Here is a 54221-nt window from a genome sequence, read left to right on the forward strand (position 1 = left end):
AGATCAGGAACTTCGAGGGGCTCCTGGATGCGCGCGAAAGAGACGCGACGGGGACCAGCGGGTACGGCGGAGGCGTTGCGCGAGGCTGCCAACAGTTGTCCTTCCGGAGGGCACGGACGGAATCGAACTGCGCGCACGCCAAACGCCCGGACCGGAATCCGGGGCGTCGAAAGGCGGCGCGAGGCAGCAGCATAACTCAACTGAGAAACGAATGTCCACACTTACTATAAGTGTCAACCTCGGTGCCGCCTTCAGCTTTTCACAGCAGGGCGCGCTCGTCAACTCCAGACGCCGCGAGACGTCCGATTCACGCCAGCGGCCGGACGCGGGCGGTTTCGGCAGGGCGGACTACGCGCCCGCCGCCGCCCTGCCGGCCCCGGAGGTCGTGCCGCACCAGGCTCCGGGACTGCCGTTCGCCGGGACCGGTCGTCGTGCGCAACCGCGTGCGCTCCCGTGCCCGCGCCACCGGACGGGAGGTCGAGACCCTCATCGTGCAGCTGATCACCTGATGGAAGCGACCCGGGTCCGCGCGGGTGGCGCGGGCCCGGATCTGCGCGGTCAGCGTTCGCTGGAGGCCGCGCGGTAGTGCAGGTCCTGCACGTACGGCGTCGCGGTGATCGGGTACGGCGAGACCACCTTGGCCGCCGTCGCCGACCCCCTGGTGACGGTCGCCGACGCCGCCCCCGCCTTCAGCGGGAACGTCCTGGCCGACACGCCGGCGGGCGCGTCGTAGCTCTGCGTCGTGCCGCCGACGGTCACCGACACCTTGGCCGCGGCCGTCAGCATGGTGAGCACCTCGACCGTGTCACGCGCGGCCGTGCTGCCGCCGCGCAGCTTCATGAGCTTGGTCTGCGCGAAGGACGGCTGGGCCGCGACCGGCTGGACCCGGTGGGTCAGGTACGCCGCGTCGTTCGTGATCTTCGGGCAGCCGAGCTTGTGGCAGGTCAGGTAGTAGGCGTTGATGTCCAGGTACGTCCAGCCGGCGTTCCTGGACGGCGCGAACTGGGTGTTCTCGGAGTAGTCGTTCCAGGTGGTGAGCTGGACCCAGTCGGCCTTGCCGTCGATCGCGCCCTTCCACGTCGCCCGCAGGTTCTCGGTGTTGCCCGCCTCGTCGAAGACGCCCTGGTTGGGGCGTTCGTCCTGGACGGACACCGGCTGCATCCAGATCTTGCCCATGCCGTGCGCGCGGTCGATGTTGCCGCCCAGGGCGGCGTTGGCGGCGGGGTTGCGGTTGCCCCAGTTGGAGAAGCCGTAACTGATCGAGGCGAAGGCGTCCCGGTACTTGTTGAAGTCGAGGAAGCAGGGCACCAGCGCCACCTTGACGCCGTGCTCGGTCTCCATCGTCCTCATCCAGGCCGCCCACCAGGCGGCGGTGCGCCCCTCGGCCTTGAACGGCGCCACCACCAGGCGGTCGTCGGCCAGCCGGTAGACCGACGTCGAGGCGGCCAGCTTCGCCATCGCGGCGGCGAACGCGGCGCTGTCCACCGAGGCCAGGCCGTTCGTGTCCGGCATCAGCACGATCTTGAACCCGGGGTCCACGGCCTCGGCGGCCTTGATCAGGTTCTGCACCCGCGTCCAGTGGGCGCTGGTGATCGACAGGATGTCGACGGTGAAACCGTCCAGGCCGGCCGCGATGGCCTGCCTGACCTCGGTCTTGAAGTCGGCCAGCGCGTAGTCGCCGCTGATGGGGTCACGTCCGAGCGGCCGGTCGCGCAGCAGGCCGCCGTAGGCGGCGTGCTTGCCGCTCTCGCCGTCCGGCTTGAGGTAGTTCCTGGCGTAGTAGTCGCCGGCCGGGGCCTGGTTGTCCAGCGACACCGGGTACGGCGTGAAGTAGTGCGCGAACACCTTCTTGGCCGACCCGCGCAGGGCCGCCTTCCCCGGCAGCACGAACGGCAGCGGCCCGTCGGTCTGGCCGCCGCCCTCGGTGTAGGTGACCGTGAGCTTCGGGCCGCGGTTCCCGGTCTCGCGCGAGGACATCAGCACGGTGGCGGTGGCGTCGTCGCCGGTGAGGGCGAAGGCGTACGTGCCGTCGCCGTCGACGGCGGCGGACACGTCCAGCCTGACCGTCGTCCCGGCGGTGAAACCGGTGTGCGAGGCGACGGGCGCGGCGCCGAACTCGGGGCGGGTGTTCCAGGTCGTGGCCGCCTCGGTCCAGGAGCCCGTCACGGGACGGGCCGACAGGGTGGTGTCCGTCGTCCTGGCCGGGACGACGTCCAGGGTGACCTTGACGTCCTCGGCGTCCGCCGGGATCCCGGTGACCTTGAAGCGGGTCAGGCCGACCCGCCGGCCCGCGGCGGCGCTGCCGCACGCGGCGCCGCAGACGCTCATCCAGGTCGCGGTCGCGAAGCTCTTCGCCGGCTCGGCCTGGCTGATGAACACGTCCTCCGTGGCGGCGAACGTCACGGTGAGGGGTGCGACGGCGGACGCCTGCGCGGGCGCCGCCGCGCCGGCGGGCGCGGCCACACCCGCCAGCGCGGTGAGCATCGCCACCGCGGCCGGCAGGGCCCGATATCGGTTGAGCATGGAACTCCCTTGGCTTTCGGTACGCCTCCGCAACAGCGGAGCCGCGTTGCATCGCCAACGATGGAGCAAGATCGAGTCACCGGCCAGGACTTCCGGATAAATCCCCCATTTGGAACGATGCTATTTTCGGCCCCTCGCTACGTCATTGCGGTCCGGCGGCCCGCCTCCGGAAGGTTCCCTGGTCGGGCATGGCGCGGAAGCCGCGACTCGGGCAAGATGGACCAGCCCTTTTCTGTCTCCGCTTGGCCTGCGCGCACGACCGAGTCAATGTCATCATGGGCACACGGTGTGTGATTTCGGGTAGGAGGGACCGATGTCCGAGCCTTCCCCCGGCGCTGCCGCAAGCTGGCCGATCAGCCGGGACCTCGCGGGGCTGCGGGAGCTCGTCCGCCGGCACGCGCTCCAGGCCGGGCTCGCCTCCCAGCGCGGTGACGACCTCGCGCTCGCCGCCAACGAGGCCGTCACCAACGTCCTCGACCACGCGGGCGGGGCCGGCTGGGTGCACATCTGGGCCGACGACGACTTCCTCACCGTCGACGTCGGCGACCACGCGGGCCGCCTACGGCCCGACGCCTGTCCCGACGCGCGTCCCCAGATCGGGCCGGGCGGTTACGGCCTGTGGGTGATGCGCCGCCTCTGCGACGAGTTCGTCATCACCCAGACCGGCGCCTCCTCCCAGGTCCGCCTCCGCATGGCCCGCATCCGCCCCACCGGCCCCTGACCCGAGAGCGGGCCGAGCGGGCGACCTGCCGCCCCGGTCAGGCGGTCTCGCCCACGCTGCGCCGGTGCCATTCGGCCAGCTCGACCAGCAGCCCGTCGGCCGCGCCGCCGAACATCGCGGCCAGCTCCTCGGCGTCGTCGACCACCACCACGTGGTCCAGCAGGTCCGCGCGCAGCCGGGCCGCCCTCGGGTCGCCGGCGCCGTCCGGGTCGAAGGCGGTGGCGGCCAGGAACAGGCCGCCGACACCGGCCAGCGCCGCGGTCTGCCGGGCCTGCGTGCCGAGCACCGTCGCCGCGTCGGCCGGTACGGCGGGCAGCGCCGGCCGCCCGTCGCGCAGCAGCAACGTCAGCGGACGGGCGGGCACCTGCTCCCCCGCCTCGCCCGCCGGCACGTGGGCGCTGCCGTCGGCGTGCCGCGCCGCGTGCCGGGGACGTGCCCAGGGCACGCCGTCGGCCTCGTCCTGCGCACTCGCGCGCGTGAACAGGCCGCCGTCGGCGTCGACGACGAGGTCCCCAGGCTGCCACTGCTCGCCATCAAGCGGAATGTGCGCATTCGTCATGCCTGAACGCTACGCCCTGGTTGCGACAAATCTTCGTGGCGTGCGGAGGCGCGAGCTGGGCATCTGTCAGGACATGGCGCAGGCGCAGGATTGGGGCAGGCCGCGGGTGGCGGTGTCGAGCTGTCTGCTCGGCGAGCCGGTACGGCACAACGGCGGGCACAGCCGGTCCCGTTTCCTGACGCAGGAGCTGGCGCCGTTCGTGGACTGGGTGCCGATCTGCCCCGAGATGGAGATCGGCCTCGGCGCGCCCCGCGAGACGCTGCGCCTGGAGCGTTCGCCCGCCGGCCCCCGCCTGATGACCCGGCAGAGCCGCCGCGACCTCACCTCCGCCATGGACGAGCTGGCCGCCGAACGTTCCCGGGCCCTGGCGGCCGACGGTTACGTGTTCAAGGCCAAGAGCCCGAGCTGCGGCATCCACGGCATCCCGCTCTACGTCGGTGACCACGCGGTGACCCGCGACAACCGGGGCCTGTTCGCCGACGCGGTGATCGAGGGCCACCCGCTGCTGCCCGTCGAGGACGAGGGGCGGCTCAACGACGCCGTCCTGCGGGAGGCGTTCGTCGAGCGCATCTTCGCCCACGCGCGGCTGCGCGAGCTGCTGGAGGGCGACTGGCGGCCGCGCGACCTGGTCGCCTTCCAGGCCCGGCACAAGATGCAGCTGCTGGCCCACTCCACCGAGGGCTACCGCGAGACCGGCCGCCTGGTCGCCGCCGCGGGCATCCGGCCGCGCGAGGAGCTGGCCGAGGAGTACGGCACGGCGTTCCGGCGGGCGATGGCGGTCAAGGCGTCGATCGGGCGCAACGTCAACGTGCTGCAGCACTGCCTCGGCATGCTCGGCGACGAGCTCGACCCGGTGCGCCGCGCCGACCTGGTCGAGGTCATCGGCTCGTACGCGGCGCACCGGGTGGCGCTGAGCGTGCCGCTGACGTTGCTGCGCCACCACGCCCGCGGCGAGGCGGCCACCTACGTCCAGGACCAGACGTACTTCTCCCCCTACCCGGAGGAACTGGGCCTGCGCAACCACGTGGTGTGACCCCGCCGCGCCGGGCGGGCCGGCGCGGCGGGACGCGCCTACGTGGGGCTGGGCTCGGTCGGCAGCGGGCCGTCCGCCTCGGGGGCGGCGGACGCGCGCGGCGGCACATGGTGCACCCGCGCCGAGCCGATCTCGAAGTACAGCCCCACCAGCGTCAGCTGCCCGGCCCTGACCTGCTCGTCGACCTTGCGGTAGGTCCGCAGGTTCTCCAGCTGCTGCTGGATGTTGAGCCGGCACAGCGCGTCGAGGGCGGCGTCCTCGGCGGAGGCGTCGTGGCCGCCCTCGCCGAGCCGGTCGAGGCTGGGATGGCCGTGCCGCAGCCAGCGGCTCAGCTGCGGCAGGCCCTCGGTGGTCGCCGGGCCCTTCAGCAGCGCCGCCATCGCGCCGCAGCCGGAGTGGCCGCAGACGGTGATGGTGTGCACGCTCAGCACGCCGGTGGCGTACTCGATGGCGGCAGCCACCGAGTCGTCGTGCGGCTCTGCACCGGCGCACGGCACGAGGTTGCCGATGTTGCGGACCGTGAACAGGTCGCCGGGCCCGCTGGAGGTGATCAGACTGGGCACGACCCGCGAGTCGGCGCAGGTGATGAACAGGTGCGAGGGACGCTGCTGGGTGGCGAGCTGGGTGAAGATGGGCCGCAGCAGCGGGGCCGTGCGCTTGTGGAACTCGTCCGCGCCCTGGGCCAGGCGGCACTCGATCGCCGCCGTGGCCGACAGCGGACGGCCGCGGTGGGTCCACGGCAGCCACCAGCGGCCGGGCGCCTTGGGCGGGCTCTTGGCCGGGAACATGCGTCCGCCGCTGGCCGCCATCGTGTACCACTCGTCGTGCAGCTCGTCGATCGTGACGGTGCCGCCCAGGCGCTCGTGGTCCAGCCGCCAGGAGTGGATCGCGTCGAAGGCGGCGTTGTCCATGAAGTCGATGTTCAGGTCGAGGTCGACGGCGACGCCTGGCGGGATGGCGCGCAGCTCCTGGGTCAGCCGGGGCACGCCCAGGAAGGTGAGCGAGCCGGAGACCGTCGCGTGCATGACCCCGCCGGGTTCCTGCCGTTTGTCCACGGTCACCCGGGTCAGCCGCCGCAGCGCCAGCAGCGCGGCCAGCGCCAGCCCGGCCAGGACGCCCTCGGCCAGCCCGACCAGGATCACGCCGGACATGGTCATGACGTAGACGGGCACCTCGTTGTGGCCGTGGACCTTCCTGAGGTGGCCGAGGCTGATGGTCTTGATGCCGATGAAGACCAGCAGCGCGGCCAGCGCCTCCATCGGGATCAGCTTGATCGTCCAGCCCAGGCAGAGGGCGAACAGCAGCACCCAGACGCCGTGCAGGATCGCCGACCAGCGGGTGCGGGCGCCCGCCTGGATGTTGGTGGTGCTGCGCACGATCACGCCGGCGACCGGGAGCCCGCCGAGCACGCCGCTCACCATGTTGGCCACGCCCTGGCCGGTCAGCTCGCGGTCGAGGTCGGAGCGGGGGCCGGTGTGCATGCTGTCGGTGGCCACGCAGCACAGCAGCGACTCCGCCCCGGCCACCAGCGCCACCAGCAGCACGCCCATGGCGATGTGCTGCCAGTCGCCGGCCGGCAGCACCGGCGGCGCCCATGCGGTGATCGCGCCGGACAGGTCGATGCGGGTGACGTTCCAGCCGAACACCGCGGCGGTGACGGCGGCGGCGAGCAGCGCGGCCAGCGGCGCGGGGATCATCCGGACGTGCTTGGGCATCCGGCTCCAGGCCAGCAGGACCGTGATGGTGAGGATGCCGACCATGACCTTGTGGCCGTGCAGGTCCATGATCTGGCTGGGCAGCTCGGCCAGGTTGGCCCACGGCGACTGCTCGGGGCTGCCGCCGAGGACGACGTGCAGCTGGGCGAGCGCGATGATGATGCCGACGCCGGCCAGCATGCCGTGGACGACCGCGGGCGAGACCGCGAGCGCGGCCCGGGCCGCCTTGAACGCGCCGAGCAGCACCTGCAGGCCGCCGGCCATGATCGTGATCAGGCAGGTGGCGCGCCAGCCGTAGGTCTGCACGAGACCGGCGATCACCACCGTCAGGCTCGCGGTCGGGCCGCTGACCTGCACCACCGAGCCGCCCAGCCGCCCGGCGACGATGCCGCCGACCGCGGCGGCGACGAGCCCGGCGGCCAGCGGCGCGCCCGCGGCCAGGGCGACGCCGAGTGAGAGTGGCACCGCGACGAGGAACACCACCAGCGATGCCGGCACATCGTGTCTGAGAGTACGCATGACGCTACTCTCCGTAGTTATATTCATGCGGCACACCTTAGTGCCAGATCAACCCCACGTCGGACGACGGTAAAACGCGCCGGACATGTCCCTGCTGTCCGGCGCGCCGCCCTGCCGCTTCGCCGCCTACGCGGCGTCCTGGCAACTCACCGTGACCAGGGCGAAGAACACGTGGGTGCGGGCGTCCTGGGAGACCACCGACTCGAACACCTCGCAGTCCGCGAACCCGTGGCTGAGCGCGTTGCGGCGGGCGTCGGACTCGGCGCCGGCGAGCGCGACGTTCTCGGCGAGATCACGGCCGAAGCCGTCGAACAGGGTGCCCGTGGCCGCGGTGGCGGGCGTGCCGGCGCCGGCCAGGACGGCGGCCCCGGAACCGGCCAGGACCGCCGCGCACAGCACCGCCGGCAGCTTTCTTCTCAGGTACGTCATGATCTCCCCCTGGGTCGGGATGGGTGGGCCTGCACCCGTTGGGGCGTTCCAAGCCGTTCCATCCCGCGCCGTGGCTAGGAGGAGGCGCTGGGGATCTTCAGGGGGTCACGCGGGGCCTCGGCCTTGGCCTTGGCCATCTCCTCGCCCAGCTCCTGCAGCCGGTTGCGCCCCATGGACTCGCGCACCTGCGGGAACCACTCCTTCTCCTCCTCCTCGACGTGGTGGCGGACGTTCTCCATGAGCACCGTCATCTTGGCGTCGTAGCGCTCGTCGGCCGGGTCGAGGTCCTTCAGCTCGGACAACATCCAGACGACGACGTGGTGCTCCTCGACGCTCTCCAGGATGTGGTCGGTGGTGTCGGGGGTGCCCGAGCGGGCGGCCGGGTAGAAGATCTTCTCCTCGATGTAGGTGTGCGCGGTCAGCTCCTCGATGACCTGCGCGACGATCTTCTGCTTGGTCTTGTGGGCGTCCTGGCCCGCCTTCTCGAACTCCTTGAACAGCTTCTCCACGGTCTTGTGGTCCTCTTTGAGCAGCACGATCGCGTCCATGGACGGCCTCCCTGGGGTCGGGACGCCCGGCGGGACGAGGGATGCCGGGCGTCGGGTCCGCCCCAGGTACCCCGAGGTCAGGCGCTCACACCCGGCGCACTCAGTGACGTTCCTGACGGGGCAGCACCACGTGGTTGACGATCACCTGGATGGCGGCGGCGACCGGGATGGCCAGCAGGGCGCCCACCACGCCGAGCAGGGCGCCGCCGATGAGCGCGGCCACGATCGTGGCGGCGGCCGGCACGTCCACCGACGACTTCATCACCTTGGGCGCGATCAGGTAGTTCTCGATCTGCTGGTAGACGACGAAGAAGATCAGGGTGGCGATGGCCACCGGGAGCGAGGCGAACAGCGCGACCAGCGTGGCGATGCCCGCGCCGATGAACGCGCCGATGAGCGGGATGAGGTCGGTGAGGGCCACGATGATCGCCAGGGCCAGCGCGTACGGCACGCCCGCGATCGACAGGAAGACGAACGTGGTCACGCCCGCGATCAGGGAGATGATCAGGTTCCCGGCCACGTAGCCGCCGACCCGGTTGAGAATCTCGTCGCCGAGCAGCCTGGCCCGGTCCCGGCGGCTCCTCGGGATCAGCCGGTAGCCGGTGCGCGTGATGGAGCGCAGCGCGCCCAGGAAGTACAGGGTGAGGATGAGCACGGTCAGCGTGGAGAACACGGCGCTGACCACGATCGAGGCGATGCCGAGCAGCCCGCCGAACACCTGCCGGCCGAGGTCGCCGCTGGTCAGGTACGTCTGCAGCCGTTCCAGGAGCTGGTAGCGCTGGTCCAGGTCGCGGATCTGCGGGTTGTTCTGCAGCTGCTGGATGTAGGTGGGCAGCTGCTCGGCGAACTGTCCCGCCTGCTCCGACAGCGCCGGGATGATCGCCATGGCGAACCCGGCGAACAGCACGATCACCGCCGTGAACACCGCGGTGATCGCGGCCCAGCGCGGCAGGCCGTGCTCCTCCAGCCATCGCACGGCGGGATCCAGGCCGACGGCCAGGAACAACGACACGATGATCAGCAGGAGCATCGAGGCGCTGGCGGTGAGCGCCTGGACCAGCAGCCAGGCGGTCAGCACGCCGAGCGCGGCGGTGAACCCGAAGACGAAGGGCGTGCTGCCGAACGGGCGTCCGGGCCTGCCGAAGGGCAGCCCCGTCATCTCCGGCCGGGGCCCGGAGGCGTGGCCGTCGCGGGCGGCCGCGGACGCCGCGCCGGGTTCGCCCGGCGGGGCGGAGGGAGTGAACTGATCACCAGACATGGGGGCTCCTGAACCTGAGAAACCCCCTTCTCTGCCCGGCCGCGGCGAGGTCTATCGTCGCCGCGGCCCCTCGTGTCCCGGACGCGGCCGCCGGGGTGCGCCCGCCCGGCGATCAGGGCGCTGACCTGCGCCGTTTCGCCGTACCTGGCAGGGGGTAGGCCGCACATCCCGGGGGCGGCGGGCTCACCGGCCGGCCGGTGTCCCCGTCGCGGGGGCCGGGCAGGACACGAGCCAAGGAAGAACGGCATGGGGGAACCGCAGCAGGTGCAGGTCGAGATCCTCGACCAGGTCGCCATCGAGGACCTGATCGGGAAGGTGGAGGACGTCGCCAGGCAGCCGGGCGCGGCCGACCGGGTGGCCCGGTGGCGGGCCGAGCACGGCACCGAGCACGCCACGCCGAAGGCGCGCTCGTTCGTCGTCGTGGGCCCGACGTTGATGTTCCTGCACCCGTGCCCCGACGGCGTCGTCCTGCCGTTCGCCGCGTACCCGGACGGGACGGTGAAGGTCTACACCGATCCCGAGCACGCCGGTCTGAGCTTCTACCGCGACTCCGGCGGGTAGGCGGGTCCGGCATGGGGGCCGGTCAAGGGGGTACATCGTGGTTGCGGTCAACCCCCCGCAGGCGGCGCTCGTGCGAGCGGGCCCGCGCTGTGGCCTCGTCACCGGCCTCACACCACACGAAGGCACGAACATGAGGACATCACCACGGGGCCCGCGCGCGCTGCTGCTGCCCTTCCTGTCGGCCCTGTGCGTGCTGGCGCTGCTGCCGGCCTGCAACCCGGGGCAGCGGGAGTCGCCCCTTCCGCAGGGCACGGCCCGTGAGGGGCTGGTCGACGGGCAGGTGGGGGCAATGCGGCTGTTGCACGTCCACATCCTGGCCCCGTCCGTGGAACAGCAGAAGGCGGGCGACGACCTCGGCCTCTACCTGACGTTGGTCAACGAGAGCGACCAGCCCCAGAAGCTCGACGGCGTCAGCACCGTGCACGCCAGGAAGGTCGTCTACCGGGCGGGGCCGGGGGCGGCGCAGGAGGAGGTCAACGTGACCGTCCCGGCCCGCTCGACCGTCTCGCTGCAGGAGGGGCAGAGCCGTCCGCACCTGGAGATCCTCGACATCGACCGCCCGCTCGGGGCCACGCCGATCGACGTCACCTTCCGCCTGACCACCGGCACTACCACCCTGCGCATCCCGGTGCTGCCGCTGGAGCGGGGCGCCGGCACCCCCGTCCCGGGCCACAGCTGAGGGCATCGGAAACGCCGACGGACGGCGGTCAGGAATCGAGAAGCGTCGTCCGGACCGGCGGAACTAGCGTGACCGGCATGGACATCACCATCCACGCCAGCTACCTGCCCCACGACGACCCGGACGCCTCCCTCGCCTTCTACCGCGACGCCCTCGGCTTCGAGGTGCGCGGCGACGTCGGCTACGACGGGAAGCGCTGGATCACGGTCGGCCCCGCCGGCCAGCCCGGCACGTCGATCGTGCTCCAGCCACCGGTCCCCGACGGCTGCGGCATCACCGAGGACGAGCGCCGCACCATCGTCGAGATGATGGCCAAGGGCACCTTCGCCGGCATCAACCTGTCGACCGACGACCTCGACGCCGTCTTCGACCGGCTGGCGGCGAACGGCGCGGAGATCGTCCAGGAGCCGGCCGAGCAGCCGTACGGGGTGCGCGACTGCGCCGTGCGGGACCCGGCGGGCAACCTGATCCGCATCAACCAGCGACTCTGAGCCGGCGGGCTCAGGGGCGGGCCGGGGCGAGGAACCGGCGGGCGCCGCGCAGCCTGGTGCGCAGCAGCCGCTGGGTGGCGGCGCAGTCGAGGCGCACGTCGAGCGGGCCGGGCACGCCCGAGTCCGCGCGCCGGCCCGCCGGGAGCCTGGCCGGGTCGAGCCCGTCGCGGCGGGCGACGAGCAGGCCCAGCTCGTACCGGCTCACCGCGTCGGCCCCGGCGACGTGGCGGACGCCGGGCGGGCCTGCGGCGGCCAGCTCCAGCAGGGCCGCGGCGAGGTCGGCGACGTGCACCGGGCATCGCACGTCGTCGGTGAACAGCACGCCCTGCGTCGTGCCGGTGGCCAGGGCGTGCACCAGCGCCTCGTGCGACGAGCCGCCGTCGCCGATGATCAGCGAGGTCCTGGCGATCACCGCGTCCGGGGCGACCGCGGCCACGACGGTCTCGGCGGCCGCCTTGGCCGCGCCGTACGGGGTGATCGGGTCGGGGAGGCACGTCTCGTCGTAGCGGACCGCGGCCCCGGAGAAGACCGTGTCGCTGGAGACGTGCACCAGGCGGCTGCCCGACGCGGCGGCGGCCAGGGCGACGTTCGCGGCCCCGGTGGCCGTGGTCGCCCAGTCGCGCTGCCGGAAGGCGGCGTTGACGACCGCCGCCGGCCGGACCGCGGCGACCAGCTCCTCGACGTCGGCGCGCCGGCGCACGTCGAGCGGCGCCCAGGCGACGCCGGCCGCCTCCCCCGGACGGGTGTGGCAGGTCGCGGTCACCTCGTGCCCGGCCGCCGCGCCCTGCCGGACGAGTTCGGCGCCCAGGAAGCCGCTGCCGCCGACGACGAGCAGCCTCATGCGGACGTGCCGCCGACGTAGGCCGCCAGGTGCCGGCCGGTCAGGGTGGAGCGGGCGGCGACGAGGTCGGCGGGGGTGCCCTCGAAGACGACCCGGCCGCCGTCGTGACCGGCTCCGGGGCCGAGGTCGACGATCCAGTCGGCGTGCGCCATGACCGCCTGGTGGTGCTCGATGACGATCACCGACTTGCCGCCGTCGACCAGCCGGTCGAGCAGGCCGAGCAGCTGCTCGACGTCGGCGAGGTGCAGGCCGGTGGTGGGCTCGTCGAGCACGTAGACGTCGCCGCTCTTCTCGGCCATCTGGGTGGCCAGCTTGAGCCGCTGCCGCTCGCCGCCGGACAGCGTGGTGAGCGGCTGGCCGAGGCTGAGGTAGCCGAGCCCGACGTCGGCGAGCCGGCCGAGGATGGCGTGCGCGGCCGGGGTGCGCGCCTCGCCCGCGCCGAAGAACTCCTCGGCCTCGGTCACCGGCATCGCCAGCACCTCGCTGATGTTCCGGCCGCCCAGGCGGTACTCCAGCACCTCGGCCTGGAAGCGCCTGCCCTCGCACTCGTCGCAGACGGTGGCGACGCCGGCCATCACGCCCAGGTCGGTGTAGAGGACGCCGGCGCCGTTGCAGTTGGGGCAGGCGCCCTCGGAGTTGGCGCTGAACAGGGCCGGCTTGACGCCGTTGGCCTTGGCGAACGCCTTGCGGATGGGGTCGAGCAGGCCGGTGTAGGTCGCCGGGTTGCTCCGCCGCGAGCCGCGGATCGGGCTCTGGTCGATCGACACCACGCCCGCGCCGGCCGGGACGGACCCGTGCACGAGCGAGCTCTTGCCGGAGCCGGCCACGCCGGTGACGACGACCAGCACCCCGAGCGGGATGTCGACGTCCACGTCACGAAGGTTGTGCTTGTTCGCGCCGCGGATCTCCAGGGCGCCGGTGGGCTTGCGCACGTCGTCCTTCAGGCGGGCCCGGTCGTCGAGGTGGCGGCCGGTGACGGTGCCGCTGGCCCGCAGCCCCTCGACGGTGCCCTCGAAGCAGACGGTGCCGCCATCCGTGCCGGCGCCGGGGCCGAGGTCGACGACGTGGTCGGCGATGGCGATGGCCTCCGGCTTGTGCTCGACGACGAGCACGGTGTTGCCCTTGTCGCGCAGCCTGACCAGCAGGCCGTTCATCCGCTGGATGTCGTGGGGGTGCAGGCCGATGGTGGGCTCGTCGAAGACGTAGGTGGTGTCGGTGAGGGAGGAGCCGAGGTGGCGGATCATCTTGACGCGCTGCGCCTCGCCGCCCGACAGCGTGCCGGCCGGCCGGTCGAGCGACAGGTAGCCCAGCCCGATCTCGACGAAGGAGTCGAGCGTACGGCCCAGCGTGGTCAGCAGCGGCGCCACGGACGGCTGGTCGAGGCCGCGGATCCACTCGGCCAGGTCGGTGATCTGCATCCGGCACGCGTCGGCGATGCTGACGCCGTCGATCTTCGAGGACCGGGCCTCCGGGCTGAGCCGGGTGCCGTCGCACTCGGGGCAGGTGGTGAAGGTGACCGCCCGCTCGACGAAGGCGCGGATGTGCGGCTGCATGCCCTCCTTGTCCTTCGACAGGAAGGTCTTCTGGATCTTCGGGATCAGGCCCTCGTAGGTGAGGTTGACGCCCTCGACCTTGACCTTGGTCGGCTCCCGGTGGAGGAAGTCCCGCATCTCCTGCTCGGTGAAGTCGCGGATCGGCTTGTGGGGGTCGAGCAGCCCCGACTCGGCGTAGACGCGCACGGTCCAGAAGCTGTCGGACTTCCAGCCGGGGATGGTGAAGGCGCCGCCGGCCAGCGACTTGGAGTCGTCGTAGAGCTGGGTGAGGTCGATGTCGGAGACCGTGCCGCGGCCCTCGCAGTTGGGGCACATGCCGCCCAGGCGGGTGAAGCTCTGCCGGACCGTCTTGCTGGAGCCGCGCTCGACGGTGATCGCGCCGCTGGCGCGGACCGAGGGCACGTTGAAGGAGTAGGCGTTGGGCGAGCCGATGTGCGGCCGGCCGAGCCGGCTGAACAGGATGCGCAGCATGGCGTTGGCGTCGGTGGCGGTGCCGACGGTGGAGCGGGGGTCGGCGCCCATCCGCTGCTGGTCGACGATGATCGCGGTGGTCAGCCCCTCCAGGACGTCGACCTCGGGCCGCGCCAGCGTCGGCATGAACCCCTGGACGAACGTGCTGTAGGTCTCGTTGATCAGCCGCTGCGACTCGGCGGCGATGGTGGCGAACACCAGCGAGCTCTTGCCCGAGCCGGACACGCCGGTGAACACCGTCAGCCGGCGCTTGGGGAGCTCGACGCTGATGTCCTTGAGGTTGTTCTCGCGCGCGCCGTGGACGCGGATCAGATCGTGGCTGTCGGCGATCTGCCGCTCGGGCGGCGTGTGCGTGCTCATCGTCTCTCCATCTCTCGCGCGGGCCCCCGTAGGCGTCGCCGGGCCGAATCCGGCCGGCCACGAGGGTACGGCCTCACGTTAATGCCGGTCGCGGGGTGGGTGCTTCTCCGATCCTGACCGGGTGGGCGCCAGCCCCCGCGCCAGCACGTCGAACGCCACGTCGAGCGCCGCGACATGGTCGGGAAGCACGTCGGCGGCCCGTTCCCCGGCCAGTTGGCGGGCCGCGGTGGCCAGGAAGGCCGAGCGGAAGGCGCCGACGAGCAGCGCCGCGGTCAACCGGCCGGGCAGCCCCTCGCCGGACTCGTCGATCACGGCCGCGAGCACGGCCTCCAGCTCGTCGGCGATCTCCCTGGCGCGCGCCCGCAGCGCCGCGGAGCCGGCCACCACCCGGAAGAAGTGCACGAACCGGTCGTCGACCCCGCCGAGCGGGTGGCCCTCGCGCGCGTGCCGGACGAGCATGTCCCGCAGCGCGGACAGCACCGGCTCGCCCGCCCGGCGCCCCCGGACGGTGCCGGTGACCAGGTCGACCAGCTCGGGGACGCGGTCGAAGAAGATGTCCTCCTTGCGGGGGAAGTAGTTGAACACCGTCACCTTGGAGACGTCCGCCGCCTCGGCGATCTCGCCGATGGTCACCTCGTCGAAGCCGCGTTCGTAGAACAACATCGAGCCGTGGTCGGAGATGCGCCTGCGGGTCTCGGCCTTCTTGCGTTCGCGGAGCGATGGAGTCTCTTTCACGAAAAAAGTGTATCGCACTTAAAATTTAGTCGGGTATAGTTTTCGCCATGGACTACGACGTGATCATCTCTGGTGGCGGCCCCGTCGGCCTGATGCTCGCCTGCGAGCTGCGGCTGCACGACGTGCGCGTGGCGGTGCTGGAGCGGCTGACCGACATCGACCAGACGGTCAAGGCCGGCTCGATCAACACGCCCACCGCCGAGGCCCTCTACCGGCGCGGGCTGCTCCCGGTGCTGGAGGAGGCCCAGGCCGAGACCATGAAGGCATTCCAGGCGTTCATGGCCCAGCGGGGCGGCGCGGCGGCGGCCGGGCAGCCCAAGATGTCCGCCTTCGCCGGGCATTTCGCCGGGCTGTGGCTGCTGACCGACCGGGTGGACGAGAGCGACCCCGACTTCGCCGACCGCGGGCCGGCCGCCCGCCTGAGCGGCATCCGGCAGCAGGACATCGAGCGGGTGCTCGGCGAACGGGCCGCCGAGCTCGGCGCGGACGTGCTGCGCGGCGTGGAGCTGACCGGCTTCGAGACATCCGCCGACGGGGTCGTCGTGCGGGCGGGCGAGCGGGAGTTCCGTTGCGGCTGGCTGGTGGGCTGCGACGGCGGCCGCAGCACCGTGCGCCGCCTGGCCGGCTTCGACTTCCCCGGCACTCCCCCGCAGATCACCGGCCACCAGGCCGTCGTGACGATGGAGGGCGCCGAAGGGCTCGGCACCGGCTGGACGCACACCGACACCGGCACCTACGCCAACGGGCCGACCCCCGGCCGCATCCTGACCGTGGAGTTCGACGGGCCGCCGGAGGACCGCACCGCGCCGGTCACCGCCGAGGAGCTGCAGGCCAGCCTGCGGGCCGTCTCCGGCGTGGACGTCACCATCACCGGCGTCAGGACGGCCACCCGCTTCACCGACAACGCCCGCCAGGCCACCACCTACCGGCTCGGCCGGGTCCTGCTGGCCGGCGACGCGGCGCACGTCCACTCGCCCTTCGGCGGTCAGGGGCTCAACCTGGGCATCGGCGACGCCGTCAACCTCGGCTGGAAGCTGGCCGCCGTCGTCCGGGGCCGCTCGCCCGAGGCGCTGCTGGACACCTACACCGCCGAGCGCCACCCCATCGGCGCGTGGGTGCTCGACTGGACCCGCGCCCAGGTGGAGCTCATGCGGCCGGAGGCCCGTTCCCGGGCGCTGCGGGCCGTCGTGTCCGACCTGATCGGCACCACCGCGGGCACCACGTACTTCGTCAAGCGGCTCTCCGGCGTCTGGCACCGCTACGAGCTGCCCGGCGGCCACCCGCTGGTCGGCCGGAGCGTCCCCGACCTGGAGCTGGCCGACGGCACCCGGGTCGGCGACCACCTGCACGAGGGGCGCGGGCTGCTGCTGGACCTCGGGGCCGGCCTGGCGGCCGACCCGCGGGTGCCGGCGCTGGCGGCCAAGCCGGTGGACGTCCGCGACTTCGGCGGCCTGCTGGTCCGGCCGGACGGCGTCGTCGCCTGGGCCGGCGACGCGCCGGACGCCGCGCTGGAGGAGGCGCTGGCCGCCTGGTTCTGACGGCGCCCTACTCGCCGGCCGCCCAGTCCTGGTACGTGGTCCGGCCCAGCGCGGCGTCGTCGCCGGGCACCAGCGAACGCTCGGTCAGCTCGCTGCCGAAGTAGCGGGCGTGCTCGTCGGTGACCACCTCGCGCGGGTCGCCGAGGCCGGCCAGCGCGTCGCGGAAGAACTCGTCCATCCGGTACTGCTCGGGGCCGGCGACCTCGGTCCGGCCGTTCAGGGGCGTCCCGAGCGCGACCCGGGCGAGCGCCGCCGCGACGTCGTCGCCCGCGACGGGCCGGAACAGCACGGGCGCGATGCGCACCGCGCCGTCGGCGGCCGACTCGTCGGCGATGCCCCGCACGAACTCGAAGAACTGCGTCGCGTGCACCAGCGAGTACGGCAGGCCCGACTTCTCGATCAGCCGCTCCTGGGCGATCTTCGCGGCGAAGTAGCCGTTGTCGGGCATGCGCTCGGTGCCCACGACCGACAGCGCGACGTGGTGGCCGACGCCCGCCGCCGCCTCGGCGGCCAGCAGGTTGCGGGTGGAGGTCTCGAAGAACTCCAGCACCGCGCTCCGCTCGAACGACGGCGAGTTGGAGACGTCCACCACGACCCGCGCCCTTTCCAGGGCCTCGGCCAGCCCCTCCCCCGTGAGCGTGTCGACGCCGGTCCTCGGGGACGCGGCCACCGCCTCGTGCCCCTCGCCGGCCAGCCTGCGCACGAGCTTGGACCCGATCAGGCCGGTCCCGCCGATCACGACAACCTTCATGACGACCTCCCTCATCGCCCGGGGCACCTCGTGTGCCGTCCGGTCGCCGGCTGATGTCATGTCCAGCCGGCGGCCCGGCGGCACCCGTCGTGACGCCTCCATTACCCGGCGATGTCCTGTCATGTCCGTACGGCCGGGGCGGCCAGGTGCGCGGCCCGCGCCCGAGGTCAGTCGTGCGCGGGCGGCAGCACCCCGGCGACCAGGGCGCGCAGGGCGGCCAGGGCCGCGCCGGCGTCGACGCGCTCGGGGGCGACCAGCCACTGCTGGTGGATGCCGATGCCGGCGCCGATGAGCGCGACGGCCAGCGGCTCCACCGGCAGGCCGGGCGGCAGCGGCAGGCGTTCGAGCCAGCGCCTGCAGTGGTCGCGCAGCGTGTCGTGGATCTCGACGTAGCGGTCGCGGATGGGCGAGCCGGGCTCCAGCGCCTCGACCAGCAGGGTGACGAACAGCTTGGTGGTCGGCAGGGCGAGCATCGCGCCGACGCCCTGGTCGAACGGCCCGAAGTCCGGCTCGCCCTCGGGGGCGTCGGTGAGGCCGTCGCGCACCCTGGCCACCGAGCGTTCGAGCACGGCCAGCAGCAGGCCCTCCTTGCCGCCGAAGTGCCACGGGATGGACCCGCGGCTGATGCCCGACCGGGCGGCCACGTCGTGGAACGTGGTCTGCCGGTAGCCCTTCTCGGCGAACAGCTCGGCCGCCGCGTTGAGGATGAGCTCGCGGCTCTCGTTGCTGGTCTGTTCCCGTCGCGTTGTCACGCCACCTCCTCTGTGCTATCAATCGTATTCTATGTTGACCAACACAGAGGAGAGTCCCGTGCACGTCGCCATGATCGCCACGCACTACCCGCACGCCGCGCACCGGGAGGAGTTCGTGGAGCGGGTGCGCAAGGTGGCCGAGGCGTTCCGGAGCACGCCCGGTTGCCTGTCGGCGGAGTGCTGGCTGTCGGCGGAGGCGGTGGTGTCCATCGTGCGCTGGGAGTCGGACGAGGCGTTCACCGCGTCGCTGACCGCGCTCGGCGCCGCCGACGTCGACGTGGCCTTCGACGAGCGCGAGGCCCGGCCGCGCGAGATCGTCCGGCTGGCCGCCGCCTGAGGTCAGTAGCCCGAGGGGCGGACCAGCCCCGTCTCGTACGCGAAGACCGCCGCCTGGGTGCGGTCGCGCAGCCCGAGCTTGACCAGGATCCGGCTCACGTGGGTCTTGACCGTCTGCTCGGCGATCACCAGGCGCTCGGCGATCTCGGCGTTCGACAGGCCCTGCGCGATCAGCGCCAGCACCTCGGTCTCGCGCTCGGTCAGGTCGCCCACGCGGTCCTTCAGCGGCGCCCGCGGCGCGCGGCTCACCCGGGCGAACTCGGCGATCAGGCGCTTGGTGACGTTCGGGGCCAGCAGCGCGTCGCCGGTCGCCACCACCCGCACCGCGTGGGCCAGCTCGGCCGCCGAGGCGTCCTTGAGCAGGAAGCCGGACGCCCCGGCGCGCAGCGCCTCGTAGACGTAGTCGTCGAGGTCGAACGTGGTCAGGACGAGCACCTTCGCCGACGCGTCCGGACGGGCGGCGATCCGCCGGGTGGCCTCGATGCCGCCGAGCTCGGGCATGCGCACGTCCATGAGGACGACGTCGGGGTCCAGCTCGGCGACCTTGGCGACGGCGTCGAGCCCGTTGACCGCCTGGCCCACGACCTCGATGCCGGGCTCGGCGTTGAGCAGCACGGTGAAACCCTGGCGGACCATGACCTGGTCGTCGGCGATGAGCACGCGGATGCTCGTCATGAGGTGGCCTGAACGCCTTTCTGCGAGTCGACCGGCAGGAACACGCTGACCTCGTAGCCGCCGTCCGGCGTGGGCCCGGCGACGAGGTCGCCGCCCAGCATGGCGGCGCGCTCGCGCATGCCGAGCAGCCCGTGCCCGGCGCCCGGCGAGGGCCGGGCCGGCCTGGCGGGCGGCTCGTTGACGACCCGGATCGCCAGGGCGCCGGGCCGGTACGTCAGCCGGACCGCCACCGCCGCGCCGGGGGCGTGCCGCATGGCGTTGCTGAGCGCCTCCTGCACGATCCGGTACGCCGACAGCTCCACCCCCGGCGACAGCGGGCGCGCCTGCCCGGCGACCTCGGCGGTCAGCGTGACGCCCGCGCCGCGCACGTTGGCCAGCAGCTCCTCCAGCCGGTCGAGCGTGGGCTGCGGCGCGTCGGCCGGCTGGTCCTGCGCGCGCAGCACGCCGAGGACCCGGCGCAGCTCGGTCAGGGCCTCGACGGCGTTCTCCCTGATGCCGGCCAGGTTGTCCCTCAGCTCCTGCGGCGGGTCGTCCACCAGGTGCGGCGCGACCTGGGCCTGGATGGAGATCACCGACATGTGGTGGGCGACGACGTCGTGCAGCTCGCGGGCGATCCTGCTGCGCTCCTCCAGCAGCGTGCGGCGGGCCCGTTCCTCGGCCGTCAACTCCTCCTGGGCCTCCAGCCGGGTACGGGTCGTCCTCAGCTGGCGCACCCCGGCCCCGACGGCGACCGCGACCGCGTCGGCCAGCAGGGCGGTGGCGCCCAGCCCGCCCCCGTTGGCCTCCGGCATGAGCACCACGATCGCCACCACGGTCAGCGTGGTGATCGCCAGCGCCTTGACGGCGACACCCGGGCGTACCCGCAGCGCCAGCAGGAACAGCACGCCGGCCTGCAGGGCGACGCCCGAGCCCGTCCACGGGAAGGCGGTCGGGTCGGCGTGCTGGAAGGGCCGCCGCGCGAACGTCTCGGGATGCACCGTCCAGGGGAGGCTCAGGTGCTCCGACACGTACACCATGCCCGACCGCGCCCCGGCGACCATGAGGACGATCGTCGCCCACCAGGCGGCCAGCGGGCGCCACATCGCCAGCACCATGGCCGCCGCCATGGCCATGGCCAGCAGCGGGACGGTCGGGTCGATGCCCTCCCCGCCCGGGTACAGGCCCATGGCCAGCGCGTACAGGGCGACGGCGACGTGCGGGAGCCGGGACAGGGCGCGCGGACCGCCCATGCGCGGCAGGGGGTCGGGCGCCATGCTCCCCAGGTCCGCGCCCAGCCTGGCGAGGGCCTTGCGCAGCCTGCTCATCCGCCCTCGCCCACGTTCGTTCTGTCCTGGCTTGCACCCTTGGTCCAGCTTACGGGTGAGCCGGTCACGATCCGCGCGAGGTTCGCCAGCGCCGTCGATCCGGTCGCCAGGTAGTCGCTGTGGCCGCCGCCGCCCGCGTCGAACACCCGCGCCCCGAACCCGGGCGCGACCGGGTCCGCGCCCAGCCCCAGGGTGCCGGACGGCAGCTCGACGGACGCGTGCGGCAGCCGGCCGACCCAGTCCACGGCTGTGCGCGCGGCCCACACCGGCGTCCGGGTGCGCAGCGCCGCGGCGTCGGCCACGCCCGCCCCGGGGCTGCCGAACAGGACGAGGGCGGCCACGTCCAGCCCCGGCGCGGCCCGGCCGCACACCGCCGAGCCGTAGGAGTGGCACAGCAGCGAGACGCGCGCGCCGGGCCGGAGGGCGCGCAGCTCGTCCAGGAAGGCGCGCAGGGCGGGGGCGGCCCGGTCGGCGCGGTCGAGGGTCAGCGCCTGGAGGCTCACGCTGCTCGGGGTGGCGTACCCGAGCCAGGCGATCACGGCCGACCGGCCGCCCAGCGCGGCGCTCAGGCGCATCGAGCCGCCGCGCAGCAGGCCGTACTTGTCGAGGGTGATGCCCGCGCCAGGGACCAGCACGGCGATCCGGACGGCGGTGGCCAGGTCGCCGAACACCTCGACGGCCCGGCCGGCGTCGCGGCCGTCGAAGGACAGGAACCGGCGGGCGGGGTCGGCCATCTCGCGCAGCGCGGCGGCCCGGCGCCGGTGGCCGTGCCGGACGGCGTCGCGCCCGGCCGCCAGGATCGCCGCGCGCCCGGCGGCGTACCGCCCGGCGAGCCCGGACGGCGGCGCGACGCCGGGGACGGGCGCCGGCACCTCCCCCGACACGCACGCCGCCGGGCCCGCCACCGAGGCGGCGACGAGCGTGGCGAGCAGGAGGCGGCGGCCGCGGTTGCCCATGGGAACCCTTCCGACGGGGGGACGGTTCCCCCGACGCTACGGATCGCCCCCGGCCGCACGCCTCCCGCTGCGGAGCTCACTTCCCCCGTAGCTCCCAGGTACTACGGGACGTACGTCAGCCCTCCCCGGTCCTCCGGGACGTGCGTCACGCCCTCCCGGGCAGGTGCAGGCGGCGGCCCCGCCAGCGGGCGCGCAGCCAGCGGTCGTGGCTGGCCACCACGACCGCGCCGGGGCCGTCCGCGGCCAGGGCGGCCTCCAGCTCGTCGGCCAGGCCCGGCGACAGGTGGTTGGTGGGCTCGTCGAGCAGCAGCACGTCGGGAGGGTCGGCGATCAGCAGCGCCAGCGCGAGGCGGCGGCGCTGGCCGACGGACAGCTCCCCCACGCGCAGGTTCGCGTCGCGGGCGCGGATCAGGCCGAGCGAGCGCAGCGGCACGGCCTCGGCGCGCTCCGGCCCGAGGGCCTGCTCGTAGGTCTCCCGCACCGTGCGGCCGGGGTGCTCGAACGTCGTGTCCTGGGGCAGCAGGCCGACGGTCAGCCCCGGCCGTCGCCGCACCTGCCCGGCCGGCTCCAGGTCGCCGGACAGGACCGCGAGGAGGGTGGACTTGCCCGCGCCGTTCGGGCCGGTGACCAGCAGCCGGTCCCCCTCCCGCAGGTCGAGCCGGTCGAGCGCGAGCCTCCCCGCCACCCGGACGTCCCGCGCCGACACCAACGCCCCACCACCCCGGCCCGCCGCGCCGCCACGGCCCCCCTCCGGACCTCCGAGGGGAGGAAGGGCGGCGTCGCCACAGTCCCCCTCTGGGCCTTTGGGGGGAGGAAGGGCGGCGGTGTCACGGTGTTCCTGCGGGCCTTCGGGGGGAGGGAGGGGGGCGGTGAGGCGGGGGCGCAGGCGCAGTGGGGGCGGCGGGGCGGGGACCTGCTCGCGTTCCAGCTCGGCGAGCCGGCGCGCGGCCTCGCGCACCCGCCGGGAGATCTGCTGCTGCACCCGCCCGGCGCGGTGTCCGTAGCCCATCTTCTCGTTGTCGCGGCGCAACCCGTCCTGCGCCACCCGCCGCGCGGTCACCGCGACCGCGCGGCGCAGCTCGTCCAGTTCCTCCTGCTCGGCCGCGTGTCGCCGCTCCCAGCGTTCGCGCTCGGCGCGTTTCCCGGTCAGGTACGCGCTGTAGCCGCCGCCGTACCGGACGGGGCCGTCCACGGCGGGGTCGAGGTCGAGCAGGTCCGTGCAGACCGCGTCGAGGAAGGCCCGGTCGTGGCTGGCCACGACGACCACGCCGGTCATGCCACGCAATTCCTCCTCCACGAAGACGGCGGCGTCGTCGTCGAGGTGGTTGGTGGGCTCGTCGAGCAGGAGCGCGGCGGGCCGCCTGATCAGCAGCGCGGCCAGGGCGAGCCGGCCGCGCTGCCCGCCGGACAACGACCCGAGCGCCCGCGTCCCCGGCACGCCGCCCAGGCCCAGCCGGTCGAGGACGATCTCCGCCCGCCGGTCGGCGTCCCAGGACTCGTGCCGCTGCGCCTGGTCGAGCCGGGCCCCGTACGCTTCGAGCAGCGCGGCGTCCTCCGGCGACGCGGCCAGCCCGCGGGTGAGCCGGTCGAGCTCGGCCAGGTCCGTGCGCGCCTCGCGCAGGGCGTCGTCGAGCACGTCGGCGAGCGTGTCCTCGGCCGCGAACGGCAGCTCCTGGTGCAGGAAGCCCAGGTCGGCGGGGCGGACGACGGTGCCGGAGTCGGGCTCGTCCACGCCGGCCAGCAGGCGCAGCAGAGTGGACTTGCCCGCGCCGTTCTCGCCGATGAGCCCGATCCGGCGGCCGGGGGCGGCGGTGAGCGAGAGGCCGTCGAGCACGCGCCGCGTGCCCAGCGTCCGGACGAGATCGTGGGCCAGCAGGACGTCGCCGGCCGGCGGGCAGGGGTGGGAGAGCATGTGAACCTCGGAGGAGGACGCGGGCGCGCCGAAGCCGCCCGGTGAAGGGGACAGGGTTTCGGGGAACGACGAAAAGGCCCACGTCGACGGCGCTCACGCGCGCACGCCGGGGCCGATCACCCTCCGGTGTCACCCGGAGATGTCGTCGTCACCTGCCATGTCCGGTCTCCTGGCCGTAGATCACCAACGTTCCCACCGTAGCCTACGTGCCGCACCCCGCGGACGGGCCCAGGGCGGCCCGGACGCCCGGGGTCACCGCCGCGCGGAAGGCGGCGTCGAGCTCGGCGGGCGAGGCGGCGGTCGCGCCGTCCAGCCAGGCCCGCATCAGCCCCATGAACGCCCCCACCACGCACACCACCAGCAGGTCGAGCCCGGCCTGCTCCCGCGCGCCCACCGCCAGCAGGTCGGCCCTGACCAGATCGGCGACCACCTGCTCGCCCCGGGCGTACACCGGCCCGCCGCCGCGCCGTCCGAGCAGCGCGCGCACCAGCCGCTCCTGCTCGCGGACGTGCTCGAACATCGGCAGGCTGAACGCGAACAACTGCCCCGGCGCGCCGCCGCCCGGCGGACGCCGCAGGAACGCCAGCTCGGCCAGGTTGCTGAGCAGCACCTCCTGCTTGCCGGAGAAGTGGGCGTAGAACGTGGAGCGGCCGACGTCGGCCCGCTCGATGATGTCGGTGACGGTCACCGCCTCGTAACCCTTCTCCAGGATCAGCGACACCAGCGCCTCCCGGACCTGTCGCCGCGTGCGCCGCACCCGCCGGTCTCCGGACACCTTTCCCTCCCTGTGCGCTACCGGACGCCACGGCCGATCTGCTCGTTGACCCGCGTCCCGCATGAACACATCATTCATTACCGAACAGGTTGTTCGGCAACTGACCGGAGGAACCGCCATGCTGGGAAGGCTTCTGCACCACCACGAAGAGCACGCCGAGTCCGGCGGCACCATCGACTACCCGCGCCGGTACGAGCTGCTCAGCGCGGTCGCGTTCCTCGGCGGGCGCCGGGCCGCGTTCACCCGCCTGGCCGCCGCCGCCGGGCCGCGCGCGGGCGACCGCGTGCTCGACGTCGGCTGCGGTACCGGCTACCTCACCCGGATCATCGCCCCCGTGGTCACCCCGAGCGGCCGGGTGACCGGCCTCGACCCGTCCCCCGAGATGATCGGATACGCCGCCCGGCGCGCCCCCGCCAACTGCGACTACGTGGTCGGCGAGGGCCAGGACCTGCCGTTCCCGGACGGCTCGTTCGACCTGGTCGTCTCCAGCTTCGCGGTGCACCACATGCCCGTGGCGGCCAGGCCGGAGGCGCTGCGCCAGATGTTCCGCGTGCTGCGTCCGGGCGGGCGGCTGCTGGTGGCCGAGTTCCGGCCGCCGACCGGCCGGCTGGCCCGCCGCGTCGTCGGCGCGCTGGCCGGTCCCGCGATGCGCCACGACCTGCGCGCCCTGCTCGGCACGCTGATCCCGGGCGCGGGGTTCCGGGTGGAGGCCGAAGGCGACCTGCCGCACGCGCTGTTCCACATCCGCGCCACCCGTCCGTAGCGCACGCGCTGTTCCGCACCAGAGCGATTCCACGTCGGGCGCGGCCCGTCCATAGGCCGCCGTCACGGCCTGAGGACGATCTTGCCGTGGGTGTGCCGACGTTCCAGCTCGCCGAAGGCGTCCCGGACCCGCTCCAGGGGGTACACGCGGGCGATCGGCACCTCCAGCTGCCCCCGCGCGGCGAGCCGGGCCAGCTCCCCGACCACGACCGCGCAGGCGGCCGCCCCTTCCCCGTACGTCCGCGCGCCGACCCTGGCCGCGCCCGCCCAGTCGCAGATCGTGTCGATCCGGTCGGGCCGCACGCCCAGCTCGACCGCCAGATCGACGTAGCCGTCCCCGTAGGTGTCGATGAACGCGTGCACCTTCCCGCCCGTGGCCGACCGGATCCGCTCGGCCACGCCCTCCCCGTACGCGACCGGCACGACGCCGTGCCCCCGCAACCAGGCGTGGTTGGCCTGGCTCGCCAGCCCGACCACCGTCGCGCCCCGCCGCCGCGCGAGCTGCACGGCGATGGACCCGACCCCGCCCGCCGCCCCGGACACCACCACCGTCTCCCCCGGCCCGGGATCGACCGCGAACACCGTGGCGTACGCCGTCGTGCCGGCCACGTACAACGACCCGGCCACCTCCCAGGGCAGCCCCGCGGGCCGCAGGGTCAGCGCCACGTCGTCGGCCACGACGAACTCCGCGTGGCTCGCCCTGCGATGGGTGAAGCCGAGCACCTCGTCGCCCACCGCGAACCCGCGCACCTCCGGACCGGCCGCCACCACCACGCCGGCCAGATCGCTGCCCTGCCCGGACGGGAACGTCGCCGGCCAGCGCCCGTGCCGGGCCCCCCGGCGGATCATCGTCTCGCCGGGCTGGATCCCGGCCGCCCGCACCTGGACCAGCACCTGACCGGGCCCCGGCGCCGGACGCTCGACCTCCTCCACCCGCAGCACGTCGATCCCGCCGTACTCGTGGAACCGCACAGCCTTCATCGCGTGATCACCCTCCTCGTCCGGACCGGCCCTTCGCGCGGCCGCAGCCCACCCTGCCGCGCCCGCGCCGGCGGCGGAACGGACCGCTCTTCCCAGGACCGCCGATCCCAGGAAGCGGCTTGACTTCAAGCACACTTGAAGCCGCAGGATCCCGCACATGACCAAGAACCAGACGACAGGCCGTACCGGCGAGGAGACCGACGCGCTCATCGCCCTGCTCGACCTCGCGGACCACCTGCCCGGAGCAACCGAGCTGCGGGCGCGTTCCTACGAGTTGCTCGGCCTCGCGCCGCGGGCGGCGGTGGCCGACGTCGGCTGCGGATCCGGCCGCGCGGCGGCGGAGCTGGCCGGGCTGGGCGCGCGGGCGATCGGCGTCGACCCCGACGAGCGGATGATCGGCGTGGCGGCCGGGCGGTGGCCCGCCGCCGAGTTCCGGGTGGCGGACGCGTACGCGCTGCCGTTCGGCGACGGCGAGCTGCGCGGCTATCGGGCCGAGAAGGTGTACCACGTCCTGGACGACCCGGCCCGCGCCGTGGCCGAGGCGCGGCGGGTGCTCGCGCCCGGCGGGCGGATCGTGCTGCTCGGGCAGGACTGGGACACCTTCGTCATCGACTCCGGCGACGCCGCGCTCACCCGCCGGATCGTGCACGCCCGCGCCGACCTCGTCAGGTCGCCCCGCGTCGTCCGCCGCGCCCGCAACCTGCTGCTGGACGCCGGCTTCACCGACGTCACCGTCGAGGTGCACACCAGCGTCGTCACCGACGCGACGATGGTGCCCGTGCTGGCCGACCTGGCGGGGAAGGCGCGTTCGGCCGGGGCGGTCGGCGCGGCGGAGGCCGAGGGCTGGCTCGCCGAGCAGCGGGAACGGGCGCGGTCCGGGCGGCTGTTCCTCGCCCTGCCGCTGTTCGTGACCGCGGCCACGCGTTAGGCCCCCAGCGGCAGGGCCGGGTCGGGGCCGGGTGGGGACCGGGTCAGCGGTGGGGTGGGGCGAAGGCGGCGAGCTCGCCGCTCTCGTGCCGTTCGAGCAGGGCCTCGGCGCCGTGCTCAAGGGCGCGGGCCGCGTCCGCCGCGCGCGGGAGCATCGTGCTCTCGTACGCGGCCACGGCCTCGGCCACCGTGGCGGCCCCGGCCAGCGCGAGGGCGAGCTCGCAGGCGTCGAGCATGGCCAGGTTGGCGCCCACGCCGAGCGGCGGCATGAGGTGGGCGGCGTCGCCGAGCAGGGTCACACTGGACGACCGTGCCCACACGTGCGGCACGGGCAGCGCGAACAGCGGGCGATCGACGTACGGCCCGTCGTTGCCGGTGATCATCCCGAGCAGGTCCGGCGACCAGCCGGAGAACGCGTCGAGCAGCCGGGCACGGATCCCGGCGGTGTCGCCGGCGCTCAGGCCACTCGCGGCGATCCACCCGGCGGGCAGGCGCTGGATGACGTAGACGCGGATGTGGTCGCCGCCGTTGCGCTGGGCGAACAGGGCGCGGTCGCCGTCGGCCGCGGTGGCGCCGCCCTGTCCGACGAGCGCGGCGAGGGCGGGGTGGGCGTTCTCAACGTCGTGGAACCACGCCTCCAGGAAGGTGACCCCGGTGTAGCGCGGCGTCGCGGCCGAGACCGCCGGGCGCACCCGGGAGAACGCGCCGTCGGCCCCGATGACCAGGTCCGCCGCGACGGACGTGCCGTCGCGGAAGTGCACCCGGCGCGGGCCGCCGGGCGGGCCGGTGACCTGCTCGACGGCGGCGCCCCACCGCACGGTCCCGGGCTCCAGCGAGCCGAGCAGCAGGTCGCGCAGCACACCACGGTCGATCTCGGGTTTGCAGAGCTCGCCCGCGGCCGGGACGTGGTGGTCGAGCAGCCGTCCGGACGGGTCGAGCAGCCGCATCTCCTGCCCTTCCGGGCGGGCCAGCCGGAGGAAGTCGTCGAGCAGGCCGGCCTCGCGCAGGGCGGCCTGCCCGTCGTCGGCGTGCAGGTCGAGGGTGCCGCCCTGGTCGCGGGCCCGCGGGTGGGCGTCGCGGTCGTGGACGGTCACGGGGATGCCGTGCCGTTGCAGGACGCGGGCGCAGGTGAGCCCGCCGGGGCCGGCTCCGACGACGTGGATGCGCGCGGCGGCGGGTGCGGGTGAGCGCATGACTGGACCTCTCGTTCGTGATCAGGGGTGGGTCCGGCGAGCGCCGCCGTTCCAGAGAAGCAGAACGAGTACAAAAGTGCAACAGGTCAACTAATTCACTCATGCCACCTTTTGGTAGGGTGGGCGGCATGGACACGCCACCCGTCACCGGCCGCCGCGAACGCAAGAAGGCCGCCACCCGCCGAGCCATCGCCGACGCCGCCCTACGCCTCTTCCTGGAGCACGGCTACGACCGGGTGAGCGTCAGGGACGTCGCCGAGGCGGCCGACGTGTCCACCACCACGCTGTTCAAGCACTTCCCCGGCAAGGAGGCGCTGGTCTTCGACGAGGAGGCCGACCGGGAGGCGGAGCTGGTCGCGGCGGTGCGCGGGCGTCCGGAGAGGCAGAGCGTCGTCGAGGCGCTGCGCGGGCACGTGCTGGCGTCCTGGCCGCAGGTCGCGGCCCATCCGCTGCGGGCCGGGTTCACCGAGCTGGTGGAGTCCACGCCGGCGCTGCTGGAGTACCACGAACGGATGTGGACCAGGCACGCCGCCGCCCTCGGCACGGCCATCGCCGAGGACGCGGGCGTGGCCCCCGACGACGTCGCCTGCCACGCGCTCGCCCGGTTCGTCCTGGACATCCCGGCGCTCACGCGGGGGCGGCCGGATCTTCGCGGGGCCGTCGAGCAGGTCTTCGACCTCCTCGCGCACGGCTGGCGCCCGCCGCGCTAGCGACCGGCGCCGGCCCGCGTCCTCAGACGGTCCGGGACGACCGCCCGCCGTCGATCCCCCACGACACGATCCTGACGGGCGTGATCACGATGACCTCCCGCGAGAAGTACGGCACCGGCGGCTCGTGGTCGGTCACGGCCACCGCCGTGCCCCGGATCTCGATGCCGCGCACCACCCACGGGTCGACCGAGGCCAGGTCGTCCACGACGAGGGCGACGGCGCTGCCCCGCTGGACGTTCCGGAACTTCCTGGAGGCGCCCATCGCGTGCCCGCCGATGGTGATCGTGCCCGTGGCGGCGTCCACGAAGAAGCCGACGGGGTTGTTCTGCACGTCTCCGGAGGGGGAGACGGTGGCCAGCCGGCCGATGTGCTGTCCGGCCAGGTAGTCGAGCTCTGCCTGCGTGAAGATCATGCCGGGAAGTATGCAACCTTGACACCGGCGTCACCCCAAACCCACCCATTCCATCAGTTCGAGTCCAGGACGATGTCCCAGCATTCGGCCATGGGCGACGACGACCTGATCGAGTTACGGCGCGAGATCCACCGCCACCCCGAACCGGCCGGCCAGGAGCGGCACACCGCGGCCCTGATGGCGGCGGCGCAGCTGGCGGCGGACCTGCAGACCCCGGACGGCCCCCTGACGACCTTCGTGTACGCCCAGGTCCACCGCGAGCACGACGCCGTGCAGGGTTGGGTCCGGGCCTGGCCGGACAGCCGGTACGACGACATCCGCGCGTTGCTGCGCGCCGAGGCCGGGTCCCGCGTGCGGTTCGTCGACCATCACCCGCCGTCGGTCAACTCGCCGGAGCACGCCCGGGCCGGCGCGCGTCACCTGGACGCCCTGCTGCTGCACGCGTCCTATCCGTTCAACGGGGAGGATTTCGGGCTGTTCCTGGAGCGGGCGCCGGGGGCGATGTTCTTCTTCGGCGTGGGTGAGCAAGGCGTGCCGCACGACCCGGACTTCGTGGCGGACGAGCGGGCGATCGCCCTCGGCGTCGAGGCGATGGCCGGGTTCCTGCGCGCCCGCGGCGCGGCGCTCTGACGTTCCCCGGCCCGTCTCAGGCCCGGCGGATCGGGCGTGGGACGGGCCGGGGACGGGCCGGGGACGGGCCGGGGACGGGCCGGGGACGGGCGGGTCAGCGGCGGGACAGCCGCAGCGGGAAGGTGCCGGGGCCGACGCCGCCGAGCGTGGTGGTGTAGGCCGCGAGGTACCGGTCCAGGTACGGCGAGCGGTCGCCCTGGGTGGGCACGTCGTGCCGCGTGGACAGCAGGTCCAGGCTCAGCCGCGCGCCGGAGACCTTGATCGTGTTGCCCGAGGGCACGTCCAGCCAGCCGTTGGACTCGATGGTGCCGATCTGCACGCCCAGCCGGTGGCCCGGCTCGAAGGTCCAGTCGGCCGACTTCAGGTCGAACGCGACCGGACCGCGGCGCTCCAGCAGGGCCACGTTCTCGTCGAACATCGTCGCCCTGCCGTCGGGGGCGACGTCCCACAGGCGGACCATGACGTTGCCGTTCGTGCTCGCGTCGAGCCTGAGCCGCGGCGTGCCGGTGAGCCTGAGCCGCTCGGCGGCGGGCGTGGACCAGGTCCAGAAGCTGCCCGCGGCGGCCGCGCTCTGCCTGGCCGAGCTCTTCTCGGCGGTGGAGAGCGGTTCGAGCGGCGGCGCGTGCTCCATGTCCCAACGGCCGGAGGGGGCGGTGGTCGCCGTCGCCGCGGCGCCGCCGCCGTCGTCCAGGTACGCGCCGGCCGACAGCCGGGCCTCGTACGACGTCGTGACCACCGGCCAGGTCGGCTGGGCGCGCCACCCGCCGAGACTGTCCTCGATCGCGTACGCCGGGTCGATCGCCGAGGGCCGCACGCCGCGCAGGTACTGGTCGTAGAACCGCATCACCTCGTCGAACCAGCCGGCCCGTCCCTGCAGCAGCCGGCCCTGGGCGTCGGTGTCGTTGCCGCGCACGTGCTCCCACTGGCCGAGCCAGCCGCGTTCGCGCCCGCGGTGGTTGTCCAGGTAGACCTCCATGTCCTCGGGCTTGGTGTTGGGCTCGATGAAGCCCTGGGTGACCAGCAGCGGCGTGCTGCTGCCGGCCGCCCGGTCGGCCAAGTTGCGTGCCCGCCAGTACGCCGAGCGCAGGTCGGGATTGTTGTTGTTGGTGATGTTGTCGGACAGGCAGGCGGGATGGGCCGTCTCGTACTGGGCGTTCGCCTTGTACCGGTCGCTGTCGCCGGCCATCGGCGCCATCGTCGCGATCGAGTTGTACGCCTCCGGCGTGCCCGTGACGTTGGGCCGCGGGACCTTGTTGCTGAACAGGTAGTTGTACATGTTCCAGACCGGCTCCTGGGCGACGACCGCCTTCAGGCTCGGCAGCCTGAGGTTGTTGCCGACCAGGCCGGTGACCGCGTCGTACGACTTGCCGTACATGCCGACCCTGCCGGTCGACCAGGGCTGGGCCGCCGACCACTCGACGGCGGCCCGCACGTCGGCCTGCTCGCCCGGACCGACCCAGTCGAGGCACCCGGTGCTGCCGCCGAAGCCGCGCAGGTCGACCATCACGAAGGTGTAGCCGCGGGCCATCAGCCCGGCGCCGTCCACGAAGTCGCGGAACCGCGCCGACGGCCCGACCTGGTCCCATCCCTCCGGGCCGGTCTGCCCGGCGTGGGCGAAGTAGGGACCGACCGAGACGATCACCGGCGTCCGCGCGCCGGCCGGCAGGTGCGCCGGGCGCAGCACGTCGGCGTGCAGCTCGACGCCGCTGCCGTCGGCGGAGGGGAAGTACGCCTCCGACCACGCGGCGCCCGCGGGGACACGGGGGTTCTCCTCGTGCGTCACCCCCGGGGCCGTGGTCCGGTCCGTGGTCCGGGCCGAGGCGGGCGGGCCGCCCGCGGCGAGGGTGGTGATCGTGACCAGGACGCCGGCCGCCACAGTGGCCGTCGCCTTCCCGCGGATGTTCATCGACTCTCCCCGTGCATAGATGTGCCGGCGGCGTCCGAACGAGCGTGCATCACTCATATGCCAGCGGGCACGCCCAGGCAAGCCCCGCCACACCCGTGCGGGACGTCAGCGGGGGAAGCGGCGGGTCAGGCGCATGCGGATGTCGTGCTCGGCCCACAGCACGAAACGTTCGACGGGCGTCACCGGATGGTCCTCGACCGGCTCGAAGGCGAACCTCCTGAGCAGCACGGCGAGCACCAGCTCGGCCTCCACCATGGCCAGGCTCGCGCCCTCGCAGCCGCGCGGCCCGAGGCCGAAGGGGAGGTAGGCGTAGCGGTGGCGGGCGGCCTGCTCCTCGGGGGTGAAGCGGTCGGGCCGGAAGGCGTGCGGGTCCGGCCAGTGGCGGGGGTCGAGGTGCACGGCCCAGAAGGGGTAGAAGATCGTGGTGCCCGCCGGGACGTGGTGGCCGTCCAGGGTGAGGTCCTCGGTGGTCTCGCGGGCGCCGTACGGGCCGGGCGGGTAGAGCCGCATCGACTCCTTGAGCGCCATCTCCAGGTACGGCAGGCGCCGCAGGTCGGCGTAGTCGGGGGCGGCGCGGTCGCCCAGCACGTCGTCCAGCTCGGCGGCCACCCGCGCGGCCGGGCCGGGGTCGCGCGCGAGCAGGTGCAGGGTCCAGGAGACGGCCACGCCGGTGGTGTGGTGGGCGGCGAGCATGATCATGAGCACGGTGTCCCTGATCCGCGCGGGCGACATGTCCGCCTGCGCCAGGGCGGCGACCAGCTCGCTGCCGCCGCGGGCCAGCACCCCGTCCACGACCTCGCGCAGGCACGCCAGCGCCCGGTCGCCGCGCGCGCGGTCGTCGTCGCGCTCGTACCTGCGGCCCAGGTGGACGGTCAGCACGGTCTCGAACGCGCTCACCACCCGCGCCGGGTCGGCGAGGCCGCCGCCCAGGGCGTACTGGGCGATCATGCGCAGGGACAGCTCGCTCAGGTCCTGCTGGAGCGCCACCGGGCCGTCGGCGGCGCGGCGCTCCCAGCGGTCGGCCAGCTCGGTGGCCAGGGTGACGAAGCCGGCGAAGTGCGCCTCGTGCGAGCGGCGGCCGGCGAGCACCGAGAGCAGGACCCGGCGGAAGGGGCCGTGCTCGTCGGCGGGGAGCGTCTGCAGGTTGCCTGCCTCGCACAGGGGCGCCAGGAACGCGAAGAGCCCGTCGGGGCGTGCGTCGATCGCGGCCGTGGCCTCCAGCAGCACGGGGTCGGCCACCGAGATCGCGGCCGGCGCGCCGGGGAGCTGGAAGCGCACCAGCGGGCCGTACCGCTCGTGCAGCCGCAGCTGGTAGGTGTGCAGGCCGCCGGCGGCCGCGACGGCGCTCAGCCCGCCGTCCGCCGCGGGAGGAGGGCCGGGGATGTCGCGCATCCGGCCACCGTCTCGCGGACGCGCCCGCCCGGCAAGTGTCCCGGACCGGCCGCGGTCACCTTTCTCCGGTTCGCCGCGTCAGCAGAATGAGCACGCCACTTTTGAGAGGAAATATCGCTATGACTCCCCATGACCTGCTGGCTGACCGATTCGAGGGGCATCGTCCCCGTCTGAAAGCGGTCGCCTACCGCATGCTCGGCTCGCTGACCGAGGCCGAGGACGCGGTCCAGGACGCGTGGCTGCGGCTGGCGCGTTCGGACTCGGGCCAGATCGCCGACCTGGGCGCCTGGCTGACCACCGTGGTGAGCCGGGTCTGCCTGGACGTCCTGCGCGCCCGCAGGGCCCTGCGGGAGGAGCCGCTGGAGGAGCGGCTGCCGGACCCGGTGGTCGGACGGGCCGAGGCCGCCGACCCGGCCGCGGGCCCCGAGCAGGAGGCGCTGCTGGCCGACTCGGTGGGCCTGGCGCTGCTGGTCGTGCTGGAGTCGTTGTCACCGGCCGAGCGGCTGGCGTTCGTGCTGCACGACCTGTTCGGCCTGCCGTTCGAGCAGATCGCGCCCATCGTGGAGCGCACGCCGGTGGCGGCCAAGAAGCTGGCCAGCCGGGCGCGTCAGCGGGTGCGCGGCGCGGCCCCCACCCCCGACCCCGACCTCGCCGGTCAGCGCCGGGTGGTGGAGGCGTTCCTGGCCGCGGCCCGCGAGGGCGACTTCGACGCGCTGCTGGCCGTCCTCGACCCGGACGTGGTGCTGCGCGCCGACGGCGGCCTGCTCACGGGCGGCATGAAGGTCGTCCGCGGCGCCGCGGACGTGGCCGGGCGGGCCGCCGCCTTCCGCCGTTCGACCGGGGTGGTCGCCCGCCCGGCGCTCGTCAACGGCCTGGCGGGGCTGGTCAACACCGTCGAGGGCAGGCTGTACTCGGTCATGAGCTTCACCGTCAGCGACGGCCGGATCGCCGCGATCGACATCCTGGCCGACCCCGACCGGCTGGCCGCGCTCGACCTCACGCCCCCTGGAGCGCCGATCGCCGGACGGTGATTGACGAAGGTCGCCGCGGTGCTGCACGATCGGTCGCGCGGGGTCGTCCACCGGCCGCCACCTACGAAGGGTTCGCTGATGACGCTCGCCTCCCGGCTCGGCCACGCCCCCGACGACCGGCTGCTCATCGTCAACGCCGACGACTACGGCATGAGCCGGTCGGCCAACCTCGGCATCACCTCCCTCCTGCGGGCGGGGGCGATCAGCTCGGCCACGGTGATGACGCCCTGCCCGTGGGCGCCGCAGGCCGTCGCCGAGGCCGCCGGTTTCGACGTCGGGGTGCACCTGACGCTGACCAGCGAGTGGGAGGGTTACCGCTGGGGCCCGGTCACCCGCGACCGGCCCGTCCCCACGCTGGTGGACGAGACCGGCTACTTCTTCCGCGACTGCGCCTCCTTCGAACGGTCCGCCCACCCCGGCGAGGTCCGCGTCGAGATCGTCAACCAGATCCGCAAGGCCGTCGCGCTCGGCCTGGACCCCTCGCACGCCGACAACCACATGGGCAGCCTGTACGGCCTGGCCACCGGCCGCCACTTCCTGGACGTCGTCCTGCCGGTGTGCGCCGAGTTCGGCCTGCCCTTCCGCCTGCCCCGCTCGCTGGAGGGCACCGGCGCGCCGGAGGAGCTGGAGCCCGTGGCGCGGGCCCTGGCCGCGATGGCCGACGAGTCCGGGGTGGTCATCCTCGACCGCCTGTGGTCGCTGCCCTTCCAGCAGTCCGACGGCGAGGATTACGACTCGCTCAAGAAGGACATGATCGGGCTGCTGCGCTCGCTGCGGCCGGGCGTGACGGAGATCTACATCCATCCCTTCGAGGACACCGACGAGCTGCGCGCCATCATGCCGGGCGCGGCCAAGCGCGGCTGGGAGCTGGCCCTGTTCACCGACCCCGACGTCCGGGAGGTCCTGGACGCCGAGGACGTCAAGCTGATCGGCTGGCTCGACCTGCGGACCGCGCAGCGCGAGCGACGTCCGTGACCGTCAGGAGGAGGCCATCGCCTCGACCGGCCTGACCCGCAGCGCCCCCGCGGCCGTGGGGATCGAGGCCGCCAGCACGAGCAGCAGCGCGCCCCCGGCGACGGCCGCGTACGTCCAGCCGGGCCCGGCGGCCATCGGCGAGCCGGTCCTGACCAGGTTGTACGGCACGGTGGTCGCCGCGGCGGCGACCGTGCCGAGCACGACGGCCAGGAGCGCGGTCACCACGCCCTCGGCCACGACCGTCGCCATGACCTGCCCTCGGGTGGCGGCCGACAGCCGCAGCAGCCCGAACTCGCGGCTCCGGCGGCGGGTGGCGGCGATCAGCGTGTTGACCACGACGATCGCCGTGAACGTGATGATCATGGCGACGACCAGGTAGTTCACCGGGGCGAGCCGCGCGCTGACGTCGGCGGCGCCCCGGTGGAGGCCGTCCTCGGTGCCCTGCATGGACAGCGTGCCGCCGGCGATGCCGACCAGGAGGATCAGCGGCCCGGCCACGCTGCCGGTGTGCTGGGCACGGGCGTGCAGGTTGCGGACGGCCAGCCGCCAGGACACGCCCGGCCCGGCCTCGGCCAGCCGGCCGACGGGCCGTACGGCGACCGGGCTGAGCAGGGCCAGGCCGACGGCGACGGCGACGCCCGCCGGGCCCGCGGTGCTGGACAGCAGGGGGCCGTCGGCCATGAACAGGGTCGTCACCGACAGGCTCAGCCCCAGCGCCAGCAGCAGCGCGCCGGCCACCAGGCGGCCCCGGCCGAGCGCGCGGGCGGGCCCGGCGGCGGCCAGCGCCCGCACCGGCGGGATCGACGCGGCGCGCCTGCTGGAGATCAGCGCGGCGGCCAGCGCGGCGGCCAGGGACGTGCCCGCCCCGATCGCGACGCTCGGCCAGCCCGCCGCCAGCCCGACGCCCGCCTCGACGAGGCCGCCGTCCGCCAGGCGGGCCAGCACGACCGCCCCGAGCCCGGCGCCCGGCGGCAGCCCGGCGGCGATCGCGGGGACGGCCACGAGGAGCGTCTCCAGCATGACGTTCTGCCGGATCTGGCGCGGGGTGGCCGCGATGGAGCGCAGCAGGGCCAGCTCGCGCTCGCGGTGCCCGATGGTCAGCGACACGGTGGACACGACGCCGAAGGCCACGATCGCCAGGGTCCAGCCGCCCAGGATGGCCGGCAGCATGACGAGGAAGCCCTGGTCGCGGCCGGTGGCCAGGCCGGTCTCCAGCAGGCTCGCGAACGCCGTGAGCAGCGCGGTCCCGGCCGCCATGACGGCGGCCGAGGCCAGGTAGGACGCCCGGTGGGCGCCGATCGTGCCGAGGGCCAGCCGCCACCTCATCGCACGCCTCCCGCGTGGGCGGGCGCCGACAGGCGGGCCATGCGGGCCGCGACCGTGGCGGCGTCGGGGCGCGTCAGGTGGTCCACGACGCGGCCGTCGGCGAAGAACACCACGGCGTCGGCGTACGAGGCGGCCACCGGGTCGTGGGTCACCATCACGATCGTCCGCCCCTCCTGGGCGGCGGCCTGGCGCAGGAGGCCCAGCACCTCGCGGGCGGCCTGCGTGTCGAGGGCGCCGGTCGGCTCGTCGGCGAACACGACGGCGGGCTCGCCCAGCATCGCGCGGGCGATGGCCACCCGCTGCTGCTGGCCGCCGGACAGCTCGCCGGGCCGGTGTCCCGTCCGCTCCCCCAGGCCGAGCCGGGTGAGCAGCGCCCGCACCCGCCGCCCGTCGGCGCGGCGGCCGGCGAACTCCAGGGGCAGGGTCACGTTCTGCGCGACCGTCAGGGTGGGCACCAAATTGAAGGACTGGAAGACGAACCCCATCCGCTCGCGCCGCAACCGGGTCAGCGCGGCCTCGTCGAGGCCGTCCAGGCGGCGGCCGTCGAGGACGACCGAGCCGGAGTCGGGCCGGTCCAGGCCCGCCGCGCAGTGCAGCAGGGTGCTCTTGCCCGAGCCCGACGGGCCCATCACGGCGGTGAAGGTGCCGTGCGGGATCGCCAGGGACACGTCGTCGAGCGCGGTCACGGCGGTGGCGCCCTCGCCGTGGCGTTTCGTCACATGGTGAAGCTCAAGAGCCATTTTTGTCACAGAATCGACGTACATTGCACGAGTCATAAATACACCGTACATCAATTGCCGATTAATGCGACTTGAAAGGGATAAGATATAATTTCGTCACAGAATTGAGCAGTGACGAAAAGGGGCATGACGTGGCGGCGTGCGAGGTGTGCGGGCGGGAGCTGCGGACGGCTGAGCGGGGGCGGCCCCGGCGCTACTGCTCGCGCGCCTGCCGCACGAGGGCCTATCGGGCGCGGCTCGCCGAGCCCCCGCCCGCCGAGGAGCCCGCGGCCCCGGCAGGACGGGCCGCCGAGGCGGCGCTCGACCAGGGTCGGGTCGTGCGGGCCGCCGTCGCGCTCGCCGACCGGGAGGGGGTCGCCGCGGTGTCGATGCGCCGGATCGCGACGGACCTGAGGGTCGGCGTGATGTCCCTCTACCGGTACGTCCCGAGCCGGGAGGAGCTCAACGACCTCATGGTGGACGCCGTCTTCGCCGCCCGCCCGCTGCCCGAGCCGGGGCCGGACGGCTGGCGGGCCAGGCTGGAGCTGTCCGCGCGGCTGGAGTGGGAGCTCTACCGGCGGCATCCGTGGATGTCGCACCTGGTCGCGGTCACCACCCGGCCGCCGGTCGCGCCCGCGCTGATGGCCTACACCGACTGGCGCATGCGCGCGCTCGACGGCCACGGGCTCGACTTCGCCACGCTCGTCCAGGTCGCCATCATGATCGGCACGTACGTGCAGAGCGCCGCCGTGCCGCTCGCCCACGAGGCGCAGGCCGCCCGTACCAGCCGGCACTCGCGGCGGGAGTGGGCGCGGGCCCGCAAGGAGGCGTTCGCGCGCAGCATCGGGGCGGCGCGGCTGCCGATGGTGTCGGAGTTCGGGGACGAGGCGTTCGAGGCGTCGGAGCCGGACAACATCTTCGAGTTCGGCATCCACCGCCTGCTCGACGGCATCGAGCTGCTGCTGCGGCGCGGGTGAGCGGCTATTCGGGGCCGGTGGGCACCAGGTAGCGGCGTTTGCGCTCGGTGAGGTCGAGGAGCCGGCCGCCGTTGGCCTCGATGACCCGCCGGGAGGCGGTGTTCGTCCGGTCGCACATGACCAGGGCGGGGTCGACGCCCAGCCGCCGGGCGATCGGCAGCGCCGCGGCCAGCATCGCCGTCGCGTGGCCCAGACGGCGGGCGCCCGGGCGCACGTCGTAGCCGATGTGGCCGCCGAGCCGCTCCAGCGCCGGGGTGAGCCGGTGGCGGACGGCCAGCCTGCCGAGGAACCGGTCGCCGTCGGCCCACCACAGCGTGGTCATCGGCACGAACCCCGCGCGCACGCCCGCCTGGGTGCGCTCGCCCAGCAGCCGCAGGACGTAGGCCGCGAAGGCCGCCGGATCGGCCAGCGCCGCGGGATCGACGTCCTGGACGAACCACGGGACCGGGAAGTCGCGGTCGGCCCGGAACTCGGCCACCGCCTCCAGGAACGACGCCCGCAGCCCGGGCGTGGGATCGACGAGGGCAGGCATGCCGACCATGATGCCCGACGGCCGGTCAGGACGGGCGGGGTGTTCTCGCGGTGGCGCGGTCGAAGAGTTCGGCGAGCTCGTCGGCGCAGTGGCCGGGGTCGAGGCCGCCGGCGACCCGGTCGGCCACCGCGTCGATGCCGGCGCGCAGGGACGCGGCCATCAGGACGCTGTCGAACGTCCGGAACGCGCCGCTGCGCTGGCCGTCGTCGAACAGGGCGACCAGCCTGGCGATGGCGGCGTCCCGCTCGCCGCCCCCCACGGGCGCGCGGTTGAACGCGATCTGCTGGACCGCGCGCACGTGGGCCGGATGGGCGGCGATGAAGGCGATGTTCGCCCTGATGAACGCCTCCAGCTGGGCACGGGCTCCGGACGCGGCCTCGATCGCCGGCCGCATGAAGGCGGCCGCGTCGGAGACGACCTGCCGGACGACGGCCTCGAAGAGCTGCTCCTTGGTGGAGAAGTGGTAGGAGATCAGCCTCTTGCTGCTGAGCCCGGCATGGTGACAGATGGCCTCGAACGTGGTCTCCGGGTAACCCCGCTCGGCGAGCACGGCGATCGCGGCCGAGGCGATCTGGGCCTTGCGGGCCTCGGTGGCCGCCTGACGGGTTCCGGAGCTCTCCATGTCAGCCCAGCTTGCCACGCTTCGGGAACGCCGCACGCACGGCACGGCGGTTGACGACGACCGCGACGGCGGCGACCAGGACGCCGACCACGGCCTGCTCGGCCTTCATCCACAGCGGGTAGCCGCTGTCGGGCGCGAGGAGGATGAGCACGACGCCGATGGGCGCGGCGACGGAGACGAAGCGGATGCGCACGTAGGCGGCCCGTCTGCCGCGGGCGGCCTGCCCGGCGAGGGAGACGAGCCAGGCGGAGGCGGCGGCGACGGCGGCGGCGCGCAGCCACACCACCCAGTTGCCGCCGACGACGGCGGCCACGCCGAGCGTGGCGATCGACAGGAGCAGCACGGCGGCGAAGAGGATCCGGACGAGCCGCCAGACCTGGTTGTTATCCATATGAATAAATTTACACGCGCGGATAACGAACTGCGCGGGGATCCGCCAAGGAAAATCCGTTGCCGCCTCCGCCCGGGTCCTCGACGTGGGCGGCGGGCACCTGCTGACCGTCGCCCACCGGCCCGGCCGAGTTTCCTTACACGCCCTTGATCCCCAAAGGTTCATAGTACTAGGAGCCTAGATAAATGGAGGAAAAGAGTGATCGACTTCTATCTGGATGCCCGGTCCGGCGTGTCGCCGTACCTGCAGCTGGTCCAGCAGGTGCGGCACGCGCTGCGCCTGGGCCTGCTGCGCGAGGGCGACCGGCTGCCCACGGTCAAGGAGGTCGTCGCCGCACTGGCGATCAATCCCAACACCGTGCTGAAGGCCTACCGCGAGCTGGAGCACGAGGGGCTGGCCGCGGCCCGGCCCGGGGTCGGCACGTTCGTCACCAGGACGCTGGCCGACGCCTCCCTGGCCGCGCACGGGCCGCTCCGCCAGGACCTGCGCCGCTGGCTGGCCAAGGCCCGCCTGGCCGGGCTGGACGACGAGAGCATCGAGGCGCTGTTCATGAGCACCTTCCGGGCCGCGGCGCGGCGGGACACGGCATGAGCGGCGTCCTGACCGCCCAGGGGCTGGGCAGGAGGTACGGCAGGCGCTGGGCCCTGCGCGACTGCGCGCTCGACGTGCCGGCCGGTCACGTCGTCGGGCTGGTCGGCCCCAACGGGGTCGGCAAGACCACGCTGCTGAAGCTGGCCGGCGGTCAGCTCAGGCCGTCCGAGGGCAGCATCACGGTGCTCGGCGGGAACCCGCCGGACGCGCCGGGCCAGCGGGCCAGGATCGGGTTCGTCGCCCAGGACGCCCCGGTCTACGCCGGGCTCAGCGTGGCCGACCACTTACGCCTCGGCGCGCGGCTCAACCCCGGCTGGGACACCGCGCTCGCCCACGACCGCGTCCGGCGGCTCGACCTCGACCCCGGGCAGCGGGCCGGCAGGTTGTCGGGCGGCCAGCGCGCCCAGCTCGCGCTCACCATGGGCCTGGCCAAGCGGCCCGAGCTGCTGCTCCTGGACGAGCCGGTCGCCGCGCTCGACCCGCTGGCCCGCCGCGAGTTCCTCCAGGGCCTGATGGAGGCCGTCGCCGAGCAGGAGCTGAGCGTGGTGCTCTCCTCCCACCTGGTCGCCGACCTCGAACGCACCTGCGATTACGTGGTCGTGCTGGTCGACTCGCGGGTGCGGGTCGCCGGCGAGGTCGAGGAGCTGCTGGCCACCCACCACCGGCTCACCGGGCCGCGCCGCGACCCCGACCGGCTGCCCACGGAGCAGCACCTGGTCTCCGCCCGCCACACCGACCGCCAGAGCACGATGATCGTCCGCACCGGCGCGCCGATCCACGACCCCGCCTGGACGGTCACCCCGCTCAGCCTGGAGGACCTGGTGCTGGCCTACATGGAGCGGCCGGCCGCCGCCCGTCCGCTCGCCCTGGAGGTCCAGCGATGATCTGGCTGACCTGGCGCCAGTTCCGCGCCGCCGCCGCGATGACGGCCGGGGCGCTCGCCGTGCTCGCCGCCGTCCTGGCCGTGACCGGGCCGGAGCTGGCCGGCGACTACTCCGCCGGCATCGCCGACTGCGCCGCGAACGGCGACTGCGGACGCTTCTTCGACCGGTTCTTCGACGAGCACCAGACCTCCTTCCTGGCCGTCACGCTCGTCGTGCTGGTCCTGCCGGCCCTGGTCGGGCTCTTCTGGGGGGCGCCGCTGATCACCCGCGAGCTGGAGAGCGGCACCCACCTGCTGGTGTGGAACCAGAGCATCACCCGCACCCGGTGGCTGGCCGTCAAGCTCGGGCTCGTCGGGCTGGCCGCGGTGGCCGCCGCCGGGCTGTGCAGCCTCGTGGTGACCTGGTGGTCCGGCCCGCTGGACAGGTCGGCCGCGCCCGGGTTCGGGCTGATGGACCCGCTGGTGTTCGGGGCGCGCGGGGTCGTCCCGATGGGGTACGCGGCCTTCGCGTTCGTCCTGGGCGTGACCGTCGGCCTGCTGGTCCGCCGTACGCTGCCGGCGATGGCCGTCACGCTGGCCGTCTTCGCCGCGCTCCAGATCGCCGTGCCGCTGCTGGTCAGGCCCCACCTGCTGCCGCCGGTCAGCGCGTCGTTCGAGCTCGGCCGCGACAACGTCGACGACTTTCTCGTGCCCGGCGGCGGCGCCGGCGCCGGCGCGCACGTGATGCTGGCCCCGGCGATCCCCGGACGTCCGGGGGCATGGGTGCTGTCCGGCGAGCTCGTGGACGGCTCCGGGCGCGTGCTCGGCGACGAGGGCGCCGGGGGCCTCGTCCCGGTGTCCCTGACCTCGGGGCCCTGCGGGACGTCCGCGATGCGGGAACAGGGTGAGGGCGCCATGAGCGCGTGCCTGGCCGAGGTCAACCGGCTGGGATACCGGCAGCGGGCGGTGTACCAGCCCTTCGAGCGCTTCTGGCCGTTCCAGTGGATCGAGACCGGGCTCTACGCCCTGCTCGCCCTCGGCCTGACGGCGTTCTGCTTCGACCGGCTCAGAAGGAGGCTGTCATGAGGGGCGCGACGCTGGCCGCGGGGCTCGTCCTGGTCCTGGCGACGGCCTGCGCCGCGCAGACGCCGCCGCGCGCCCGGCCCGGCGGCGCGGCCGCGGCCGGGCCGGTCGTGTGCGCGCCGCCGCAGGGCGGCGCTCCCCCCGGCGCGGAACTTCCGACGACGATCGACGTGGTGGAGCAGGCGTACCGGTGCGTCCTCGACCGCTACTACGGCGCCGCCACCCTGGACGGCCGGACGCTGCTCACCACCGGGTTCGCCGCCTTCGTCCGGGAACTCAACCGCGCCGGCCACGACCTGCCCGAGGCCGCGATGCCGGCGCTGACCGGCGACAGGACGGCCGACTGGGCCGCGTTCGAGGCGGCCTACCGGCGGGTCGCCGACCGGCTGCCGCGCGACGACGCCCTGCGCGCCCGGCTGGCCGCCGCCACCCTGGAGGCGATCGTGGCCGCGCTCGGCGACGACCACGCCCGCTGGGAGCACGGGACACGACGCCCGCCCGAAGCCTACGACGGCGACCAGTACGGCCTGGGCCTCAGGGCCAGCGCCCGCCCGGCCGACGCCCCCGGGACGGCGCTGCCGCCGCTGTTCGTGACCGCCGTGCCCGGCGGACCGGCGCGGGCCGCCGGAGTGCGCCCCGGCGACGTCATCGAGTCGGTCGACGGCTCGGCGCCCTTCGTCGGCACGCAGGTCACCCCGGCCGTCGTCGCCGCGCTCCACCCGCGCTACCCGCAGGCCGCCCCGGTCCGGCTGCGGCTGCTGCGTCCCGACACCGGCCACCGCCGCACCGTGACGCTGAAGCCCCGCCTGTTCCAGCCCGATCCGGACACCCTGCCGGTCGTGGCGGCCGGCCTGCTCGCCGGGGACGTCGCCCACGTGCGGATGAGCGGCTTCGCGCCCGACTCCGCCGACCGGGTGCTGCGGGCGATCGCCCGGCTGCGGACCGGCAGGACGCTCGCCGGGGTCGCGCTGGACCTGCGCGGCAACGGCGGCGGCGGCCCCGAGGAGGTGAACCGCCTGCTGGGCGGCTTCGCGCACGACGCGGTGACCGCCTACCAGTGCGCCGCGGACGGCTCGTGCGAGACCATGCGGACCGACGACACCGTCCCGCTGGTCGGGCTGCCGCTGGTGGTGCTGACCGACCGGGGGTGCGCCTCGGCGTGCGAGCACTTCAGCGCCGCCGTCAAGGACCTGCGGCTCGGCCGGCTGGTCGGGACGCGGACAGCCGGGGCGGTGTCGGGGCCGGCGCAGCCGTACGTGCTGGGCGACAACACCGTTCTCGCGTTCCCGTCCAGGCATCACCTGGCGCCGGGACGCGAGGTGATCGACCGGGTCGGCGTGCCGCCCGACGTGCACGTGCCGCTGACCCCGCGCGACGCCGCCGCCGGGCGCGACCCGGCCCTGGCCGCGGCGCTGAACCTGCTGCACCCCTGACGATTCCCGTGCCGACGAGGACGGACCATCTCATGAGCCATGCCGTCGTACCGAAGCCGATCACCCGCGCCGTGTCGGCCGTCCTGACCGTGTCGTGCCTGCTGTCGGCGTGCGCCGCGCCCGCGCCGCCGAGGGCCGCCGCCGCCCGCCCGTCCGCCACGACCGCCACGCCTGCCGCTCCCCCGGCGCTGCCCCCGCCGACCGGCGGCCGGCCGGTCGGCGCCACCGTCCTGTACCTAAAGGACGCCTCCCGCGCCGACCCGTGGGTGCCCGAGGCGAAGGCCAGGGAGCTGATGGTCACCCTGTGGTACCCGGCACGGACGCGGACGGGCACGCCCGCGCCCTACATGTCGGCCGAGGAGTCCGAGCTGACGCTGAAGGGCAAGCGGGTGACCGGCGCGCCCTCCGACGTGCTGAGCAAGGTGCGGACCAACGCCCGCACCGGCGCCGAGCCCGCCGGACGGGCGGGCGGCCTGCCCCTGGTGGTGCTCTCCCCCGGCTTCACCCTGCCGCGCGGCACGCTGACCGCCCTCGCCGAGGACCTGGCCTCGCACGGGTACGTCGTGGCCGGCGTCGACCACGCCTACGAGAACCACGCCACGACCTTCCCGGGCGGGCGGATCGCGACGTGCGTGGCCTGCGACAGCGACACCGACCCCGGGTTCGGGCCGAGGGTGACCGCGGCGCGGGCGGCCGACGTCTCCTTCGTGCTCGACCGGCTGACCGGCCCGGACCCGGCGTGGCCGGGCGCGCGGCTGATCGACCGGAGGAGGATCGCGATGGCGGGCCACTCGATCGGCGGGGCCGCGGCGGTGGAGGCCATGCTGAAGGACCGCCGGATCCGCGCCGGCCTCGACATGGACGGCACCACGTACGCCCGGATCCCCAGGAGCGGGCTGTCGCGGCCGTTCCTGTTCCTGGGGTCGGCGGGCCACCCGCCGGGCGGGCGCGACACCTCCTGGGACCGCGACTGGAAGCTGCTGTCCGGCTGGAAGCGGTGGCTCACCCTGCCCGGCGCGGACCACCAGTCCTTCAGCGACGTGCCGCTGCTGGCCGGGGCGCTCGGCCTGGGCGCGCCGGGCTCCCTGGACGCCGCCCGGTCCACGCGGATCGTCCGCGCGTACGTCCGGGCCTTCCTCGACCTGCACCTGCGCGGCAGGCCGCAGCCGTTGCTGGACGGGCCGTCGGCGCGCTACCCGGAGGTGCGGTTCTGCGTGCCCGGGAGGAAGGACTGCCGGTGACCGCCCGGCCGGGAGCCCGCGGTCAGGTGAGGCGGTCGAGCAGGTCGTCGAGCGTCCCGGCGAGGGCCTGCGAGCTGGCCGGGGTGAACCAGGTGGTGCGGACGCGTTCGTTGCTGCCGTTCGGGGTCTCGTGGTCGGCCGCGAGCCGCGCCAGCGACCGGCTCTCGTCGCCCAGGGCCCGCCCGAGCCCCTGGAACAGGCCGCGGACGTAGCCCTCCGCCACCTCGGGCGGCACGCCGTGCCCGGCGGCCCACGTGCTGAGCGTGGCCAGGTAGGACAGGTGGGTGGTGAGCGTGGCGGTCAGCGCGGAGAAGACGTTGAAGGCGGCCTCGTCCTCGGCTGCGAGCACGCCGCCCAGCCGTTCGAACAGGGCGTCGGTCACCGGGTGGGACGGCCAGGTCACCGTGACGGAGTCGCGGTCGCGGACGGCGGGCAGGGGGATGGCGCGCACCAGGGTGGCGCCGGTGTCCAGGAGCTTGCGCAGCTCCTCGACGGCGACGCCGGCCATCACGTTGACCACGATCGTGTCGTCGGCCACCCGCAGGCCGGCCAGCGCGTCGTGCCGGTCCGGCGGGCGTACGGCGATGACGACCAGCTCGGCGCGGTCCACCACCTCCTGGTTGGAGGCGCACACGTGCACGTCGGCGTAGCGCCGCGACAGCTCCGCCGCCGCGCGAGCGCCCCGCGGGGAGAGGAACACCTCGGGACGCTCGCCGGGCCCCTCGCACAGGCCCGTCACGATGGCCCGGCCGATCTCGCCCACCCCGATGACCCCGATCCGCTGCACCAAGTCTTCCTCCCGATCCGTGGTCGTACGTACTACAGCAGTCTGTACCGTCACTTCGGTTGCTGGCGGGATTCAGCGCGGAGACCGGCGTCCATAGCGTTGTCCTCATGAGCGATCCGTACAGAATTGACACATATGAGCGGCCGGCGCACAGCCCACGGACCCGGCCGCGGCGATCGGCGTCGCGCCCCCTGCTGTGGATCATGGCGGTGGGCGGGGCCTCGGTGAACGTGGCGGCCAACATCGTCATGCGGGGCGATCTGACCGCCGTCGGGCTGGCGTCGGGCGTGGTGGGCGTGGCGGGCATCGCCGGGCTGCTGATCCTGCGCTTCGCCGGGGGCCGGTCGTGAGCGCGGTCGTGAGGCCCGTCATGGAGGCGGTCGTCACGCTGGAGCGCGTGAGCAAGACCTACGGTGACGTGGTCGCCCTCGACGACGTCTCGCTGGCCTTCCCGCGCGGCCGGTTCGTGGCCGTGATGGGGCCCTCGGGCTCGGGGAAGAGCACCCTCCTGCAGGCCGCCGCGGCCCTGGAGCCGCCGACGTCCGGCGAGATCACCATCTGCGGCGTCGAGGTCACCCGCATGTCGGAGACCCGGCGCACGGAGTGGCGCAGGAAGCACCTGGGCTACGTGTTCCAGTCCTACAACCTGCTGCCCACCGTGACCGTCGAGGACAACGTCACGCTGCCGTTGCGGATGGCCGGGGTGCGCCCGGACCGGGCCTGGCTCGGCGAGCTGGTCGACCGGATGGGCCTGCGCGACCGGATGCGGCACCTGCCCACGGAGTTGTCGGGCGGCCAGCAGCAGCGGGCGGCGATCGTCCGGGCCCTGGCCGCGCGCCCGGACGTGGTGTTCGCCGACGAGCCCACCGGCGCCCTCGACCTGCGCAGCGCCGCCCACGTGCTGGACCTGCTGCGCGAGCTGGTCGACGACCTGGGCCAGACCGTCGTCATGGTCACCCACGACCCGGCCGCCGCGGCCCGCGCGCACGACACCGTGCTCATGGCCGACGGGCGGGTCCTCGACGTCCTGCCCGCCCCGACCGCCGAGGACCTGGCCGTCCGGCTGGCGCGGCTGAGCGGGGAGCGGGTCGCATGATCAGGCTCGCACTTGCGCTCGCCAAGGCGGGCGGGCTGGTCGTGGTGTTCGCGGCGGTGCTGGGCGGGATGGCGCTGGTGACCGGGACCGGCGTGCTGGTGGACTCGGCCTTCCGCGCGCAGCCGCCCCTGCGGCTGTCGGGCGCGGACGTGCTGGTCTCGGCCCGGCAGAGCATCCCGCTGAAGGAGGAGCCGGACATCGCGCTGCCCGAACGCGCCAGGATCCCCGCCTCGCTGGTCGCCTCGGCGTCCGGGGTGCCCGGCGTGGCGGCCGTGGCCGGTGACCTGGCCTTTCCCGCCGCCGTCGGGTCCGGGACGGCCGGGCGGACCGCCGACCCGGCCACCGCCGGACACGGCTGGTCGTCCCTGGCGCTGAGCGGCCGGATCACCGCCGGACGGGCGCCGCGCGCCGCCGACGAGATCGCGCTGAGCGGCGCGCGGGTCGGCGACCGGCTGCGGCTGACGGCGGCCGGCACGCCGGGCACCTACCGGGTGAGCGCCGTGGTGGACGCCCCCGGCGTGTACTTCACCGACGCCGTCGCCACCGCCCTGGCCGCCCGGACGGCGGGCCGGGCGCGGACGGTGGACCTCGTCGCGGTCCGGGCGGCGCCCGGCGTCTCCCCCGAGACGCTGGCCGCCCGGCTGAAGGCCCGCCTGGGCGACGGCTACGCGTACGCCACCGGCCGGGACCGGGCCGACGCGGAGTCGCCGGGCGCGGCGGCCGGCCGCGGGCTGCTGCTGGTCCTGCCCTCCTCGATCGGCGGGATCAGCCTGCTGGTGGTCGGGTTCGTGGTGGGCGGCGGCCTGGCGCTGTCGGTCAACCGGCAGCGCCGCGACCTCGCCCTGCTGCGCGCGGCCGGCGCGACGCCGCGTCAGGTGCGCAGGCTGGTGGCCGTCCAGGCCGCGGCGGCGGCGCTGCCCGCCGTGCCGTTCGGGGCCGCGCTCGGCTACTTCCTGGCCGCCCGCTTCGGCGAGCTGCTGGCCGGGATCGGGCTGGTGCGCGCGGACCAGCCGCTGGTGTACGGGCCGCTGCCGGCCGTGGCCGCGACGCTGCTGCTGCTCGGCGTCACGCGGGTGGCCGCGTGGGCGGGGTCGCTGCGGGTCTCGCGCATGCCGGTGGTCTCCGGGCTGCCCGAGCCGCGCACACCGTCGCCGGCGCGGACCCGGGCGGGGCTGCTGCTCATGCTCGGCGCGCTGGCGCTGTCCGTGACGCCGCTGTTCATGCGGGGCGAGGCGGGCATGATCGGTCCGGGCATCGCGTCGATCGTCGCGGTGATCGGCCTGGCGCTGGCCGGTCCGCGGCTGGTGCAGGGGGTGGCCAGGGCGGTGGCCGGGTCGCGGCTCATGACGCGGCTGCCCGGCCCGCTGTGGCTGGCGGTGCACAACTCCCACGGGTACGCGCTGCGCACCGCCGGGGCCGTGGCCGCCCTCGGCATGGTCCTCACGCTCGGCCTCAGCGTGGTGCTCTCCCAGACCACGATGGAACGGGCGCGCTCCGACGAGGTCGCTTCGGGCCTGCGCGGCCTCGTCACGATCACCGCTCCGGAGCTCGGCGGCGTCCCGCGCGACCTGCTGGCCGACGTGCGGTCGCGGACGAAGGCGGCGGGCATGGCGATGACGACCGTGGTCACCGAGCCGCTGCTGACCGGCGACAGCCCCGCCCTGATGGCCAGGCCCGCCATGGCGCTCGGCCCGGACGCCGAGGGCCTGGTCGACCTGGACCTCGCCGACGGCGGCCTGTCCGGCCTCAAGGGCGCGGCCGTCGCCGTGGAGGAGGGCCTGGGCCAGGTGGGCCGGACCATGGACGTGATCATGGGCGACGGCGCGCGGGTGCGGGCGCGGGTGGCCGCCACCTACCGGCGCGGCCTCGGGTTCGGCCCGATCGTGGTCTCCCGCGACCTGGCCGCAGCGCACACGACGACCGGCCTGGACAGCGCGGTGCTGGCCCGTCCTGCCGACTTCGGCGACCTCGCGAGCCGCCCCGGGCTGCACTTCGACAGCCGCGCCGCGGGACCGCAGGCCGCCATGGCCTCGGCCCAGACGCTGGTGAACGTGGCCGTGCTCGCCGTGCTGCTGGGCTACGTGCTGGTGTCGGTGGCCAACCGGCTGGTGGCGACGACGACCGCGCGCCGGGAGGAGTTCGCCGGGCTGCGCGCGATCGGCCTGACCCGGCGTCAGCTCAGCCGGGTGGTGCGCTGGGAGGCGCTGCTCGTGGGTGCCGGGGCGTCGCTGTCGGGGCTGGTGCTGTCGGCGGTGCCGCTGGTGCTGCTGAGCGTGGGCTTCCTGGCCCGCCCGCTGCCTGCCGGGCCATTGTGGCTGGTCCCCGCCTCTATCCTGGCAGTGATGACGATTGTGTCCCTCGCCATGGAGCTACCCGCCCGGAAGATCATGACGTGACGTGAAAGCTCTGTGGCGGTTCGTTCGGTATCACTTGATCGTGTTCGCGTCGGCCCTGGCGGCGATGGTCTGGCTGGCGGTGCTCGTCGCCGGCGTCCTGCTCGTCCCGGTGGGCGGGGCGGGGCTGGTCCTCGTGCCGCGCATGATGGCGGTGCTCCACCGGTGGACCGAGTGGCAGCGCGTGCAGGCCGGCGCGGTGCTGGGGGTCGCCGTGCCGGCGCGTCCGGCGCCGCCCGCCGTGACCGGGGTGCGCGACCAGTGGCGGCAGCTCCTCATGGGCACGCGGGCCAGGCGTGACCTGCGCTGGACGGCGCTGCACGTCGTCGTGGGCCTGCCTGCGGCGCTGGCCGCGCTCGGGGTGGCCGGGCTGCTGGTGAACCCCGTGCTGGAGGCCCCGCTGTGGTGGCTGTTCCCCGCGGACGACCCGCTGCGGCTGCTGGTGGCCCTCCCGGTCACCGGATGGGAGCAGGCGATCGGCATGGGCGTCGCGCAGGTCGTCCTGGCCGCGCCGCTGGCCTGGTGGGCGCTGCCGCGGCTGGCCCGGCTGCACGCCCGCGCCTGCCTGGCCGCGCTCGCCCCCTCGGAGGCCGACCGGCTGGCCGAGCGGGTCGGCGAGCTGACCGAGAGCAGGTCGAACGTCCTCGACGCGCACGCCGCCGAGCTGCGCCGCATCGAGCGCGACCTGCACGACGGCACCCAGGCCCGGCTGGTCGCCATCGCGATGCGGCTGGCCATGGCCCGCGAGGCGCTCGACGACGACGGCGGGCCCGTCGGCCGGCTACTGAAGGACGCGCACGAGGGCACCGAGGAGGCGATGACCGAGTTGCGGCAGGTGATCCGCACGATGTACCCGCCCGTCCTGGCCGACAGGGGGCTGGCCGGCGCGGTGGCCGCCGTGACGGCCAAGGCCGGCCTGCCCGTCGAGACGGACGTGAGCGGCCTCGGCGCCGTGCCCGCCGCGGTCGAGACGGCGGCCTACTTCATCGTGGCCGAGGCGGTCACGAACGCCACCAAGCACAGCGGCGCCGGCCACGTCACCGTACGGCTGGCGTCCGGACGCGTGCTGCGCATCGAGGTCTGCGACGACGGCAGGGGCGGCGTGGACGAGAGCCGCGGCACCGGCGTCACCGGCATCCGCAGGAGGGCCGCCGCGCTCGACGGTACCTTGTCCATCGACAGCCCTCCAGGAGGGCCCACCCGTCTCGTCGTGGAGCTGCCGTGCGCGTCGTGATCGCCGAGGACAACGTCCTGCTGTCCACCGGGCTGGAACTGCTCCTGAGCAGCAAGAACATCGAGGTGGCCGCGGTCGTGCCGGACGCCGGCGCCCTGCTGGACGCCGTCACCGAGCACCGGCCCGACCTGGTGATCGCCGACGTGCGGCTGCCGCCGTCGTTCCGCGACGAGGGCATCAGGGCCGCCGTCGCCCTCCGGCGCGCCGACCCCTCCCTGCCCATCCTGGTCCTGTCCCAGTACGTCGAGCGCATCTACGCCCGCGAGCTGCTGGCGCACGGCTCCGGCGGCGTCGGCTACCTGCTCAAGGACCGGGTCAGCCGGGTGAGCCAGTTCGTCGAGGACGTCCGCCGGGTGGCCGCGGGCGGCACGGTCATGGACCCCGAGGTCATCGCCCAGCTCATGGTCGGGCGGGGCCACGGCCTGGACAGCCTCACCGGCCGGGAGCGGGAGGTGTTGTCCTGGATGGCCCAGGGCCTGAGCAACGCCGAGATCGGCGAACGGCTGACGATCACCGACAACGCGGTGCACAAGCACATCGGCAGCATCTTCGCCAAGCTCGGCCTGGCCGTCTCGGACGGCGGCCACCGCCGGGTGCTGGCCGTGCTCACCTTCCTCGACGACCAGTGACCCGCCTGCCCTACGCCGGGCCCAGGCGCGCGCGGACGGCCGCGTCCACGTCGGGCGGCAGGGGGCCCTTGCCGGCGGCGGCGACGTTGGCCCGCAGGTGTTCCGGCCGGGCCGAGCCGACGATCACCGAGTGCAGCTCCGGATGTCCGAGGATGAACCGGAGCAGCAGTTCGGTCACCGGCGCGCCGTCCGCCAGCTCCTCCAGGCGGGCGGCGGCGAGCCGGGCGTGGCGCTGCGCCAGCGGCCGGCGCACCGGCTCGGGCACGGCCTCGGGCGGCGGCGCGAGCGAGCGGGCCACCGCCCCGCGGGCGATCGTGCCCGCCCCGCTCGCCGCGGCGGCCCCGACGAGCCCTTCGTGGGAGCGGTCGAGCGCCGAGTAGGGCAGCAGGAACACGTCGAACGCGCCCGTCGCGATGTGCTCGGGAAGGTGCGGCAGCTCCCCCGACATGCCGGTGAAGCGGATCAGGCCCTCGTCCTGGAGTTCCCGCATCCCGGCGATGGTGTCCTCGGCCGCCATCACCGAGACGCTCGGGCTGAGGTGCACCATCAGGACGTCGAGATGGCCGGTGCGCATCCGGCGCAGGCTCCGCTCGACGCCCGCGCGCACGTTCGCCCTCGTGTAGTCGTGCGCGGGGTCGCCGTCGGCGAGGGAGCAGCCGCACTTGCCCGCCAGGACGAACTCGTCGCGGCGGTGCGCGATCCAGCGGCCGATGTGCTCCTCGGCGTCGCCGTAGTCGGGTGCGGTGTCGATGAGGTTCACCCCGGCGTCGAGGGCCTCGTTCAGCACGGCGCGGGCCGCGTCGTCGGACACCGGCGGGCCCCAGGCGCGGGGGCCGCGCAGTTCCATGGCGCCGTAGCCGAGGCGGCTCACGCGCAGGCCGGTGCGGCCGAGTGCAGTGGTGGGGAGCGTCATGTCAGTGCTTCGCGTAGTGGCCGGCGACGGCGGCGAAGGCGGCCTTGGGGTCCCAGGGCAGGCCGGGGTAGGCGGTGCCGGAGCGGTCCTCGTAGACCTTGACGACGCCGTAGCTGGCCAGGTCCAGGTCGTCGCGGGGGTCGCCGTCGGGGCGGTGCGGGTGGTCGCGCAGCGCGAAGGTGAACACGAAGGTGCTGTCCACGCCGGCGGCGTCGAAGAGCTCCAGCAGCTCGCGCACGTACGCCGCCTGGCCCTCCTCGTCGCGGACGTGCTCGCCGGTCAGCCGGACGGGCTCGCGGGTGCCCGAGGCGTACTCGACGATCTCCAGGCCGAGCGCGCCCCGGTCGCCCGCGCCGCGGTAGGTCGCCGAGCCGAACTCGGTGATCGCGACCGGCCTGCCCTCCGCGACGAGGCCGCGCACGCCCTGCTCGAACACGTCCACGATCTCGGCCGACCGGTAGAGGTCCACGGAGACGAGGTCGAACGGCGTCCAGTCGACGCCTTCGAGCGGCACGGAGGCGTAGGTCACCCGGCCGCCGAACCGCTCGCGCACGACGGCCACCGCCCGCCCGAGGAAGTCGTTGACCCGCGTGCGCACGCCGCCGACCAGCTCGCGCACCCGTTCCGGACGGCTCAGCAGGGCGACCCGCTCGTCGATGTCGTCCCCGGGCAGGAAGCCCTTGCTCATCAGGCACAGCTCGGCGCCGGTGACGAAGACCACCTCGGCGCCGCGCCGCCTGAGCCGTTCGGCGCGCTCGGCGCAGTCGGCGAACAGCGCCAGCATCTCCTCCTCGGTCAGCTCCAGCGGATAGGGCGAGAACCAGACCTCCAGCCCGAGGTCGGCGGCGTGACCGGCGGCGATCTCCAGGCGGTCGGGGTCGCCGCCCATGACGCGGACGGCCGTGCAGTGCAGGTCGTCCCGGATGACGCGCATCTCGCGCGCCACCACGTCGGGGTCGAACCCCGGGTGGCCGATCGTCCCGTTGACGACGAAACCGGTGTCGTAGCTGATGCCTTTGGCACGCATGGGTGTTCCTTCCAGCTTTACGGTACTGGCCGTACCTTAGCCTATATGAGGTACGGTCGGTACCCTCAGACCGAGGAGGGTGGCGATGGCCGAGGCAGGCGGGCGGACACGGCGGCGCGGGGCCGCGCTGGAGGAGGCGATCCTGAGCGCGGCGGCCGACGAGCTCACCGAGTCGGGCTTCGCCGGGCTGACCATGGACAAGGTCGCCGCCCGCGCCGGCACCAACAAGAACGCCATCTACCGCCGCTGGCCGGGCCGCCTGTCCCTCGGCGTCGCCGCCTACAAACGGCTGGCCACGACGGTCTCGCCGCCCGACACCGGCGAGCTGCGCGGCGACGCCCTGGAGCTGCTGCGCCGGGCCAACCGCTACTGGAGCTCGCCGCTCGGCGCGATCCTGCGCGAGCTGATCGCCGCCGCGGGCGGCGCCGCCGAGCTGCTGACCGAGCTCCAGGAGCAGTCGGACGACGCGGTGGCCGCGCCCTGGCTGGCCGTCCTCGAACGGGCGGTGGCCCGCGGCGAGGCCGCCCCCGAGTCGCTGCGCCCGAGGGTCGCCACGGTGGCCATCGTGCTGCTGCGCAACGAGTTCGTGGTGCGGGGGGCGCCCAGCGCTCCTGACGACGTCCTCGTGGAGATCGTGGACGAGGTCTTCCTGCCGCTGGTCCGGCGAGGTCAGGACGGCTGAGGCGGGCTCACCAGAGCCGGTCGATCTCCCCCGGGTGGAGCTCGACGCGCGCGTGGTGGAACGACAGCCGGTGCGCCCGGCCGTGGGGTGAGGGGAAGTCGCCCATCGTGACCTTGTCGAACCCGGGCAGGTCGCTGGGGAAGGGCGCCTGCGGGGTGCCGCCGACCAGCACCGCGCCGGGGATCGCCGACCAGCCGGCGCTCTCGTAGAAGCCCTGGAGCGGCCGGTCGCAGGTGAACAGGGCGACGTCGAAGCCCGCGTCGGCGATGGCCGCGCGCGCGGCGCCCACCAGGCGGCGGCCGTGCCCCAGGCCGCGGGCGGCCTTCCTGGTCACCACGGTGCTCAGGCCCGCGGCGCGGAACCGGTGGCCGGCGTGGGTGAGGGTCTTGGACAGGATGTCCAGGGCGGCCAGGACCGTGCCCTCGTCGCGCCCGTCGCCCTGGTCGAGGAGGAGCATGGTGCGGGGGGCGAGGGCGGGGTCGTGCGCGGGGCCGCCGCCGTCGGGCGCGGGGAAGTCGTGGCCGGGCCAGGCCTCCCGTTGCAGGTCGCGCACCTGGGCCAGCAGGTCCGTGGGCACGTCCGGCTCGGGGAACGACCTGATGGGCATGGTTCCCGAGTGTGCCGTGCGACGGCTCTCCAGGCAAACGGGGGCCGGTCGGACAGGTCAGGGGTGGGTGGCGGGCGAGGAGGGGCGATCGTCGTCCTGGCCGCCGGGCGTGGCCGCCAGGATGTCGGTCAGGACCGTCAGGATGCGTTCGGCGTCGGTGAG

56 protein-coding genes (1 of these 56 running past the window's edge) are annotated in these 54221 nt (G+C 74.2%); 25 read left to right on the forward strand and 31 right to left on the reverse strand.

Annotation, left to right across the window (positions count from 1 at the left end; genetic code table 11):
• Positions 1-558: 558 nt before the first annotated feature.
• Positions 559-2523 (reverse strand): endo-1,3-alpha-glucanase family glycosylhydrolase, encoded by a 1965-nt coding sequence (locus AB0J46_RS21870; protein WP_364334688.1) that lies wholly within the window; start codon positions 2521-2523, stop codon positions 559-561.
• A 313-nt stretch (positions 2524-2836) separates the two neighbouring features.
• Here AB0J46_RS21870 and AB0J46_RS21875 point away from each other — a divergent pair, with 313 nt between their 5' ends.
• Complete coding sequence (locus tag AB0J46_RS21875; RefSeq protein ID WP_364334691.1) at positions 2837-3244, forward strand: ATP-binding protein; 408 nt, start codon at positions 2837-2839, stop codon at positions 3242-3244.
• A gap of 37 nt (positions 3245-3281) precedes the next feature.
• On the opposite strand, the gene AB0J46_RS21880 is transcribed toward AB0J46_RS21875, so the two are convergent.
• Entirely contained in the window at positions 3282-3803 is a 522-nt protein-coding gene (locus tag AB0J46_RS21880; RefSeq protein WP_364334694.1) for a hypothetical protein, read from the reverse strand.
• Between the two features lie 73 nt (positions 3804-3876).
• Here AB0J46_RS21880 and AB0J46_RS21885 point away from each other — a divergent pair, with 73 nt between their 5' ends.
• A complete protein-coding gene (locus AB0J46_RS21885) occupies positions 3877-4836 on the forward strand; it encodes a DUF523 and DUF1722 domain-containing protein (protein ID WP_364335451.1) in 960 nt (319 codons plus the stop codon).
• 38 nt (positions 4837-4874) lie between these two features.
• On the opposite strand, the gene AB0J46_RS21890 is transcribed toward AB0J46_RS21885, so the two are convergent.
• The 4 genes from AB0J46_RS21890 to AB0J46_RS21905 form a co-directional block, all read right to left on the reverse strand.
• Entirely contained in the window at positions 4875-7070 is a 2196-nt protein-coding gene (locus AB0J46_RS21890) for a SulP family inorganic anion transporter (protein WP_364334697.1), read from the reverse strand.
• 126 nt (positions 7071-7196) lie between these two features.
• On the reverse strand, positions 7197-7499 hold the full coding sequence (locus AB0J46_RS21895; protein ID WP_364334700.1) for a hypothetical protein: 303 nt from the start codon (positions 7497-7499) through the stop codon (positions 7197-7199).
• Positions 7500-7573: 74 nt separating this feature from the next.
• Positions 7574-8047: a hemerythrin domain-containing protein gene (locus tag AB0J46_RS21900; RefSeq protein ID WP_358297330.1), complete on the reverse strand. Its 474-nt coding sequence runs from the start codon at positions 8045-8047 to the stop codon at positions 7574-7576.
• A 100-nt stretch (positions 8048-8147) separates the two neighbouring features.
• The gene (locus AB0J46_RS21905; protein WP_364334704.1) at positions 8148-9305 is read right to left on the reverse strand and encodes an AI-2E family transporter; all 1158 of its coding nucleotides are present in this window, start codon (positions 9303-9305) and stop codon (positions 8148-8150) included.
• A 246-nt stretch (positions 9306-9551) separates the two neighbouring features.
• Between AB0J46_RS21905 and AB0J46_RS21910 the strand changes: the two genes are divergently transcribed.
• The 3 genes from AB0J46_RS21910 to AB0J46_RS21920 all read left to right on the forward strand — a co-directional run bounded on the left by AB0J46_RS21910 (position 9552) and on the right by AB0J46_RS21920 (position 11036).
• Complete coding sequence (locus tag AB0J46_RS21910) at positions 9552-9866, forward strand: hypothetical protein (protein ID WP_352363572.1); 315 nt, start codon at positions 9552-9554, stop codon at positions 9864-9866.
• A gap of 130 nt (positions 9867-9996) precedes the next feature.
• A complete protein-coding gene (locus tag AB0J46_RS21915; protein ID WP_358297339.1) occupies positions 9997-10545 on the forward strand; it encodes a copper chaperone PCu(A)C in 549 nt (182 codons plus the stop codon).
• 77 nt (positions 10546-10622) lie between these two features.
• Entirely contained in the window at positions 10623-11036 is a 414-nt protein-coding gene (locus AB0J46_RS21920) for a VOC family protein (RefSeq protein ID WP_364334709.1), read from the forward strand.
• A gap of 10 nt (positions 11037-11046) precedes the next feature.
• On the opposite strand, the gene AB0J46_RS21925 is transcribed toward AB0J46_RS21920, so the two are convergent.
• From AB0J46_RS21925 to AB0J46_RS21935, 3 genes are all read right to left on the reverse strand, one after another.
• A complete protein-coding gene (locus tag AB0J46_RS21925) occupies positions 11047-11877 on the reverse strand; it encodes a sugar nucleotide-binding protein (protein WP_364334712.1) in 831 nt (276 codons plus the stop codon).
• Positions 11874-14261, reverse strand: a complete 2388-nt coding sequence (locus AB0J46_RS21930; RefSeq protein ID WP_364334715.1) for an excinuclease ABC subunit UvrA — start codon at positions 14259-14261, stop codon at positions 11874-11876. Before AB0J46_RS21930 ends, AB0J46_RS21925 begins: the two co-directional genes overlap by 4 nt.
• Before the next feature lie 78 nt (positions 14262-14339).
• Positions 14340-14996 (reverse strand): TetR family transcriptional regulator, encoded by a 657-nt coding sequence (locus tag AB0J46_RS21935; protein WP_364334718.1) that lies wholly within the window; start codon positions 14994-14996, stop codon positions 14340-14342.
• Between the two features lie 47 nt (positions 14997-15043).
• Between AB0J46_RS21935 and AB0J46_RS21940 the strand changes: the two genes are divergently transcribed.
• Positions 15044-16534 carry an FAD-dependent oxidoreductase gene (locus AB0J46_RS21940; RefSeq protein ID WP_364334721.1) on the forward strand — a complete coding sequence of 497 codons (1491 nt, stop codon included), beginning with the start codon at positions 15044-15046 and terminating at the stop codon, positions 16532-16534.
• Positions 16535-16541: 7 nt separating this feature from the next.
• Here the strand turns inward: AB0J46_RS21940 and AB0J46_RS21945 are convergent, their stop codons facing one another.
• Both AB0J46_RS21945 and AB0J46_RS21950 read right to left on the reverse strand, forming a co-directional pair.
• Positions 16542-17285, reverse strand: a complete 744-nt coding sequence (locus AB0J46_RS21945; RefSeq protein WP_364334724.1) for an SDR family oxidoreductase — start codon at positions 17283-17285, stop codon at positions 16542-16544.
• Positions 17286-17452: 167 nt separating this feature from the next.
• On the reverse strand, positions 17453-18037 hold the full coding sequence (locus tag AB0J46_RS21950) for a TetR/AcrR family transcriptional regulator (protein WP_358297359.1): 585 nt from the start codon (positions 18035-18037) through the stop codon (positions 17453-17455).
• Between the two features lie 58 nt (positions 18038-18095).
• Here AB0J46_RS21950 and AB0J46_RS21955 point away from each other — a divergent pair, with 58 nt between their 5' ends.
• The gene (locus AB0J46_RS21955) at positions 18096-18374 is read left to right on the forward strand and encodes an antibiotic biosynthesis monooxygenase (RefSeq protein ID WP_364334727.1); all 279 of its coding nucleotides are present in this window, start codon (positions 18096-18098) and stop codon (positions 18372-18374) included.
• A gap of 2 nt (positions 18375-18376) precedes the next feature.
• On the opposite strand, the gene AB0J46_RS21960 is transcribed toward AB0J46_RS21955, so the two are convergent.
• The 5 genes from AB0J46_RS21960 to AB0J46_RS21980 all read right to left on the reverse strand — a co-directional run bounded on the left by AB0J46_RS21960 (position 18377) and on the right by AB0J46_RS21980 (position 23995).
• A complete protein-coding gene (locus tag AB0J46_RS21960; protein WP_364334730.1) occupies positions 18377-19048 on the reverse strand; it encodes a response regulator transcription factor in 672 nt (223 codons plus the stop codon).
• Positions 19045-20352 (reverse strand): sensor histidine kinase, encoded by a 1308-nt coding sequence (locus AB0J46_RS21965; RefSeq protein ID WP_364334733.1) that lies wholly within the window; start codon positions 20350-20352, stop codon positions 19045-19047. The genes AB0J46_RS21960 and AB0J46_RS21965 overlap by 4 nt, the downstream gene beginning before the upstream one ends.
• On the reverse strand, positions 20349-21308 hold the full coding sequence (locus tag AB0J46_RS21970; protein WP_364334736.1) for an alpha/beta hydrolase: 960 nt from the start codon (positions 21306-21308) through the stop codon (positions 20349-20351). The genes AB0J46_RS21965 and AB0J46_RS21970 overlap by 4 nt, the downstream gene beginning before the upstream one ends.
• Before the next feature lie 145 nt (positions 21309-21453).
• A complete protein-coding gene (locus AB0J46_RS21975; protein ID WP_364334739.1) occupies positions 21454-23220 on the reverse strand; it encodes an ABC-F family ATP-binding cassette domain-containing protein in 1767 nt (588 codons plus the stop codon).
• Positions 23221-23422: 202 nt separating this feature from the next.
• Positions 23423-23995: a helix-turn-helix domain-containing protein gene (locus AB0J46_RS21980; RefSeq protein ID WP_364334742.1), complete on the reverse strand. Its 573-nt coding sequence runs from the start codon at positions 23993-23995 to the stop codon at positions 23423-23425.
• A 118-nt stretch (positions 23996-24113) separates the two neighbouring features.
• Here AB0J46_RS21980 and AB0J46_RS21985 point away from each other — a divergent pair, with 118 nt between their 5' ends.
• On the forward strand, positions 24114-24758 hold the full coding sequence (locus tag AB0J46_RS21985; RefSeq protein ID WP_364334744.1) for a class I SAM-dependent methyltransferase: 645 nt from the start codon (positions 24114-24116) through the stop codon (positions 24756-24758).
• A 62-nt stretch (positions 24759-24820) separates the two neighbouring features.
• Here the strand turns inward: AB0J46_RS21985 and AB0J46_RS21990 are convergent, their stop codons facing one another.
• On the reverse strand, positions 24821-25738 hold the full coding sequence (locus AB0J46_RS21990) for an NADP-dependent oxidoreductase (protein ID WP_364334746.1): 918 nt from the start codon (positions 25736-25738) through the stop codon (positions 24821-24823).
• A 157-nt stretch (positions 25739-25895) separates the two neighbouring features.
• Here AB0J46_RS21990 and AB0J46_RS21995 point away from each other — a divergent pair, with 157 nt between their 5' ends.
• Positions 25896-26666, forward strand: coding sequence for a methyltransferase domain-containing protein (locus AB0J46_RS21995; protein ID WP_364334749.1), 771 nt, complete (start codon positions 25896-25898; stop codon positions 26664-26666).
• 43 nt (positions 26667-26709) lie between these two features.
• Here the strand turns inward: AB0J46_RS21995 and AB0J46_RS22000 are convergent, their stop codons facing one another.
• Positions 26710-27858 carry an NAD(P)/FAD-dependent oxidoreductase gene (locus tag AB0J46_RS22000; protein WP_364334752.1) on the reverse strand — a complete coding sequence of 383 codons (1149 nt, stop codon included), beginning with the start codon at positions 27856-27858 and terminating at the stop codon, positions 26710-26712.
• Positions 27859-27986: 128 nt separating this feature from the next.
• Between AB0J46_RS22000 and AB0J46_RS22005 the strand changes: the two genes are divergently transcribed.
• Entirely contained in the window at positions 27987-28568 is a 582-nt protein-coding gene (locus AB0J46_RS22005) for a helix-turn-helix domain-containing protein (protein WP_364334755.1), read from the forward strand.
• A gap of 22 nt (positions 28569-28590) precedes the next feature.
• Here the strand turns inward: AB0J46_RS22005 and AB0J46_RS22010 are convergent, their stop codons facing one another.
• Complete coding sequence (locus tag AB0J46_RS22010) at positions 28591-28980, reverse strand: PPOX class F420-dependent oxidoreductase (protein WP_364334758.1); 390 nt, start codon at positions 28978-28980, stop codon at positions 28591-28593.
• A 90-nt stretch (positions 28981-29070) separates the two neighbouring features.
• On the opposite strand from AB0J46_RS22010, the gene AB0J46_RS22015 reads away from it, so the two are divergent.
• Positions 29071-29610, forward strand: coding sequence for a hypothetical protein (locus AB0J46_RS22015; RefSeq protein WP_364334761.1), 540 nt, complete (start codon positions 29071-29073; stop codon positions 29608-29610).
• A gap of 94 nt (positions 29611-29704) precedes the next feature.
• Here the strand turns inward: AB0J46_RS22015 and AB0J46_RS22020 are convergent, their stop codons facing one another.
• Positions 29705-31516, reverse strand: a complete 1812-nt coding sequence (locus tag AB0J46_RS22020) for a CocE/NonD family hydrolase (protein WP_364334764.1) — start codon at positions 31514-31516, stop codon at positions 29705-29707.
• Between the two features lie 105 nt (positions 31517-31621).
• A complete protein-coding gene (locus AB0J46_RS22025) occupies positions 31622-32908 on the reverse strand; it encodes a cytochrome P450 (protein ID WP_364334766.1) in 1287 nt (428 codons plus the stop codon).
• A gap of 119 nt (positions 32909-33027) precedes the next feature.
• On the opposite strand from AB0J46_RS22025, the gene sigJ reads away from it, so the two are divergent.
• Together sigJ and AB0J46_RS22035 are read left to right on the forward strand one after the other, a co-directional pair.
• A complete protein-coding gene (gene sigJ, locus AB0J46_RS22030; protein ID WP_364334769.1) occupies positions 33028-33939 on the forward strand; it encodes an RNA polymerase sigma factor SigJ in 912 nt (303 codons plus the stop codon).
• Positions 33940-34017: 78 nt separating this feature from the next.
• Complete coding sequence (locus AB0J46_RS22035; RefSeq protein ID WP_364334771.1) at positions 34018-34914, forward strand: polysaccharide deacetylase family protein; 897 nt, start codon at positions 34018-34020, stop codon at positions 34912-34914.
• Positions 34915-34917: 3 nt separating this feature from the next.
• Here AB0J46_RS22035 and AB0J46_RS22040 read toward each other — a convergent pair whose 3' ends face one another.
• Together AB0J46_RS22040 and AB0J46_RS22045 are read right to left on the reverse strand one after the other, a co-directional pair.
• Positions 34918-36240 carry an FtsX-like permease family protein gene (locus AB0J46_RS22040; protein ID WP_364334774.1) on the reverse strand — a complete coding sequence of 441 codons (1323 nt, stop codon included), beginning with the start codon at positions 36238-36240 and terminating at the stop codon, positions 34918-34920.
• A complete protein-coding gene (locus AB0J46_RS22045) occupies positions 36237-36980 on the reverse strand; it encodes an ABC transporter ATP-binding protein (protein WP_364334777.1) in 744 nt (247 codons plus the stop codon). Before AB0J46_RS22045 ends, AB0J46_RS22040 begins: the two co-directional genes overlap by 4 nt.
• A 104-nt stretch (positions 36981-37084) precedes the next feature.
• On the opposite strand from AB0J46_RS22045, the gene AB0J46_RS22050 reads away from it, so the two are divergent.
• Positions 37085-37936 (forward strand): TetR/AcrR family transcriptional regulator, encoded by an 852-nt coding sequence (locus AB0J46_RS22050; RefSeq protein WP_364334780.1) that lies wholly within the window; start codon positions 37085-37087, stop codon positions 37934-37936.
• A gap of 4 nt (positions 37937-37940) precedes the next feature.
• Here the strand turns inward: AB0J46_RS22050 and AB0J46_RS22055 are convergent, their stop codons facing one another.
• From AB0J46_RS22055 to AB0J46_RS22065, 3 genes are read right to left on the reverse strand one after another with little or no spacing between them, the layout of a single operon-like run.
• Positions 37941-38468, reverse strand: a complete 528-nt coding sequence (locus tag AB0J46_RS22055; protein WP_364334783.1) for a GNAT family N-acetyltransferase — start codon at positions 38466-38468, stop codon at positions 37941-37943.
• Between the two features lie 25 nt (positions 38469-38493).
• The gene (locus AB0J46_RS22060) at positions 38494-39090 is read right to left on the reverse strand and encodes a TetR family transcriptional regulator (RefSeq protein ID WP_364334786.1); all 597 of its coding nucleotides are present in this window, start codon (positions 39088-39090) and stop codon (positions 38494-38496) included.
• Between the two features lies 1 nt (position 39091).
• The gene (locus AB0J46_RS22065) at positions 39092-39481 is read right to left on the reverse strand and encodes a hypothetical protein (protein WP_352330754.1); all 390 of its coding nucleotides are present in this window, start codon (positions 39479-39481) and stop codon (positions 39092-39094) included.
• 198 nt (positions 39482-39679) lie between these two features.
• Here AB0J46_RS22065 and AB0J46_RS22070 point away from each other — a divergent pair, with 198 nt between their 5' ends.
• From AB0J46_RS22070 to AB0J46_RS22090, 5 genes are read left to right on the forward strand one after another with little or no spacing between them, the layout of a single operon-like run.
• Complete coding sequence (locus tag AB0J46_RS22070) at positions 39680-40072, forward strand: GntR family transcriptional regulator (RefSeq protein WP_358297403.1); 393 nt, start codon at positions 39680-39682, stop codon at positions 40070-40072.
• The gene (locus AB0J46_RS22075) at positions 40069-40956 is read left to right on the forward strand and encodes an ABC transporter ATP-binding protein (protein ID WP_364334790.1); all 888 of its coding nucleotides are present in this window, start codon (positions 40069-40071) and stop codon (positions 40954-40956) included. Before AB0J46_RS22070 ends, AB0J46_RS22075 begins: the two co-directional genes overlap by 4 nt.
• Positions 40953-42020, forward strand: a complete 1068-nt coding sequence (locus AB0J46_RS22080; protein WP_364334793.1) for an ABC transporter permease — start codon at positions 40953-40955, stop codon at positions 42018-42020. Before AB0J46_RS22075 ends, AB0J46_RS22080 begins: the two co-directional genes overlap by 4 nt.
• Positions 42017-43450, forward strand: a complete 1434-nt coding sequence (locus AB0J46_RS22085) for a S41 family peptidase (RefSeq protein WP_364334796.1) — start codon at positions 42017-42019, stop codon at positions 43448-43450. The genes AB0J46_RS22080 and AB0J46_RS22085 overlap by 4 nt, the downstream gene beginning before the upstream one ends.
• 32 nt (positions 43451-43482) lie before the next feature.
• Entirely contained in the window at positions 43483-44691 is a 1209-nt protein-coding gene (locus AB0J46_RS22090) for an alpha/beta hydrolase (RefSeq protein WP_364334799.1), read from the forward strand.
• Positions 44692-44713: 22 nt separating this feature from the next.
• On the opposite strand, the gene AB0J46_RS22095 is transcribed toward AB0J46_RS22090, so the two are convergent.
• Positions 44714-45478, reverse strand: a complete 765-nt coding sequence (locus AB0J46_RS22095) for an NAD(P)-binding domain-containing protein (RefSeq protein WP_364334802.1) — start codon at positions 45476-45478, stop codon at positions 44714-44716.
• A 203-nt stretch (positions 45479-45681) separates the two neighbouring features.
• Here AB0J46_RS22095 and AB0J46_RS22100 point away from each other — a divergent pair, with 203 nt between their 5' ends.
• Genes AB0J46_RS22100 through AB0J46_RS22120 form a run of 5 tightly spaced genes read left to right on the forward strand, consistent with a single transcriptional unit; the run spans position 45682 to position 50830 of the window.
• Positions 45682-45828, forward strand: coding sequence for a hypothetical protein (locus AB0J46_RS22100; protein ID WP_364334805.1), 147 nt, complete (start codon positions 45682-45684; stop codon positions 45826-45828).
• Between the two features lie 20 nt (positions 45829-45848).
• The gene (locus AB0J46_RS22105; protein ID WP_364335453.1) at positions 45849-46574 is read left to right on the forward strand and encodes an ABC transporter ATP-binding protein; all 726 of its coding nucleotides are present in this window, start codon (positions 45849-45851) and stop codon (positions 46572-46574) included.
• On the forward strand, positions 46571-48970 hold the full coding sequence (locus AB0J46_RS22110; RefSeq protein WP_364334808.1) for an FtsX-like permease family protein: 2400 nt from the start codon (positions 46571-46573) through the stop codon (positions 48968-48970). The genes AB0J46_RS22105 and AB0J46_RS22110 overlap by 4 nt, the downstream gene beginning before the upstream one ends.
• Before the next feature lie 40 nt (positions 48971-49010).
• Positions 49011-50201: a histidine kinase gene (locus AB0J46_RS22115; protein WP_364334811.1), complete on the forward strand. Its 1191-nt coding sequence runs from the start codon at positions 49011-49013 to the stop codon at positions 50199-50201.
• A complete protein-coding gene (locus AB0J46_RS22120) occupies positions 50189-50830 on the forward strand; it encodes a response regulator transcription factor (protein ID WP_364334814.1) in 642 nt (213 codons plus the stop codon). The genes AB0J46_RS22115 and AB0J46_RS22120 overlap by 13 nt, the downstream gene beginning before the upstream one ends.
• A gap of 10 nt (positions 50831-50840) precedes the next feature.
• On the opposite strand, the gene AB0J46_RS22125 is transcribed toward AB0J46_RS22120, so the two are convergent.
• The gene (locus tag AB0J46_RS22125; protein ID WP_364334817.1) at positions 50841-51743 is read right to left on the reverse strand and encodes an aldo/keto reductase; all 903 of its coding nucleotides are present in this window, start codon (positions 51741-51743) and stop codon (positions 50841-50843) included.
• Between the two features lies 1 nt (position 51744).
• A complete protein-coding gene (locus AB0J46_RS22130; RefSeq protein ID WP_364334820.1) occupies positions 51745-52770 on the reverse strand; it encodes a hypothetical protein in 1026 nt (341 codons plus the stop codon).
• A gap of 85 nt (positions 52771-52855) precedes the next feature.
• Between AB0J46_RS22130 and AB0J46_RS22135 the strand changes: the two genes are divergently transcribed.
• On the forward strand, positions 52856-53452 hold the full coding sequence (locus tag AB0J46_RS22135; protein ID WP_364334823.1) for a TetR/AcrR family transcriptional regulator: 597 nt from the start codon (positions 52856-52858) through the stop codon (positions 53450-53452).
• A gap of 7 nt (positions 53453-53459) precedes the next feature.
• Here AB0J46_RS22135 and AB0J46_RS22140 read toward each other — a convergent pair whose 3' ends face one another.
• A complete protein-coding gene (locus AB0J46_RS22140; protein ID WP_364334826.1) occupies positions 53460-54059 on the reverse strand; it encodes a GNAT family N-acetyltransferase in 600 nt (199 codons plus the stop codon).
• Between the two features lie 57 nt (positions 54060-54116).
• A protein-coding gene (locus AB0J46_RS22145; RefSeq protein ID WP_364334829.1) for an aromatic acid exporter family protein crosses the window boundary here: on the reverse strand, positions 54117-54221 show its 3' end. Its footprint extends 1077 nt past the window's final position; the window shows 105 of its 1182 coding nt (coding positions 1078-1182); its start codon lies beyond the right edge, outside the window; its stop codon occupies positions 54117-54119.

It is taken from the genome of Nonomuraea sp. NPDC049758, assembly GCF_040674635.1.
Taxonomy (GTDB): Bacteria; Actinomycetota; Actinomycetes; order Streptosporangiales; family Streptosporangiaceae; genus Nonomuraea.

What these genes read in the sequence shown, in the direction of transcription:
- AB0J46_RS21870 (WP_364334688.1), bottom strand. Translation starts at nt 2,523, where the DNA reads ATGCTCAACCGATATCGGGCCCTGCCGGCCGCGGTGGCGATGCTCACC.
- AB0J46_RS21875 (WP_364334691.1), top strand. Translation starts at nt 2,837, where the DNA reads ATGTCCGAGCCTTCCCCCGGCGCTGCCGCAAGCTGGCCGATCAGCCGG.
- AB0J46_RS21880 (WP_364334694.1), bottom strand. Translation starts at nt 3,803, where the DNA reads ATGACGAATGCGCACATTCCGCTTGATGGCGAGCAGTGGCAGCCTGGG.
- AB0J46_RS21885 (WP_364335451.1), top strand. Translation starts at nt 3,877, where the DNA reads ATGGCGCAGGCGCAGGATTGGGGCAGGCCGCGGGTGGCGGTGTCGAGC.
- AB0J46_RS21890 (WP_364334697.1), bottom strand. Translation starts at nt 7,070, where the DNA reads ATGCGTACTCTCAGACACGATGTGCCGGCATCGCTGGTGGTGTTCCTC.
- AB0J46_RS21895 (WP_364334700.1), bottom strand. Translation starts at nt 7,499, where the DNA reads ATGACGTACCTGAGAAGAAAGCTGCCGGCGGTGCTGTGCGCGGCGGTC.
- AB0J46_RS21900 (WP_358297330.1), bottom strand. Translation starts at nt 8,047, where the DNA reads ATGGACGCGATCGTGCTGCTCAAAGAGGACCACAAGACCGTGGAGAAG.
- AB0J46_RS21905 (WP_364334704.1), bottom strand. Translation starts at nt 9,305, where the DNA reads ATGTCTGGTGATCAGTTCACTCCCTCCGCCCCGCCGGGCGAACCCGGC.
- AB0J46_RS21910 (WP_352363572.1), top strand. Translation starts at nt 9,552, where the DNA reads ATGGGGGAACCGCAGCAGGTGCAGGTCGAGATCCTCGACCAGGTCGCC.
- AB0J46_RS21915 (WP_358297339.1), top strand. Translation starts at nt 9,997, where the DNA reads ATGAGGACATCACCACGGGGCCCGCGCGCGCTGCTGCTGCCCTTCCTG.
- AB0J46_RS21920 (WP_364334709.1), top strand. Translation starts at nt 10,623, where the DNA reads ATGGACATCACCATCCACGCCAGCTACCTGCCCCACGACGACCCGGAC.
- AB0J46_RS21925 (WP_364334712.1), bottom strand. Translation starts at nt 11,877, where the DNA reads ATGAGGCTGCTCGTCGTCGGCGGCAGCGGCTTCCTGGGCGCCGAACTC.
- AB0J46_RS21930 (WP_364334715.1), bottom strand. Translation starts at nt 14,261, where the DNA reads ATGAGCACGCACACGCCGCCCGAGCGGCAGATCGCCGACAGCCACGAT.
- AB0J46_RS21940 (WP_364334721.1), top strand. Translation starts at nt 15,044, where the DNA reads ATGGACTACGACGTGATCATCTCTGGTGGCGGCCCCGTCGGCCTGATG.
- AB0J46_RS21945 (WP_364334724.1), bottom strand. Translation starts at nt 17,285, where the DNA reads ATGAAGGTTGTCGTGATCGGCGGGACCGGCCTGATCGGGTCCAAGCTC.
- AB0J46_RS21960 (WP_364334730.1), bottom strand. Translation starts at nt 19,048, where the DNA reads ATGACGAGCATCCGCGTGCTCATCGCCGACGACCAGGTCATGGTCCGC.
- AB0J46_RS21965 (WP_364334733.1), bottom strand. Translation starts at nt 20,352, where the DNA reads ATGAGCAGGCTGCGCAAGGCCCTCGCCAGGCTGGGCGCGGACCTGGGG.
- AB0J46_RS21970 (WP_364334736.1), bottom strand. Translation starts at nt 21,308, where the DNA reads ATGGGCAACCGCGGCCGCCGCCTCCTGCTCGCCACGCTCGTCGCCGCC.
- AB0J46_RS21975 (WP_364334739.1), bottom strand. Translation starts at nt 23,220, where the DNA reads ATGCTCTCCCACCCCTGCCCGCCGGCCGGCGACGTCCTGCTGGCCCAC.
- AB0J46_RS21985 (WP_364334744.1), top strand. Translation starts at nt 24,114, where the DNA reads ATGCTGGGAAGGCTTCTGCACCACCACGAAGAGCACGCCGAGTCCGGC.
- AB0J46_RS21990 (WP_364334746.1), bottom strand. Translation starts at nt 25,738, where the DNA reads ATGAAGGCTGTGCGGTTCCACGAGTACGGCGGGATCGACGTGCTGCGG.
- AB0J46_RS21995 (WP_364334749.1), top strand. Translation starts at nt 25,896, where the DNA reads ATGACCAAGAACCAGACGACAGGCCGTACCGGCGAGGAGACCGACGCG.
- AB0J46_RS22000 (WP_364334752.1), bottom strand. Translation starts at nt 27,858, where the DNA reads ATGCGCTCACCCGCACCCGCCGCCGCGCGCATCCACGTCGTCGGAGCC.
- AB0J46_RS22005 (WP_364334755.1), top strand. Translation starts at nt 27,987, where the DNA reads ATGGACACGCCACCCGTCACCGGCCGCCGCGAACGCAAGAAGGCCGCC.
- AB0J46_RS22010 (WP_364334758.1), bottom strand. Translation starts at nt 28,980, where the DNA reads ATGATCTTCACGCAGGCAGAGCTCGACTACCTGGCCGGACAGCACATC.
- AB0J46_RS22015 (WP_364334761.1), top strand. Translation starts at nt 29,071, where the DNA reads ATGGGCGACGACGACCTGATCGAGTTACGGCGCGAGATCCACCGCCAC.
- AB0J46_RS22020 (WP_364334764.1), bottom strand. Translation starts at nt 31,516, where the DNA reads ATGAACATCCGCGGGAAGGCGACGGCCACTGTGGCGGCCGGCGTCCTG.
- AB0J46_RS22025 (WP_364334766.1), bottom strand. Translation starts at nt 32,908, where the DNA reads ATGCGCGACATCCCCGGCCCTCCTCCCGCGGCGGACGGCGGGCTGAGC.
- sigJ (WP_364334769.1), top strand. Translation starts at nt 33,028, where the DNA reads ATGACTCCCCATGACCTGCTGGCTGACCGATTCGAGGGGCATCGTCCC.
- AB0J46_RS22035 (WP_364334771.1), top strand. Translation starts at nt 34,018, where the DNA reads ATGACGCTCGCCTCCCGGCTCGGCCACGCCCCCGACGACCGGCTGCTC.
- AB0J46_RS22040 (WP_364334774.1), bottom strand. Translation starts at nt 36,240, where the DNA reads ATGAGGTGGCGGCTGGCCCTCGGCACGATCGGCGCCCACCGGGCGTCC.
- AB0J46_RS22045 (WP_364334777.1), bottom strand. Translation starts at nt 36,980, where the DNA reads ATGGCTCTTGAGCTTCACCATGTGACGAAACGCCACGGCGAGGGCGCC.
- AB0J46_RS22055 (WP_364334783.1), bottom strand. Translation starts at nt 38,468, where the DNA reads ATGCCTGCCCTCGTCGATCCCACGCCCGGGCTGCGGGCGTCGTTCCTG.
- AB0J46_RS22060 (WP_364334786.1), bottom strand. Translation starts at nt 39,090, where the DNA reads ATGGAGAGCTCCGGAACCCGTCAGGCGGCCACCGAGGCCCGCAAGGCC.
- AB0J46_RS22065 (WP_352330754.1), bottom strand. Translation starts at nt 39,481, where the DNA reads ATGGATAACAACCAGGTCTGGCGGCTCGTCCGGATCCTCTTCGCCGCC.
- AB0J46_RS22075 (WP_364334790.1), top strand. Translation starts at nt 40,069, where the DNA reads ATGAGCGGCGTCCTGACCGCCCAGGGGCTGGGCAGGAGGTACGGCAGG.
- AB0J46_RS22080 (WP_364334793.1), top strand. Translation starts at nt 40,953, where the DNA reads ATGATCTGGCTGACCTGGCGCCAGTTCCGCGCCGCCGCCGCGATGACG.
- AB0J46_RS22085 (WP_364334796.1), top strand. Translation starts at nt 42,017, where the DNA reads ATGAGGGGCGCGACGCTGGCCGCGGGGCTCGTCCTGGTCCTGGCGACG.
- AB0J46_RS22090 (WP_364334799.1), top strand. Translation starts at nt 43,483, where the DNA reads ATGAGCCATGCCGTCGTACCGAAGCCGATCACCCGCGCCGTGTCGGCC.
- AB0J46_RS22100 (WP_364334805.1), top strand. Translation starts at nt 45,682, where the DNA reads ATGGCGGTGGGCGGGGCCTCGGTGAACGTGGCGGCCAACATCGTCATG.
- AB0J46_RS22105 (WP_364335453.1), top strand. Translation starts at nt 45,849, where the DNA reads ATGGAGGCGGTCGTCACGCTGGAGCGCGTGAGCAAGACCTACGGTGAC.
- AB0J46_RS22110 (WP_364334808.1), top strand. Translation starts at nt 46,571, where the DNA reads ATGATCAGGCTCGCACTTGCGCTCGCCAAGGCGGGCGGGCTGGTCGTG.
- AB0J46_RS22125 (WP_364334817.1), bottom strand. Translation starts at nt 51,743, where the DNA reads ATGACGCTCCCCACCACTGCACTCGGCCGCACCGGCCTGCGCGTGAGC.
- AB0J46_RS22130 (WP_364334820.1), bottom strand. Translation starts at nt 52,770, where the DNA reads ATGCGTGCCAAAGGCATCAGCTACGACACCGGTTTCGTCGTCAACGGG.
- AB0J46_RS22135 (WP_364334823.1), top strand. Translation starts at nt 52,856, where the DNA reads ATGGCCGAGGCAGGCGGGCGGACACGGCGGCGCGGGGCCGCGCTGGAG.
- AB0J46_RS22140 (WP_364334826.1), bottom strand. Translation starts at nt 54,059, where the DNA reads ATGCCCATCAGGTCGTTCCCCGAGCCGGACGTGCCCACGGACCTGCTG.